General features: G+C 42.5%; 50 protein-coding genes (1 of these 50 running past the window's edge). 44 read left to right on the forward strand and 6 right to left on the reverse strand.

Annotation, left to right across the window (positions count from 1 at the left end):
- Positions 1-292 precede the first annotated feature (292 nt).
- The 4 genes from ACESTK_RS13175 to ACESTK_RS13190 are packed head-to-tail and all read left to right on the forward strand — an operon-like array spanning position 293 to position 4,635.
- Entirely contained in the window at positions 293-1,678 is a 1,386-nt protein-coding gene (locus ACESTK_RS13175) for a DUF512 domain-containing protein (RefSeq protein WP_373119948.1), read from the forward strand.
- Positions 1,641-2,966, forward strand: coding sequence for a ribosome biogenesis GTPase Der (gene der, locus ACESTK_RS13180; RefSeq protein WP_373119950.1), 1,326 nt, complete (start codon positions 1,641-1,643; stop codon positions 2,964-2,966). Before ACESTK_RS13175 ends, der begins: the two co-directional genes overlap by 38 nt.
- A gap of 2 nt (positions 2,967-2,968) precedes the next feature.
- Positions 2,969-3,616 carry a glycerol-3-phosphate 1-O-acyltransferase PlsY gene (plsY, locus tag ACESTK_RS13185; protein ID WP_195409958.1) on the forward strand — a complete coding sequence of 216 codons (648 nt, stop codon included), beginning with the start codon at positions 2,969-2,971 and terminating at the stop codon, positions 3,614-3,616.
- 14 nt (positions 3,617-3,630) lie between these two features.
- Positions 3,631-4,635 (forward strand): NAD(P)H-dependent glycerol-3-phosphate dehydrogenase, encoded by a 1,005-nt coding sequence (locus ACESTK_RS13190; protein WP_270430863.1) that lies wholly within the window; start codon positions 3,631-3,633, stop codon positions 4,633-4,635.
- Positions 4,636-4,813: 178 nt separating this feature from the next.
- On the opposite strand, the gene ACESTK_RS13195 is transcribed toward ACESTK_RS13190, so the two are convergent.
- Positions 4,814-5,638 (reverse strand): aldo/keto reductase, encoded by an 825-nt coding sequence (locus tag ACESTK_RS13195; RefSeq protein ID WP_319017304.1) that lies wholly within the window; start codon positions 5,636-5,638, stop codon positions 4,814-4,816.
- A 503-nt stretch (positions 5,639-6,141) separates the two neighbouring features.
- On the opposite strand from ACESTK_RS13195, the gene ACESTK_RS13200 reads away from it, so the two are divergent.
- The 21 genes from ACESTK_RS13200 (at position 6,142) to spoIVA (ending at position 31,243) form a co-directional block, all read left to right on the forward strand.
- On the forward strand, positions 6,142-6,537 hold the full coding sequence (locus ACESTK_RS13200; RefSeq protein ID WP_226855626.1) for a cobalt transporter: 396 nt from the start codon (positions 6,142-6,144) through the stop codon (positions 6,535-6,537).
- A gap of 12 nt (positions 6,538-6,549) precedes the next feature.
- Positions 6,550-6,732: a CooT family nickel-binding protein gene (locus ACESTK_RS13205; RefSeq protein ID WP_118578444.1), complete on the forward strand. Its 183-nt coding sequence runs from the start codon at positions 6,550-6,552 to the stop codon at positions 6,730-6,732.
- A gap of 190 nt (positions 6,733-6,922) precedes the next feature.
- Positions 6,923-7,855: a methylenetetrahydrofolate reductase gene (locus ACESTK_RS13210; RefSeq protein WP_118578443.1), complete on the forward strand. Its 933-nt coding sequence runs from the start codon at positions 6,923-6,925 to the stop codon at positions 7,853-7,855.
- Positions 7,856-7,897: 42 nt separating this feature from the next.
- Positions 7,898-8,668: an AAA family ATPase gene (locus ACESTK_RS13215; protein WP_226855627.1), complete on the forward strand. Its 771-nt coding sequence runs from the start codon at positions 7,898-7,900 to the stop codon at positions 8,666-8,668.
- 186 nt (positions 8,669-8,854) lie between these two features.
- On the forward strand, positions 8,855-10,747 hold the full coding sequence (gene cooS / locus ACESTK_RS13220; protein ID WP_256144150.1) for an anaerobic carbon-monoxide dehydrogenase catalytic subunit: 1,893 nt from the start codon (positions 8,855-8,857) through the stop codon (positions 10,745-10,747).
- Positions 10,748-10,771: 24 nt separating this feature from the next.
- Positions 10,772-11,545 (forward strand): AAA family ATPase, encoded by a 774-nt coding sequence (locus tag ACESTK_RS13225; protein ID WP_195477526.1) that lies wholly within the window; start codon positions 10,772-10,774, stop codon positions 11,543-11,545.
- An 18-nt stretch (positions 11,546-11,563) separates the two neighbouring features.
- Positions 11,564-13,693 carry an acetyl-CoA decarbonylase/synthase complex subunit alpha/beta gene (gene acsB, locus ACESTK_RS13230; protein ID WP_226855628.1) on the forward strand — a complete coding sequence of 710 codons (2,130 nt, stop codon included), beginning with the start codon at positions 11,564-11,566 and terminating at the stop codon, positions 13,691-13,693.
- A 253-nt stretch (positions 13,694-13,946) separates the two neighbouring features.
- Positions 13,947-14,888, forward strand: coding sequence for an acetyl-CoA decarbonylase/synthase complex subunit delta (acsD, locus tag ACESTK_RS13235; protein WP_226855629.1), 942 nt, complete (start codon positions 13,947-13,949; stop codon positions 14,886-14,888).
- A 24-nt stretch (positions 14,889-14,912) separates the two neighbouring features.
- Positions 14,913-16,259: an acetyl-CoA decarbonylase/synthase complex subunit gamma gene (gene acsC / locus ACESTK_RS13240; RefSeq protein ID WP_226855630.1), complete on the forward strand. Its 1,347-nt coding sequence runs from the start codon at positions 14,913-14,915 to the stop codon at positions 16,257-16,259.
- Positions 16,260-16,325: 66 nt separating this feature from the next.
- Positions 16,326-17,111 carry a carbon monoxide dehydrogenase/acetyl-CoA synthase methytransferase subunit gene (gene acsE / locus ACESTK_RS13245; protein WP_021926205.1) on the forward strand — a complete coding sequence of 262 codons (786 nt, stop codon included), beginning with the start codon at positions 16,326-16,328 and terminating at the stop codon, positions 17,109-17,111.
- A gap of 174 nt (positions 17,112-17,285) precedes the next feature.
- On the forward strand, positions 17,286-19,229 hold the full coding sequence (gene acsV / locus ACESTK_RS13250; protein ID WP_226855631.1) for a corrinoid activation/regeneration protein AcsV: 1,944 nt from the start codon (positions 17,286-17,288) through the stop codon (positions 19,227-19,229).
- An 8-nt stretch (positions 19,230-19,237) separates the two neighbouring features.
- Entirely contained in the window at positions 19,238-19,909 is a 672-nt protein-coding gene (locus ACESTK_RS13255; protein WP_226855632.1) for a DUF3786 domain-containing protein, read from the forward strand.
- Between the two features lie 209 nt (positions 19,910-20,118).
- Positions 20,119-21,804 (forward strand): formate--tetrahydrofolate ligase, encoded by a 1,686-nt coding sequence (locus ACESTK_RS13260; RefSeq protein WP_195477537.1) that lies wholly within the window; start codon positions 20,119-20,121, stop codon positions 21,802-21,804.
- 108 nt (positions 21,805-21,912) lie between these two features.
- On the forward strand, positions 21,913-22,542 hold the full coding sequence (locus ACESTK_RS13265) for a cyclodeaminase/cyclohydrolase family protein (RefSeq protein WP_118578433.1): 630 nt from the start codon (positions 21,913-21,915) through the stop codon (positions 22,540-22,542).
- 131 nt (positions 22,543-22,673) lie between these two features.
- Entirely contained in the window at positions 22,674-23,528 is an 855-nt protein-coding gene (locus ACESTK_RS13270; protein WP_118578432.1) for a bifunctional 5,10-methylenetetrahydrofolate dehydrogenase/5,10-methenyltetrahydrofolate cyclohydrolase, read from the forward strand.
- Positions 23,529-23,751: 223 nt separating this feature from the next.
- Positions 23,752-24,180 (forward strand): MOSC domain-containing protein, encoded by a 429-nt coding sequence (locus ACESTK_RS13275; protein ID WP_118578431.1) that lies wholly within the window; start codon positions 23,752-23,754, stop codon positions 24,178-24,180.
- Positions 24,173-25,147 carry a GTP 3',8-cyclase MoaA gene (gene moaA, locus ACESTK_RS13280; protein ID WP_226855633.1) on the forward strand — a complete coding sequence of 325 codons (975 nt, stop codon included), beginning with the start codon at positions 24,173-24,175 and terminating at the stop codon, positions 25,145-25,147. Before ACESTK_RS13275 ends, moaA begins: the two co-directional genes overlap by 8 nt.
- 294 nt (positions 25,148-25,441) lie before the next feature.
- On the forward strand, positions 25,442-25,921 hold the full coding sequence (locus tag ACESTK_RS13285; RefSeq protein ID WP_148462597.1) for an NAD(P)H-dependent oxidoreductase subunit E: 480 nt from the start codon (positions 25,442-25,444) through the stop codon (positions 25,919-25,921).
- The gene (locus ACESTK_RS13290; protein ID WP_373119954.1) at positions 25,918-27,789 is read left to right on the forward strand and encodes an NADH-ubiquinone oxidoreductase-F iron-sulfur binding region domain-containing protein; all 1,872 of its coding nucleotides are present in this window, start codon (positions 25,918-25,920) and stop codon (positions 27,787-27,789) included. Before ACESTK_RS13285 ends, ACESTK_RS13290 begins: the two co-directional genes overlap by 4 nt.
- A 12-nt stretch (positions 27,790-27,801) precedes the next feature.
- A complete protein-coding gene (locus tag ACESTK_RS13295; RefSeq protein WP_118578428.1) occupies positions 27,802-29,490 on the forward strand; it encodes a [FeFe] hydrogenase, group A in 1,689 nt (562 codons plus the stop codon).
- Positions 29,491-29,773: 283 nt separating this feature from the next.
- Positions 29,774-31,243, forward strand: a complete 1,470-nt coding sequence (spoIVA, locus tag ACESTK_RS13300) for a stage IV sporulation protein A (protein WP_373119955.1) — start codon at positions 29,774-29,776, stop codon at positions 31,241-31,243.
- A gap of 119 nt (positions 31,244-31,362) precedes the next feature.
- On the opposite strand, the gene ACESTK_RS13305 is transcribed toward spoIVA, so the two are convergent.
- The gene (locus ACESTK_RS13305) at positions 31,363-31,524 is read right to left on the reverse strand and encodes a hypothetical protein (protein WP_173715531.1); all 162 of its coding nucleotides are present in this window, start codon (positions 31,522-31,524) and stop codon (positions 31,363-31,365) included.
- Between the two features lie 172 nt (positions 31,525-31,696).
- Here ACESTK_RS13305 and ACESTK_RS13310 point away from each other — a divergent pair, with 172 nt between their 5' ends.
- The 14 genes from ACESTK_RS13310 (at position 31,697) to ACESTK_RS13375 (ending at position 46,306) form a co-directional block, all read left to right on the forward strand.
- The gene (locus ACESTK_RS13310; RefSeq protein ID WP_373119956.1) at positions 31,697-32,728 is read left to right on the forward strand and encodes an N-acetylmuramoyl-L-alanine amidase family protein; all 1,032 of its coding nucleotides are present in this window, start codon (positions 31,697-31,699) and stop codon (positions 32,726-32,728) included.
- Between the two features lie 148 nt (positions 32,729-32,876).
- A complete protein-coding gene (locus ACESTK_RS13315) occupies positions 32,877-33,515 on the forward strand; it encodes a hypothetical protein (protein WP_373119957.1) in 639 nt (212 codons plus the stop codon).
- 93 nt (positions 33,516-33,608) lie between these two features.
- Complete coding sequence (locus ACESTK_RS13320) at positions 33,609-34,355, forward strand: transglutaminase domain-containing protein (protein WP_373119958.1); 747 nt, start codon at positions 33,609-33,611, stop codon at positions 34,353-34,355.
- Positions 34,356-34,394: 39 nt separating this feature from the next.
- Positions 34,395-35,204, forward strand: coding sequence for a hypothetical protein (locus ACESTK_RS13325; RefSeq protein ID WP_373119959.1), 810 nt, complete (start codon positions 34,395-34,397; stop codon positions 35,202-35,204).
- 128 nt (positions 35,205-35,332) lie between these two features.
- Positions 35,333-36,844, forward strand: coding sequence for an MBOAT family protein (locus tag ACESTK_RS13330; protein WP_373119960.1), 1,512 nt, complete (start codon positions 35,333-35,335; stop codon positions 36,842-36,844).
- Entirely contained in the window at positions 36,831-37,799 is a 969-nt protein-coding gene (locus tag ACESTK_RS13335) for a hypothetical protein (RefSeq protein ID WP_373119962.1), read from the forward strand. The genes ACESTK_RS13330 and ACESTK_RS13335 overlap by 14 nt, the downstream gene beginning before the upstream one ends.
- A 16-nt stretch (positions 37,800-37,815) precedes the next feature.
- Complete coding sequence (locus tag ACESTK_RS13340; protein ID WP_148462588.1) at positions 37,816-39,318, forward strand: AMP-binding protein; 1,503 nt, start codon at positions 37,816-37,818, stop codon at positions 39,316-39,318.
- Between the two features lie 141 nt (positions 39,319-39,459).
- Positions 39,460-39,684: an acyl carrier protein gene (locus ACESTK_RS13345; RefSeq protein ID WP_148462587.1), complete on the forward strand. Its 225-nt coding sequence runs from the start codon at positions 39,460-39,462 to the stop codon at positions 39,682-39,684.
- Positions 39,685-39,717: 33 nt separating this feature from the next.
- A complete protein-coding gene (locus ACESTK_RS13350) occupies positions 39,718-40,677 on the forward strand; it encodes a transglutaminase domain-containing protein (protein ID WP_373119964.1) in 960 nt (319 codons plus the stop codon).
- A gap of 141 nt (positions 40,678-40,818) precedes the next feature.
- On the forward strand, positions 40,819-41,967 hold the full coding sequence (locus tag ACESTK_RS13355; RefSeq protein ID WP_373119965.1) for a DUF262 domain-containing protein: 1,149 nt from the start codon (positions 40,819-40,821) through the stop codon (positions 41,965-41,967).
- The gene (locus ACESTK_RS13360) at positions 41,964-43,049 is read left to right on the forward strand and encodes a DUF3696 domain-containing protein (protein ID WP_373119967.1); all 1,086 of its coding nucleotides are present in this window, start codon (positions 41,964-41,966) and stop codon (positions 43,047-43,049) included. The genes ACESTK_RS13355 and ACESTK_RS13360 overlap by 4 nt, the downstream gene beginning before the upstream one ends.
- Complete coding sequence (locus tag ACESTK_RS13365) at positions 43,033-43,872, forward strand: hypothetical protein (RefSeq protein ID WP_373119968.1); 840 nt, start codon at positions 43,033-43,035, stop codon at positions 43,870-43,872. Before ACESTK_RS13360 ends, ACESTK_RS13365 begins: the two co-directional genes overlap by 17 nt.
- A gap of 43 nt (positions 43,873-43,915) precedes the next feature.
- Positions 43,916-45,340 carry an APC family permease gene (locus tag ACESTK_RS13370; RefSeq protein ID WP_373119970.1) on the forward strand — a complete coding sequence of 475 codons (1,425 nt, stop codon included), beginning with the start codon at positions 43,916-43,918 and terminating at the stop codon, positions 45,338-45,340.
- 114 nt (positions 45,341-45,454) lie between these two features.
- Positions 45,455-46,306: a serine hydrolase gene (locus ACESTK_RS13375; protein WP_373119972.1), complete on the forward strand. Its 852-nt coding sequence runs from the start codon at positions 45,455-45,457 to the stop codon at positions 46,304-46,306.
- Between the two features lie 34 nt (positions 46,307-46,340).
- On the opposite strand, the gene ACESTK_RS13380 is transcribed toward ACESTK_RS13375, so the two are convergent.
- Positions 46,341-46,532 (reverse strand): DUF6783 domain-containing protein, encoded by a 192-nt coding sequence (locus ACESTK_RS13380; protein ID WP_373119974.1) that lies wholly within the window; start codon positions 46,530-46,532, stop codon positions 46,341-46,343.
- 221 nt (positions 46,533-46,753) lie between these two features.
- Between ACESTK_RS13380 and eno the strand changes: the two genes are divergently transcribed.
- Positions 46,754-48,052 (forward strand): phosphopyruvate hydratase, encoded by a 1,299-nt coding sequence (gene eno, locus ACESTK_RS13385; RefSeq protein ID WP_204452198.1) that lies wholly within the window; start codon positions 46,754-46,756, stop codon positions 48,050-48,052.
- Between the two features lie 228 nt (positions 48,053-48,280).
- On the opposite strand, the gene ACESTK_RS13390 is transcribed toward eno, so the two are convergent.
- Positions 48,281-49,657, reverse strand: a complete 1,377-nt coding sequence (locus ACESTK_RS13390) for an NCS2 family permease (protein ID WP_173773234.1) — start codon at positions 49,655-49,657, stop codon at positions 48,281-48,283.
- Between the two features lie 184 nt (positions 49,658-49,841).
- Complete coding sequence (locus ACESTK_RS13395; protein ID WP_270413842.1) at positions 49,842-51,128, reverse strand: chloride channel protein; 1,287 nt, start codon at positions 51,126-51,128, stop codon at positions 49,842-49,844.
- A 241-nt stretch (positions 51,129-51,369) separates the two neighbouring features.
- On the opposite strand from ACESTK_RS13395, the gene ACESTK_RS13400 reads away from it, so the two are divergent.
- The 3 genes from ACESTK_RS13400 (at position 51,370) to ACESTK_RS13410 (ending at position 55,034) form a co-directional block, all read left to right on the forward strand.
- The gene (locus ACESTK_RS13400; protein ID WP_204452194.1) at positions 51,370-52,206 is read left to right on the forward strand and encodes a S8 family peptidase; all 837 of its coding nucleotides are present in this window, start codon (positions 51,370-51,372) and stop codon (positions 52,204-52,206) included.
- Between the two features lie 197 nt (positions 52,207-52,403).
- The gene (locus ACESTK_RS13405; protein ID WP_373119996.1) at positions 52,404-53,774 is read left to right on the forward strand and encodes a 2-isopropylmalate synthase; all 1,371 of its coding nucleotides are present in this window, start codon (positions 52,404-52,406) and stop codon (positions 53,772-53,774) included.
- 54 nt (positions 53,775-53,828) lie between these two features.
- A complete protein-coding gene (locus ACESTK_RS13410) occupies positions 53,829-55,034 on the forward strand; it encodes an NADP-dependent isocitrate dehydrogenase (protein ID WP_118578408.1) in 1,206 nt (401 codons plus the stop codon).
- 152 nt (positions 55,035-55,186) lie between these two features.
- Here the strand turns inward: ACESTK_RS13410 and ACESTK_RS13415 are convergent, their stop codons facing one another.
- Positions 55,187-57,100: an ABC-F family ATP-binding cassette domain-containing protein gene (locus tag ACESTK_RS13415; RefSeq protein ID WP_373119976.1), complete on the reverse strand. Its 1,914-nt coding sequence runs from the start codon at positions 57,098-57,100 to the stop codon at positions 55,187-55,189.
- Between the two features lie 278 nt (positions 57,101-57,378).
- Between ACESTK_RS13415 and ACESTK_RS13420 the strand changes: the two genes are divergently transcribed.
- Positions 57,379-57,671, forward strand: partial view of a redox-sensing transcriptional repressor Rex gene (locus tag ACESTK_RS13420; RefSeq protein ID WP_173715574.1) — the beginning only. The gene runs 361 nt beyond the window's last position; the window shows 293 of its 654 coding nt (coding positions 1-293); the start codon lies at positions 57,379-57,381; the stop codon falls past the right edge of the window.

The following is a 57,671-nucleotide window of genomic DNA, read 5'->3' on the forward strand; positions in this document are numbered from 1 at the left end:
CTGTTGATGGAAGCATTATACTACATTGGGACATTTTCCTTTATGGTATATTAGGACATTATCATAAATGGTTCATAGACGTGAGCAGGAAATGAAAGTTTTTGTTGTGTTTTTCGGGAAAACTTGTTATATTAAAAATAATGGCTTTATTATGCTGAGCCAGAGATGGACGATCTGTGATGTTGTATTCGGGTCTCTGAATCTAAAAATGTATTTGAAAAATGATTTTTCAAACAGATTCTGGAACAGAGCTGACGCGACAGATCGCATTTGACTTATAATGGAGATAAATGTGAAGAAACAAAACAAACACGTGATTGCAATTGTGCAGGATGGAAGTATCGCACAGGAACTGGAGCTTGTGCCGGGAGATATACTGCTCACTGTAAACGGTCAGCCTGTGGAAGATATATTTGACTACAGATATCTGATAAATGAAGAATTCGTTGTTCTGGAAGTGGAAAAGGCAAACGGAGAGATCTGGGAGCTGGAGGTGGAGAAGGAATATGAAGAAGACCTTGGGATTACCTTTGAGAAGGATCTGATGGATGATTATCGTTCCTGTTCCAATCACTGCATTTTCTGTTTTATTGACCAGATGCCGCCTGGAATGAGAGATACTCTTTATTTTAAAGATGATGATTCCAGATTGTCCTTCATACAGGGAAATTATGTGACCCTGACCAATATGAGTGATCATGATATAGACCGGATCATCCGGTACCATCTGGAGCCCATTAATATTTCCATCCAGACCATGAATCCGGAACTGAGATGTAAAATGCTCCATAACCGCTTCGCCGGGGATGCATTGAAGAAGCTTCAGAAACTGTATGATGCAGGAATCACTATGAATGGGCAGATTGTTTTGTGCAAAGGAGTTAATGACGGTAAGGAACTGGATGACAGTATTCGCAAGATGTCTGCCTACGCACCAGTACTTCAGAGCGTTTCAGTAGTTCCGGTTGGTCTGACTAAGTTTCGTGAGGGGTTGTATCCGATGGAACAGTTTCAGAAGGAAGATGCATTAGAAGTTCTGGAGATTATTCATTCCTGGCAGAAGAAAATGATGGACCAGTATGGCATTCATTTTATCCATGCTTCAGATGAATGGTACATTCTGGCAGGGAAGGATCTGCCCATGGAAGAGTCCTATGATGGCTATCTTCAGCTGGAAAACGGTGTGGGAATGCTTCGGCTCCTTGGCGAAGAAGTGAAAGAAGCTGTTGCAGGCAGGGCAGGAGATGACCGAAGGATAAAGGCTGTCAGTGCTACAGGAGCTTTGGCGGCACCATTTATTAAGAAATATATGGAGATGATCCATGAGAAATTTCCAAATGTAGACGTGGATGTGATCTCCATAAGAAACGAATTTTTCGGAGAAACGATTACGGTGTCTGGTTTGATCACGGGACAGGATCTGATCAGACAATTAAGCGGCAGAGATCTTGGAGAGAAGCTTTTGCTTCCCTGCAACATGCTGAAAAATGAAGAAGATATTTTTCTGGATGATATCTCTGTGGAAGAGCTTTCCAGGAAACTGAACGTAGAAATTGTAATTGTGGATGAAGGTGGTTCAGACCTTGTGTCTGCAGTCCTTGATCCGATTGAACATAAGAAACAGAAAAGGAGACAAATGTATGAGCAAACCGGTAGTAGCAATTGTGGGCAGGCCTAATGTAGGAAAATCCACATTGTTTAATGTACTGGCAGGGGATAAGATTTCCATTGTTAAAGATACGCCAGGTGTAACCAGAGACAGAATTTATGCAGATGTATCATGGCTGGATAATGATTTTACTATTATTGACACAGGTGGTATTGAACCGGATAGTGGCGATGTGATTCTTTCTCAGATGAGGGAGCAGGCTCAGATCGCTATTGATACTGCAGATGTCATTATCTTTATTACAGATGTACATCAGGGACTTGTGGATTCTGATGCGAAAGTTGCAGATATGCTTCGCCGCAGCGGCAAACCAGTGGTACTTGCAGTGAATAAAGTGGACAGCATTCAGAAATATATGATGGATGTTTATGAATTTTATAATCTGGGAATCGGCGAGCCATTTGCCATTTCTGCAGCTAACCGTCAGGGACTTGGAGATATGCTTGATGAGGTCGTAAAACATTTCCCGGAGGATACGAGAGAGGATGAGGATTCTGATATTCCGAAGATTGCTATTGTAGGTAAACCTAATGTTGGTAAGTCCTCTCTGATCAATAAGCTGCTGGGGGAAGACCGTGTAATCGTTTCGGATGTTGCCGGAACCACTCGTGATGCAGTTGATACGAAGGTTACCTGGAACGAAAAAGATTATATTTTTATCGATACAGCCGGACTTCGCCGGAAAGCAAAAGTAAAAGAAGAAATTGAGCGCTTCAGTGTGATCCGTACTGTAACAGCTGTAGAACGTGCAGATGTTGTAGTTGTAATGATTGACGCATCGGAAGGCGTTACAGAGCAGGATGCAAAAATTGCCGGAATTGCCCATGAGAAAGGCAAGGGTGTGATCATTGCAGTGAATAAATGGGATGCTATTGAAAAAAATGACAAGACCATTTACAAACATACCAACCGTATTCGGGAGGTTCTTTCCTTTATGCCTTATGCAGAAATCGTATTTATTTCTGCCAGAACAGGACTTCGGATTTCCAGAATGTTTGAGACACTGGATGCGGTAATTGAGAATCAGACTATGCGTATCCAGACTGGTGTGCTTAATGAGATCCTTGCAGAAGCAGTTGCCATGCAGCAGCCGCCGTCTGACAGGGGCCGCCGCCTGAAAATTTTCTATATGACACAGGTTGCGGTAAAACCGCCTACATTCGTAATCTTTGTCAATGACAAAGAACTTATGCATTTTTCCTATACCAGATATCTGGAAAATAAAATCCGGGATGCCTTTGACTTTGGCGGTACACCGCTGAAATTTATTGTAAGAGAGCGCGGAGAGAAGGAATAAAGATGGAACGTATTATTTGTCTGGCTATTGGATATTTGTTTGGAATGTTTCAGACGTCATACATTATTGGAAAAATCCATCACATGGATATCCGTCAATATGGAAGCGGCAATGCAGGAACTACCAATGCCCTTCGTACCCTTGGGAAAAAAGCGGGGGCAATGACTCTTATTGGCGATATGCTGAAATGTGTGATTGCCATTCTGATCGTGGATGCAGTATTTGAGAATCGGTATCAGGAAATTCTTCCATTGCTTGGCATGTACACGGCAGCAGGCTGTGTGCTTGGACATAATTTTCCATTTTATCTTGGATTCAGGGGCGGCAAGGGAATTGCAGCTTCTGCGGGAATGCTGCTGGCAATGGACTGGAGAGTATTTCTGATCTGCGCAGTGATCTTTATTGGGCTGGTAGCCATTACCCGCTATGTGTCATTGGGGTCAATGGCGGCATATGCAGGTGCGCTGGTTTGCTTCATTGGGTTTGGCGCTATAGGAAGTTATGGCATGGATTTCCCCCATACACTTGAGATGGATGTGATCATGGGACTTATGACAGCACTTGCAATTTACAGACACAGGGCGAATATTTACCGCCTTTTAAATGGAACTGAGAATAAGCTTGGTGCAGCGAAAACTGCAGCCAAATAAGATGAGGTGATAAAATGGCAAAAATCAGCGTAATGGGAACCGGAAGCTGGGGAACAGCACTTGCAATACTGCTTCACAACAATGGTCATCAGGTTATGTTGTGGTCTGCACATCCGGAAAAGGCAGCCAGTCTGAATCAGACCCGGGAGGATCCGAAAAAGCTTCCCGGAATTACAATTCCAGATGGAATTGTGATAACCGGTGATGAAAAGACAGCTTTGGATTCACCAGATATAGTTGTGTTTGCCTCACCATCCGCTTATATGCGTGCTATCAGCAAACGGCTTTCCCCATTGATTCGAAGGGGGCAGATTATTGTAAATGTGGCGAAAGGTGTAGAAGAAAATACACTTATGCCTGTGTGTGATATTATTAAAGAAGAGATTCCCCAGGCAGATGTTTGTGTGCTTTCAGGTCCAAGCCATGCGGAAGAAGTAAGCCGCGGACTCCCTACTACGTGTGTAGTCAGTGCCCGCAAAAAAGAGACCGCTGAATATCTCCAGGGCCTTTTTATGAGCCCTGTTTTCCGGGTGTATACGACACCGGATATGCTGGGGGTAGAGCTTGGCGGTGCCCTTAAGAATGTAATCGCCCTGGCAGCAGGGACTGCTGATGGCTTAGGGTATGGAGACAATACAAAGGCTGCTTTGATCACAAGGGGAATCGCAGAGATGGCGCGGCTTGGTGCCAAGATGGGCGCTAAACTGGAGACTTTTGCCGGCCTTTCCGGAATTGGTGATCTGATCGTTACCTGTGCCAGTGTGCACAGCCGAAACAGACGCGCCGGCTATCTGATGGGAAAGGGATACACCATGCAGCAGGCTATGGATGAAGTACAGATGGTTGTGGAGGGCGTTTATTCCGCAAAGGCAGCCAAAGCGCTGGCTGAAAAATATGATGTGGAAATGCCGATCATTATGGAAGTAAATAAGCTTCTGTTTGAAAACAAGCCTGCATCTGAAGCTGTGAAAGATCTGATGCAGAGAGAAAAACAGGGGGAAATTTCCTGGGAACTGTAAATGCTATTTCCCGGGAACTGTGAATGCTATATTCAGCAAATAAGCTGCTGCGAAATATAAAATACAGAAAATATAACTGAAAGAATAGAAACGTAAAAAACTGCCAGAGCAGTGAGCAAAAAAACAAAAGAGTATGCTCACTGTCCTGGCAGTTAATAATTTACAAAGGATGAAAAGATTAAAAAATAACATCCTTCAGATCATCCGGCACATGGGATGTATGGAGATCTTCGTTTAAAGTATCCATGATCGCCATATCTTCATCCTCAATGTTGAAATCAAAAATATTGGCGTTGGAAGCAATGCGGTCTGGATTGACGGATTTCGGAATTACAGAAATACCCTTCTGGATTGCCCAGCGAAGACCGACCTGAGCAGGGGTATGTGCATACTTGGTCCCGAGAACGCACATTACATCATTGTCAAGGTAAGCACCTCTGGCAAGCGGCGCATAAGCCTGAACCTGAATTCCTTCCGACTGGCAATATTCAATCAGTTCTTTCGGATAGCAAAGCGGATGACATTCAATCTGGTTGACGGCAGGTACAATACCGGAAATTTTCTTAAGCTCTTCCAGATGATGGATCTGGAAATTGCTGACGCCGATGGAAAGTACACGGCCAGTTTCAAGAAGTTTGACCATCTCCAGCCAAGTTCCAGTGTAACAGCCTGGCACCGGCCAGTGAATCAGATAAAGATCCAGGTAATCCAGCTTCAACCGCTCCATGCTTCTATAAAAAGCACCATCTACATCTCCAAGGCGCTGCGCATTGTTCCAGATCTTGCTGGTGATAAAAAGTTCCTTACGGGGGATACCGCATTTGGCGATTGCCTTGCCTACGCTTTCTTCATTTTTGTATGCGGAAGCAGTGTCGATAAGACGATAACCTGCGTCCACTGCGGCTGTAATGGCTGTCTCTGCTTCGTTATCTGCTGTTTTATATACACCAAGCCCTAAAAGGGGCATTTCTCTGTCGGTATTCAGGAATACGGTTTCTCTCAAAGCTAATTCCTCCTCATTAAACAATAAATGCTGCTGCTCATGAAGTGATCAGCAACCAATAAATTTCATTCATTATAGCATATAATTACAAAACATTCACCTGTTTTTTACTTAAATACGCATTCGTTAATCTTTAGACAAACTTTAGAAAAAACTGGTAAAATTGTACAGAAATTAAAACATATATTTGTGTGGTAAAGCGTTGAAATTTGGTGAAATTTTATAATTATCTCCTTGCGTAATAATGAGAAAGGTTGTATAATAAAAGAAAAATTTGATAAATTTATGTCATAACTCTGCGATTTTTAGGTGGAAGAAAGAAAATGTGTTATGCATGAAGGTAAGAGGTATGCGGAATCTCATTATATTAAAAGGGAATAGAATATCTTTATATCCATTCTTACATGTTTTCTCACGTTGCCGGCGTGAGTTTTTTTCGTGCCTGGAAGAGAAACGATGTTATGATTTGTCTGCCACATTCAAGGCGGAAAGGAGTATTTACTATGCATTTGATCAAAGATGAAAACGGCAATCTGATCCAGCATGGTCATGAGCATACTCACCAGCATACCCATGCAGACGGAGTGAGCCATACACATGCGCATACCCATGACGGATCAGAAGGTCATGACCATACACATAATGAGGGACAGAATTGCAGTACAGACTGCGGCGGCTGTCAGGGAGGGGACTGCAAGAATGAGACAGTAGCTCTTCTTACCTATATGCTGCAGCACAATGAGCACCATGCAGCAGAACTTGATCAGATGGCGGATAATCTTGCCAAGATGGGTATGGATGCCGCTGCGAAGACCATTAAGGAAAGCGTATCTGATTTCCAGAAAGGCAACATGCGCCTTGGCCTTGCCCTGACTCTTGTAAAAGAGGAAACGAAATAAGGAGGCATTATTATGTGTTTAGCAACTGTATATAAAGAAAATGACGATTCTGTAATCTTCAAGAACGTCAGCCGTATTAATGTAGATGGAAACAAACTTGTTCTCCGTGATATTATGGGCGATGAAAGAGTAGTAGAGGGAACCATCCTTATGGTAGACCTTGCGAACAGTATCGTTAAAGTAAAATGTGACTGACATGGATTTCCTGATTACGGTTCAGTGGAAATGTTTTACAAGGTGCGTTTGTGAACAAAATGCACAGTAACGTTTTCTACTGATGAAGAAAGATAAAAGCGGATTGCTTCAGCAACCCGTGACGCTTATCAGGTCTTGAGGCGTTATGCCTTTAGAATAAAAATTACTTAATACGTGGAGGTATGTAATTATGAAATTGTCAGAAGCAATGAGAGAAAGAATGCTTCTGTCTTTCGAGCTATTTCCGCCGAAGACAGAAAAGGGGATGGATAACCTTCCTGGGACGATCGATCATCTGATGAAATACAAACCTGCGTACATTTCCTGTACATACGGTGCAGGCGGCGGAAACGTTGGTGCTAACAGAGAAGTATGCCAGATGATCAAGAAAGCCGGAACAACACCGGTTACCCATTTCACAGTAATCAAGAACACGAAAGAGGGAATCAAAGAGCAGCTGGATCAGTACCTTGCAGAAGGTGTAGATCATATGCTTGCACTTCGTGGAGATATTCCGCTTGGTGAGACAACAACCTGCGGTGATTTCAACTACGCAACAGATCTTGTTAAATTTGTCCGTGACGAATTTGGTGACAAATTTGAAATCGCAGTTGCAGGATCCCCGGAGGGGCACATTGCATGCCGCAGCCTTGATGCTGATATTGCAGTTCTGAGACAGAAACAGGACAATGGTGCCGATTATATCATGACTCAGCTTTGCTGGGATATGGAGCAGTTTAAATACTGGCTGGATTCAATCCGTGAGGCTGGTGTTACAATGCCTGTAGACGTAGGAGTTATGCCAATCCTTGACATGTCCGCTACAATTAATATGGCACTTTCCCGTAACGGTTGTGTAATGGACCGTGAGCTTTGCAGACTCATCTCCAGAAACTGGCTGTTCCCGAATCCATTTGCAGCAAAAGATGCTGATGGCAAGCCGTTTGATATGTTCTATGATGATAAGATCAAGAGATTCAAAGAAGAGGGAATCGAGTACACGATCAGACAGATCGACGAGTACCGCGCTCTCGGCGTAGATGGCATCCATCTGTATGCTTTGAATAAATGGAAAGATGTATCCGAGATCATTGACAGATCCGGACTTTGTACTTTAATCTAATCGATTTTTACTTAAATTTTTCAGGAGGCAATTGATAGTATTATGGCACATGTAATTGCTGTCGCAGGTAAAGGCGGCGTTGGTAAAACCACACTATGCGGAATGCTGATTCAGTATCTCTGCGAGAAAGGCAAAGGACCGATCCTTGCAGTAGATGCTGACGCAAACTCAAATCTGAACGAAGTTCTTGGAGTAGAAGTGGAGACTACACTTGGTGATGTAAGGGAAGAAATTGCCCGCGCAGAGCTTGCAAGCGAGAATCCGATCCCGGCGGGAATGTCCAAGGCTGATTACGCTGAAAGACGTTTTGAGGATGCTCTGGTAGAAGATGATGATTTTGATCTTCTGGTTATGGGCAGAACCCAGGGAAAAGGCTGCTACTGTTTTGTAAACGGACTTCTTCAGACCCAGCTTGCCAAATACCAGAATAATTATCCTTATATCGTAGTTGATAACGAAGCTGGTATGGAGCACATCAGCAGGGGAGTACTTCCGTCCATGCAGACAGCGATTCTGGTCAGCGACTGTTCCAGAAGAGGTGTACAGGCTGTAGGCCGTATTGCAGAACTTATTAAAGAATGTGATATGCACCCGGATACAGTAGGACTTATCATTAACCGTGCTCCTAGCGGAAAGCTGAATGACGGAATCAGAGAAGAGATTGAGAAGCAGGGTCTTCATCTTCTGGGCGTAGTGCCGCAGGATGAGACTGTTTACGAGTATGACTGCGAGGGTAAACCGACTGCAGGTCTTCCGGAAGATAATCCGGTAAAGATGGCTCTTCGTGAGATCGTAGATAAGCTTGTTTTATAAGGGAAGTCCCCCTTACCCCACATGTTTATGTGATAAGAGGATAGAAACGGCATTATAATTCGCAGCAGGCAAGAACGCTGCTGCGGAATTTTTGCCAGGTATTTATCCCATGGGAGGGGATGGGTTCCGGAAAACGGAATATAAATAAATTTATCAAAAGTAACACATACTTAGAGGAGGTCAATAATGAGTGAATTCAAATTAACTACAGTGGAAGAATTCGAAGCTGCCACAGCCCGTCTTCTTGAGACTGGTGCAAAGGTAGGCGCTGATTCCTGGCAGATGCGTGTTAAGAATCAGACTCCACACTGTAAATTCGGTGAGCAGGGCGTATGTTGCCGAATCTGTTCAATGGGTCCGTGCCGTATTACACCTAAGGCACCGAGAGGTATCTGTGGATGCGATGTACATGGTATTGTAGGAAGAAACTTCCTTCGTTTCACAGCAGGCGGCGCAGCTACACACTCTGATCACGGACGTGAAATCTGTATCACACTTGGACATGCAAAAGAGGGCGGCGATTACCAGGTAAAAGATCCTGAGAAGCTGATCCGTATTGCAAAAGAGTGGGGCGTTGAGACAGAAGGTAAAGATATCTATGATCTGGCTCATGAAATGTCTGATCTTGCTCAGGAAGAATACGGAAAGATCAGAGGATATTCCAGATGGCTTAAGAGAGCACCTCAGCATACACAGGATCTGTGGCATGCAGCTGGAATTGAGCCAAGAGCAATCGACCGTGAGGTTTCCTGTGCACTTCATATGACTCATATGGGTAACACAAGTAAACCGGAGGCTCTGATCCGTCAGGCGCTTCGTAACGGTCTTTCCGATGGATGGGGCGGTTCCATGTGCGGAACTGAGTTCTCCGATGTTCTTTTCGGAACTCCAAAGCCAATCGATACCGAGGCTAACCTTGGTGTTATGAATGCAGAGAATGTAAACATCGTTGTTCATGGACATGACCCGAGTCTTTCTGAGATGATCTGTGAGTATGCAGACAGCAAAGAGATGATCGACTATGCGAAATCCATGGGCGCTAAGGGAATCACTGTTTCCGGTGTATGCTGTACATCTAATGAGGTTGCAATGCGTCGCGGTATTCCGATGGCTGGTAACTTTTTACAGCAGGAGAACGTTGTACTGACAGGTGCCTGTGAGGCAATCGTAGTTGACGTTCAGTGTATTTTCCCAGCACTTGGACCTCTTTCCAAATGCTTCCATACAAAATTTATCACAACTTCTCCAATCTGCCAGATGCCAGATTCCGATTTCATTGAATTTGATGCAGGTACAGCAGGAGAGAAAGCAAAACAGATTGTAAAACTTGCATGTGAAAACTTCAAGAACAGAAAACCAGAGCTTGTACATATCCCGGATTTGAAACATAAAGCTACTGTTGGTTACTCTGTAGAAGCAATCGTTAAGACACTTGACGGCGTAACAAACTCTCAGGTAGACGAGACTGGTACCACCAAACCTCTCCTTGAGTGTATTACATCTGGTGTTATCCGTGGTGCTGTTGCTATGGTTGGATGTAACAACCCGAAGGTAAGACCTGACACAGCTCACATCGAACTTATGAAGAAACTGATCGCAAACGATATCGTGATCATCGCTTCCGGATGTTCCGCACAGGCAGCTGCTCGTGCAGGACTTATGGACAAAGCTGCAAAAGATCTTTGCGGTGCTGGTCTGAAACGTGTTTGCGAGCTTGCAGATATCCCGCCAGTATTACATATGGGATCCTGTGTTGATATCAGCCGTATGCTGATCCTTGCATCTGAGCTTGCCAAGGATTCCGGACTGAACATTTCCCAGCTTCCAGTAGTAGGATGTGCTCCTGAGTGGATGTCTGAGAAGGCAGTTTCCATTGGAAACTATGTAGTAGCAACTGGTCTTGATACTTATCTTGGTGTAGACCCATATGTTTCCGGTTCTACAGAGGTTGCAGGCCTCCTTACAGAAGGTGTACGTGACTGGGTAGAGGCAGCATATACAGTTGAGAAAGATATTGATAAATTAGGCGATCTTATGATTGCGAGAATCGAAGAGAAACGTGACGCTCTCGGAATCTGATCGAAGGAAAGGCGCGATTAACTTATGAAAATAGCAGTAACCGGTAAAGGCGGAGTAGGAAAGACAACTTTTGCGGCAACACTTGCCAGATTATATGCAGATGAAGGGAAAAAGGTCCTTGCAGCTGATGTTGACCCGGACGCAAACCTGGGACTGGCGCTTGGATTCGATGAGGAAACACTGGATTCCATTGTTCCCATTTCCAAGATGCGTAAGCTGGTAGAGGAGCGTACCGGAGCCAACAGCCAGAATCAGTTTTATACACTGAATCCGAAGGTGGACGATATTCCGGACACCTACGGAAAGGTTTGTAATGGTGTAAAGCTGCTTGTCCTTGGAACCGTGGAAACAGGCGGAGGCGGATGTGTCTGTCCTGAACATGTCATGTTAAAAAGAATCATCAGCAACCTTGTAGTACACAGGGATGATGTGGTGATTATGGATATGGAAGCCGGTCTGGAGCATCTGGGCCGGGGAACCACGGAGAGCATGGATGAATTTATTGTGGTGATCGAACCAGGTGCAAGAAGTGTACAGACCTACAAGAACGTAAAACGTCTTGCAAAGGATCTTGGCATTACTCAGGTTAAGGTAGTGGCCAACAAAGTACGGAACGAAGAGGATGAAGAATTTATTCGAAACAAGATTCCGGCAGAAGATCTTCTTGGAATGATCCACTACAACGTAGAAGTTATGGACGCAGATCGCCAGGGCAAATCTCCCTATGATTTCAGCGAGACCGTAACAGCCGAAATCAGAAAGATTAAAGAAAAGATAGACAATGAAAACAGTCTGTAAATAATAGGAGGTACTACAGTGACTTTATTTGATAGAGTATTCAGCGGAAACGACGCTGTTTATGGATTAACAGAGGGCGCTATTGATGCAGCCATCGCACAGCATGGCGAAGACAAAGCAGTAAGCTTCCCTGATACCGCTTACAGCCTTCCTTGTTACTATTCTGTAACAGGAACCAAGATTACAACCTTAAAAGAGTTAAAAGAGGCTCTTGGCGTTGTAAAAACTCTTATGACAAGAGAGAAAAGACTGAACGACGCATTTATGTCCGGTATTGCTACCGCACTTTGCGCAGAGTTCATCGAAGTTCTGAAATATATTGACGGAGCAACACCATATGAGGAGCCATGCTATGGACACCTTGCAGATGCTGTGATCCGTGAACTTGGTGTACCGCTTGTAACAGGAGACATCCCTGGTGTAGCAGTTATCCTTGGAACAGCTCCATCTGTAGAAGAGGGTGTTGCACTTGTAAAGAGCTATCAGGCACAGGGTATCCTTGTAACACTGGTTGGCGGAATCATTGACCAGGTTAAAGAGGCTGGCATGAACACCGGAGCAAACGTACGTGTTATTCCTCTTGGAAAAGATGTTACAGCAGTTATCCACGTTGTATCTGTTGCACTTCGTGCAGCTCTGATCTTCGGTAACGTAACACCTGGAGATGCAGGTACACTTATGAAATACACCATGGACCGTGTTCCGGCATTCGTTAACGCATTCGGACCTCTGGATGACGTTGTAGTTGCTTGCGGAGCTGGCGCTATCGCACTTGGCTTCCCGGTAATCACAAACGAGACAGAGAACATCTTCCGCGTACCAAAGAGCCTTATTGTTCAGGAGGACGTAAGCAAATTCAACGCTACTTCCCTTGAGGCTCGTGATATTAAGATCAAAATCACAAACATTGATATCCCTGTTGCATTTGCATCTGCATTTGAGGGTGAGATCATCCGTCGTAAAGATATGCAGGTTGAGTTCGATGGTTCCCGTGTAGACTGTGCAGAGCTTGTACATACCTGTGATGCTTCTGAAGTTGAGGATCACAAGATTACAGTTGTAGGACCGGAAGTTGATGAGATGGAAGAAGGAAGCAAGAACAGCATCGCATACGTTGTTAAGGTTGCCGGCAAGAACATGCAGCCTGACTTCGAGCCTGTTATCGAGCGTAAATTCCATAACTACATCAACTGCATTGAGGGTGTATACCACACAGGCCAGAGAGATATGCAGCGTATCCGTATCAGCCATGCAGCATTTGATGCAGGCTTCCGTATTAAACATATCGGTGAAGTTCTTTACTCTCAGGTTAAGAACGAGTTTGACGCTGTAGTTGACAAGTGTGAAGTTGTGATCTACACAGATCCTGCTGAGTGTACCAGAATCCGTCATGAGGTTGCAATCCCGATCTTCGAAAAACGTGATGACCGTCTTGCAAACCTGACTGATGAGTCTGTTGATGTATATTACAGCTGTATCCTCTGCCAGGCATTCTCCCCGTCTCACGTTTGTGTTGTTACACCGGAGAGACTTGGACTTTGCGGAGCCGTTTCATGGCTGGATGCAAAAGCTACCAACGAGCTTGATCCGAACGGACCTTGCCAGGTAATCACAAAAGAGCGTCCGATCAACGAAGAGCTTGGATCTTATGAGGACGTTGATGAGGCAGTTCAGAAATTCTCCCAGGGTGCTCTTGAGCACGTTACCCTGTACTCCATCATGCAGGATCCTATGACCTCCTGCGGATGCTTCGAGTGTATCTGCGGTATCGAGCCATTCTCCAACGGTGTAGTTATCGCTAACCGTGAGTATGCTGGTATGACACCTCTTGGAATGACCTTCTCTGAGATGGCTTCCATGACTGGTGGTGGTGTTCAGACTCCTGGATTTATGGGACATGGTAAACACTTCATCGCTTCCAAGAAATTCATGAAGGCTGAGGGCGGTGTCGAGCGTATCGTTTGGATGCCAAAAGAATTAAAAGAGTTCATTGCAGAGAAATTAAATGCTACTGCAAAAGAACTTTATGGAATTGATAATTTTACAGATATGATCGGTGACGAGACTGTTGCTACAGATCCTGAGACTCTGGTAGGATTCCTTACAGAGAAAGGACATCCGGCACTTGGACTTGATCCGATGATGTAATTTTGGGCAAATAAAGTTACTGCCGCATTGCGGCAGTAACTTTCCTTGCCCTGTGATATCCGGTAGATTTATTGCAGGGCATGGATAAGAGTGCATTGAAATTCTGTGGAGAGGGAAAATTAAAATATTCTGCCATGGATCCGGAAATTTCAATGTATTTTTTACAGAATATGACAATACTGCATTGTAATGGAAGAAGAAAATGTAGTATAATATATTCTGATATTTACAATATTTAAGGAGGCTTTAAGAAATGCCATTTAATCAGAAACCACAGAAGTTCAACGCAAAGATCAACACTGTTACGGTTGGAACTGGCGATAAAGCGGTTACTATCGGAGGAAATTCCACATTTCCTTTCTATACCTTCGACGCTCCAACTGAGAACCGTCCGAAAATCGGTGTAGAAATCACTGACCTTGGACTGGATGACTTTGCACCAGGAATCAAAGCTTACTATGAAGGATGCACCACTATGGCTGATATTGCTAAGAAAGCAGCAGCTATGGAGGGTGGAGATTTTGTTGTACTCAATCTGGATGGCGGAGATCCAAACGGAGTTAACAAGTCTACAGAAGAGCTTATCGCAGTAGTAAAAGAGGTTGCAGAAGCAATCGACTGTCCATTAGTAGTTGAAGGCTGCAAGAACGTGGAGAAGGATGCGGAACTTCTTCCGAAGGTTGCAGAGGCTCTTCAGGGCAGAAACGTAATTGTTATGTCTGAGAAAGAGGAGAACTACAAGGCAATCGGTGCAGCAGCAGGACTTGCTTATAACCAGATCGTTGGTGCTGAGTCTGCTGATGATATCAACCTTGCAAAACAGCTGAACGTAGTTACAACACAGTTAGGTGTTGATGCGAAGAAAATCGTTATGAACGTAGGTACCGCTTCCGTTGGTTACGGATATGAGTACGTTGTATCTACTATGGACCGTATCAAAGGTGCAGCGTTATCCCAGAATGATAACATGCTGCAGATGCCTATTATTACACCTGTTTCTTCTGAGACCTGGGGCGTAAAAGAATCTGTTGCAACAGAGGAAGATATGCCAGAATGGGGATCTGAGGACGAGCGTGGAATCGACATGGAAGTTATGACAGCAGCAGCAGACCTGGCAGCAGGTTCTGACGCAGTTATCTTAAGACATCCACAGTCTGTTAAGACCATCGCTAAGATGATTGACGCACTTGTGTAATAATTTTTAGGAGGAATAATTGATATGGCACTGAATGGTATTCAGATTTTTAAATTAACACCAAAGAAAAACTGTAAGGAATGTGGATGCCCGACATGTATGGCTTTCTCCATGAAAGTTGCACAGGGCGCTATGAAAATTGAGCAGTGTCCACATATGTCCGAGGATGCTTTAGCATCTCTTTCCGAGGCAACAGCTCCGCCAATGAAGACAATTAAGGTTGGCGCAGGCGCAGAGGAGCTTACCCTTGGTGGTGAGACCGTTCTTTTCAGACATGAGAAGACATTTGTAAACAAGTCCAGATATGCAGTTGAGCTTTGCACATGTATGGATGATGCTACAGTAGAAGCGAAACTTGCTGAAATCCCGAAGGTTGACTATGACCGTATCGGTGAGAGAATGTACACAGAGCTTGTATATGTAAACTGTGATGCTGATGCAGATGTAGACAAATATGTTGCTCTTGTTCAGAAAGCAGCAGGACTTGGACGTACACTTGTATTAGGATGCACAGATGTAGAAATTGCTAAAGCAGCTGTTGAAGTATGTAAAGACAGCAAACCGGTATTAAACGGAGCAAATGCTTCCAACTATGAGGCTATGAACGCAGTTGCAACAGCAGCTGGTGTGGTTCTCGGTGTATCCGGTAAAGATCTTAACGAATTATACGACACAGTAGCAGCACTTGAGAAGCTTGGAAACAAGAATCTGGTACTTGATGTAACAGGTGCAGATGTGAAAGAGACATTCGGAAATGCTGTTCAGGTTCGTCGTGCAGCTCTGAAAGATCAGGACAGAACCTTTGGATATCCTTCCATTGTTAACCTTGCAAAGATTGCTGGTGGAGATTATCACCTTCAGGCAGCACTTGCAGCTGTATTTACTATGAAATATGGTTCCATTATTGTTATGGAGCGTATGACATATGCAGAAGCTCTTCCATTATACGGACTGCGTCAGAACGTATTTACTGACCCGCAGAAGCCAATGCGTGTAGAGCCAGGCATCTACCCGATGAACGGCGCAGATGAGAACTCTCTTGTTGTAACAACAGTAGACTTCGCTCTTACATATTTCCTTGTAACAGGCGAGCTGGAACGTTCCGGTGTTCCGCTTAACCTTGTTATCAACGATGCAGGCGGATTATCCGTACTGACATCCTGGGCTGCCGGTAAATTCTCCGGAAACAGCATTTCTGCATTCTTCAAAGAGAACGTAGAGCCTAAGGTTAAGAGCAGAAGACTTGTTATCCCAGGTAAGGTTGCCGTATTGAAAGGTGATCTGGAAGCAAAACTTCCTGGATGGGAGATCATTGTTGGACCAAGAGAAGCTGTACAGCTTGTTAAGTTCTTAAAAGACCTTGACGCATAATGTGACTGTTGATTTTGGAACAGCAGGCTTTATACAACTAAATCTTAAATAAAGGAGAACACTACAATGGCAAAATTTATTACTATTGGTGAGAGACTTTCCACAACAGCACCATCTGTAAACAAAGCATTTACAGAGAGAGATCCTGAGCCGATCTTAAAAAGAGCAAAACAGCAGCTTGATGCTGGTGCTGTATATCTTGATGTAAACATCGGACCAGCTGAGAACGATGGAGAAGACCTGATGAAATGGGCTGTTAAGCTCCTTCAGGAGAACTTCGACAATGTTCCGCTTGCACTTGATACTTCCAATAAGAAAGCTATCGAGGCTGGTATTTCTGTATACAACAGAAGTAAAGGAAAACCGATCGTTAACTCCGCAGACGCTGGCGGAAGAATCGAGAACATCGACCTTGCAGCAGCAAACGATGCTATCGTTATCGCACTTTGCTCAGCTGATGGTATCGCAGCAGACAATGACGAGCGTATGATGCACTGCCAGAACATGCTTGAAAGAGGTATGGGACTTGGCATGGATCCTTCTGATCTGTGGTTCGATCCGTTATTCCTGGTTGTTAAGGGAATGCAGGAGAAACAGATGGAAGTTCTGGAGGCTATCAAAATGTTCTCCGATATGGGACTGAATTCTACAGGCGGTCTGTCTAACAACAGTAACGGTATGCCGAAGAACATTCGTCCGATCATGGATTCCGCATTAGTTGCTATGGCTATGATGCAGGGTCTTACATCCGCAATTGTTAACCCTAACGACCTTCGTCTTATGGAAACAATCAAATCCTGCGATGTATTCAAGGGCAACACCCTGTATGCTGATTCCTATCTTGAACTGTAATTATCTATAGTTCATTTCTAATAGGGACGTAGATATAACGAGGGGCTGGGGCTTTGGCCTCAGTCCCTTTTTCTAACGGATAAGATGTAAAAAATGTCTGTTTTGGTTATTGCCCATGTGGTGAGCAATAACCAGTTTTTGCAGATATGACCATATGAGAAAGGTGAGTGCCGGATGTTTAAGGTTACATTTTCTTTTGAAGATGGCAGTGTGGTAGAACATTTTGCCAATGCGGGGGACAATTTACTTGAATTAGCCAGAGAGGCCAATGTGGCCATCGATGCGCCGTGCTCCGGAAATGCTTCCTGCGGAAAGTGCCGGGTACAGTTAAAAAAAGGAGAACTGGACAGCAAGAAAACCTTGCATATCAGTGATGAGGAATATCAGGAAGGGTGGCGTCTTGCGTGCACGAGTAAAATCTGTGCAGACGTAACTGTGCTGGTACCTGATATTGCATCTGCCTATAAGAGCAGAATGAAGGTTGCGGATCTCAGCTCCAAAGAGGAAATTGCCATTTTCGAGAATTCCAAAAGAGACGTAGAAATGACCGGTATTGAGCTCAGAAACAGTTTGGATGTAATTGAACTTGATATGAATGAGCCAAGTCTTGATGACACCATGCCGGACAATGAGCGCCTTACAAGAGCATTAAAGAAATATATGAATCTGAAACAGGTAAGGATTCCTTATGCTGTATTAAGAAAATTGCCGGATGTCCTCCGGGAAAATCATTTCAAAGTAAAATGTGTAGTTCGTACTGCTCCTAATGATCTTTTTGTATACGATATTTTCGGAAAAGATGAAGAAGTGGTAGTGGGCGGACTTGCAGTGGATATTGGTACCACAACTGTTTCTGCAGTCCTGATCAACATGGAGACCGGAGAGATTCTTGCCAAGGCTTCCTCTGGAAACGGACAGATCCGTTTCGGAGCAGATGTTATCAACCGTATCATCGAACAGCAGAAGCCAGGCGGTAAGAAGAAACTGCAGGATGCAGTCATTAAAGAGACAATCAATCCAATGATCGCACAGATGTGTAAAAGTGCAGGCATTCCAGCCAGCCATATTTACAGAATGTCTGTGGGAGCAAATACAACGATGAATCATCTGTTTGCCGGGATCAACGCGGATCCGGTCCGTATGGAGCCGTATATTCCAGCATTCTTCAAAACCAATTCCCTTTTTGCTTCTGATGTGGGAATTGCTATCAATAAAGATGCGCATATTATCATTGCGCCAAATATCGGAAGCTATGTAGGCGGTGATATCACTGCCGGAACTTTAGTAAGCATGATCTGGAACAGACCAGAGTTTTCTTTATTTATCGATCTTGGAACTAACGGTGAGCTGGTATTTGGCAACTCTGATTTTATGATGAGCTGTGCATGTTCCGCTGGTCCGGCTTTTGAGGGTGGTGATATCAGCTGTGGTATGCGTGCAACTGATGGAGCTATTGAAGCTTGTACCATTGATAAGGAGACTATGGAACCAACTTATAAAGTAGTTGGAGAACCGGGAACCAAGCCGGTTGGACTTTGTGGTTCCGGAATCATTGATGTGATCAGCGAGCTTTTTATGTGCGGAATCATCAACCCTAAGGGTAAATTTGTCCGTGAGGGGGAGAGAATCCGTCACGATAAATACGGAATGGGAAGCTATGTGATCGCATTTGAAAAGGATGCAGGCTCTGTGAAGGATATTGAGATCACAGAGGTTGATATTGACAACTTTATCCGTGCCAAAGGTGCTATTTTCTCAGCTATCAGAACTATGATAAATAGTCTTGATTTTGACGTGAGCATGATCGATGATGTATACGTTGCCGGTGGTATTGGAAGCGGAATCAATATGAGAAATGCTGTAAACATCGGAATGTTCCCGGATATCCCTCTGGAGAAATTCCATTATATCGGCAACTCTTCCCTGACGGGTTCCTATCTGATGCTTCTTTCTACAGAGGCCGAGAAGAAGACCTATGAGCTTGCTGCAAACATGACATATATGGAGCTTTCTACAGTGCCAACTTATATGGACGAATTTGTAGGAGCGTGCTTTATTCCTCATACAGATACGGGAATGTTCCCTGATGTAATGAATGATTTACAGAACAGGAAGTAATTAATAAAATGCCATTTACAATTGATGACTTAAATTATGATAAAGACAGCAAGGAGAGAATGCCATGGGAGCATTATCTTGAGCTGTATGCAAAAGCTGACCCGAAGGAGATCGCATCCAGACTTTCCATTCCATATGATGAAGAGGCTAAGGAATTTACTCTGACTTTCCTGGGCTCTGAATATAAGATCACATATCCGGATTTCCAGGTAAAACATGTGGCAGATGAGAAGAAATGTTATCCTCTGGAGGATATGATCTACGCAAAGATTCTTACCATTCGTTTTCTGTTAAATGGTTCCGCCTCTGTGGGGACTGGCAGGTTTAAAACTTACCGGGAAATGCCATGGGGAGAAGTATACCTGCGGCAGTTTGACGGACGCTGTATCAAAAGGCTTGCATTTACCTATGGAAACAGGCTGGACGATTTCCGGCTTGTAATGGATCATATGAAATGCAGTCCGGTGAAATTCGGAGATGTTGGATATGAATTATCTATTTATCCGGGCTATCAGATCCAGATGCTCCTTTGGGAAGGAGACGATGAATTTCCACCGTCTTCCCAGATTCTGTTTTCTGATAATTTTCCAGTGTCTTTTGCTGCGGAAGATATGGCGGTAATGGGAGATGTGATCATCGGTTCTTTGAAGGCTTTTCTGAAGGCTGCGAAAGAGCAGTAAGATTATAGTAGAACAGATTCTACATGAAAGTTAACTGAGATTTAAAATTTTTTAAATGTATAAGCTATATATTTTTAGATTAAAGCGGACTGGAGTGCGGCGGAGATATTTTTGTCAAATCTGCACCAGGATCCGTTTTGATAAATCCAAATTAAGCGGAGGCGTCTGGCTATTATACTAGCAGGGACGTAAAAAGGAGGTAAGTTACAATGGGATACAAGAGTGACATTGAAATCGCACAGGAATGCGAAATGCTGCCGATTACCCAGATTGCAGAGAAAGCTGGTATTGATGACAAATACCTGGAGCAGTATGGAAAGTATAAGGCAAAAATCGACTACAATCTCTTAAAAGAGAGCGACAAGAAAGACGGAAAACTGATCCTTGTAACAGCAATCAACCCGACCCCGGCTGGTGAGGGAAAAACAACTACAACTGTAGGACTTGCTGATGGAATGCAGAAACTTGGAAAGAGCGTTATGGTTGCACTTCGTGAGCCATCTCTTGGACCGGTATTCGGTGTTAAGGGTGGTGCTGCAGGCGGCGGATATGCACAGGTTGTTCCGATGGAAGATATCAACCTTCATTTCACAGGTGATTTCCATGCAATCGGAGCTGCAAACAATCTTCTTGCAGCAATGATCGATAACCATATTTTCCAGGGAAATGCTCTGAATATTGACCCACGTAAGATTACATGGAGAAGATGTGTGGATATGAATGACCGTCAGCTTCGTAATGTGATCGACGGTCTTGGCGGAAGAACAAACGGTATGCCTCGTGAAGACGGCTATGATATTACAGTAGCTTCTGAGATCATGGCAGTTCTCTGTCTTGCAAGTGATATCACAGACCTGAAGAACAGACTGGCAAGAATGATCGTTGGTTATACATATGGAAAACCATCAGAGCAGAAACCTGTAACAGCTGGTGATCTTCATGCTGAGGGTGCTATGACAGCACTTTTGAAGGATGCCCTGAAGCCTAACCTGGTTCAGACTCTGGAGCATGTGCCGGCAATCGTTCATGGTGGACCTTTTGCAAACATCGCTCATGGATGTAACTCTGTAACGGCTACCAAGATGGCTATGAAGCTTGCTGATTATGCAATTACAGAGGCTGGTTTTGGTGCTGATCTTGGTGCAGAGAAATTCCTTGACATCAAGTGCCGTATGGCAGATCTTCATCCAAGTGCAGTTGTTATCGTTGCGACTGTTCGTGCACTGAAATACAATGGTGGTGTTGCAAAGGCTGATCTTAACAATGAGAACCTTGAGGCTCTTGAGAAAGGTCTCCCGAACCTTCTGAAACATGTTAACAATATTAAGAATGTTTACAAGCTTCCATGTGTTGTTGCAATCAATGCATTCCCGACTGATACAAAAGCGGAGCTTGATCTTGTTGAAGCAAAATGTAAAGAACTTGGCGTTAATGTTGCACTTTCCGAAGTATGGGCAAAAGGCGGCGAGGGCGGTCTGAAGCTTGCGGAGGAAGTAATCCGTCTCTGTGATGAGCCAAACGATTTCTCCTATTCATATGAGCTTGAGGGCTCCATCGAGGATAAACTGAATCAGATCGTTCAGAAAGTATATGGTGGTAAAAAGGTTGTTCTGACTGCAAATGCTCAGAAACAGGCGAAACAGCTGGAAGCTCTTGGATTTGGCAACTGCCCGATCTGTGTTGCAAAGACACAGTACAGCTTAACAGATGACCAGACCAAGCTTGGCGCTCCAACTGACTTCGAAGTAACTGTTCGTAATCTGAAGATTTCTGCAGGCGCAGGATTTATCGTAGCTCTTACAGGCGAGATCATGACTATGCCAGGTCTTCCGAAAGTTCCGGCAGCTGAAAGAATCGATGTTGACGAGACTGGTAAAATCACAGGTCTGTTCTAATTAAAAGAAAGTGAAGATCAGGCGGATGGAAGTGTTCGCCTGATTACATAAAAGCACAGTTTGTATATTGTGATGTGACGAACAAGAACGATTAAGGAGACAATGAAAATGGGATTTTCAACAAGTACATGTACAGAATTTGTAGAAGTTCTTGCTTCTAAAGCCCCGGTTCCAGGCGGCGGAGGAGCATCTGCACTGGTAGGTGCTGTAGGAACTGCACTTGGAAATATGGTAGGAAGCCTTACTGTTGGCAAGAAGAAATACGCTGATGTTGAGGAAGAAATGTGGGAGCTGAAAGGAAAATGCGACCAGCTTCAGAAAGATTTCCTTCGTCTGATCGAGCGTGATGCAGAAGTATTTGAGCCACTTTCCAAAGCATATGGAATGCCGAAAGAAACAGAAGAAGAGAAAGCTGAAAAAGCAAGAGTTATGGCAATCGTATTAAAAGATGCCTGCTCTGTTCCTATGGAAATTATGGAGAAATGTTGTGAGGCACTTGACCTGATCAAGGAATTTGCTGCAAAAGGCTCCAAGCTTGCCATCAGTGACGCTGGTGTAGCTGCAACCTTCTGCAAAGCTGCATTAAAAGGTGCAAGCCTGAACGTTTATATCAACACAAAGTCCATGGCAGACAGAGAGTATGCAGAAGAATTAAATGCAAAGGCTGATGCAATGCTTGAAAAATACTGCAAGCTTGCAGACGAGACATTTGACAGCGTACTTGGCAGACTGAAATAAAGATAAAAAAAGAAAAGAACTGGCAGGAGCAAAATCCTGTAAGTCCTTTTGGCGGTCTCGAAATGCTGTATTACCATGAAACTGGTATGAGCATGACTGGATTTATCATAATATAAGGAGATTACTTAAAAATGGCAAAACAGTTATTAGGTAAAGAAGTAACTGCTGCATTAAACGAGCGTATCAAAGGCAATGTGGCAGCTCTTCAGGAAAAAGGCGTTAACCCCACACTTTGCATTATCCGTGTAGGAGAGAATCCAAGTGATATTTCCTATGAGAAAGGTGCAACAAAGCGTTGTGAGACATTAGGTGTTGCATGCGAGAAAATTCTTCTTCCGGAGGATGTTGCTCAGGACGAGCTTCTTGCAGTCATTGATAAGGTAAACAAAGACGATCATATCCATGGTGTACTTCTGTTCCGTCCGCTTCCGAAACATCTGGATCAGGCTGTGATCGAGAATGCACTTGCTCCTGAGAAAGACGTTGACTGTATGACAGACCTTTCCATGTCTGGTGTTTTTACAGGCAAGAAGATCGGTTTCCCGCCATGTACACCACAGGCATGTATGGAAATCCTTGATCATTACGGAATCGACTGCACAGGCAAGAAGGCAGTAGTAATCGGAAGAAGCCTTGTTGTAGGTAAACCGGCAGCTATGATGCTTGTTAAGAAAAACGCAACTGTAACCATCTGTCACACAAGAACAGTGGATATGCCGTCTGTGGCACGCGAAGCGGATATTATCATCGTAGCAGCAGGCCGTGCTGGCGTTGTTGGCGCTGATTATGTAAAAGCAGGACAGGTAGTTATTGATGTAGGAATCAACGTAAATGCAGAAGGCAAGCTCTGCGGAGACGTTGACTACGCAGCAGTAGAGCCGATCGTAGATGCTATTACACCAGTTCCTGGCGGAGTTGGAAGCGTTACAACATCTGTCCTGGTTGGACATGTTGTAGAGGCTGCTATGCGCAAAGTGAACGCTTAATATTTAATTGGTTTAGAGTTAATAGAACGATGTACCTGAAGTACATCATGTGTACAAGCGGAAGAAAAACTCTTCAGGGTAAAAACTGGAGAGTTTTTTTGTTGCAGAAAACTTTATTGAAATCCTTATTGCGGCAAAAGTTTGTTTTGCTATTACAAAAAATTTGCTTTTCTCCGTAAGATATTGTACTATAGAGGGTACAGATATATGGAGGTAACTCATTATGGGAAAAGTGATGGCAGTGAACATCAGTGTTAAAAGAGGAACTCAGAAGGTCAATGTGCACACTGTAAAACTGATTGAAAATTATGGATTGGAGAATGACGCCCACGCAGGAAACTGGCACCGTCAGGTCAGCCTTCTGTCTTATGAAAAAATAGAAGAATTTAAGGCGAAAGGCGCACCAGTAAAGGATGGTGCTTTCGGGGAAAATCTGATCGTACAGGGATTTGACTTTAAGACCCTTCCAGTAGGAACCCGTCTGAAATGCAACGATGTGATTCTGGAAATCACGCAGATTGGAAAGCAGTGTCACAACGGCTGCGAGATTTTCAAAATCATGGGAGACTGCATTATGCCCCGCGAAGGTGTTTTTGCCAGAGTAATCAAAGGCGGTGTGATCTCTGAGGGAGATGAAATGGTTTATGCTTGACAGATACGGAAGAAATATTGACTATCTGCGGATATCTTTGACAGACAGGTGCAATCTCCGCTGTATCTACTGTATGCCGGAAGATGGAATCCGTCAGATTCCAAGGACAGAACTTCTGAATACAGATGAAATCGTGAGAATCTGTAAGGCAGCCAGTGAACTTGGGATTTCCAGGATCAAACTGACAGGAGGAGAGCCTCTTGTCCGCAGAATCTGCACCCCGTTAGTAAAAGAACTGAAAGCCATTCCAGGGATCTGTCAGGTTACACTGACCACCAACGGAATCCTTTTGGGAGAACAGCTTCCGGGACTGATGGAGGCCGGTCTGGATGCCGTAAACATCAGTCTGGATACTTTAGAAGAAACCACATTTCGCAAAATCACCCGCAGGGACGATTTTCACCAGGTTTTAAAGGGACTTAGGGCAGCACTTTCTTACCCTTCCCTGAAAGTGAAACTGAACTGTGTCCCCACTTTTCAGTCGGACGAGGAACTTTTACAGGTGGCAGCTCTTGCAAGGGAGAATCCTCTTCATGTGCGTTTCATTGAAATGATGCCAATCGGTCTGGGCAAGGAGTTTACAGCCAGGGGAGAGGAACAGATAAAGGCTGTTCTGGAGAAGGAATACGGGTTAATGACACCGACGGAAGAGAAACTTGGAAATGGCCCCTGTCATTATTATACCTTGGAGGAGTTTACAGGCAGGATCGGATTTATCAGTGCTCTGTCCCACAAATTCTGTGACAGCTGCAACCGGGTAAGGCTTACTTCTACCGGATTTCTGAAAGGCTGCCTGCAATTTGAGGACGGAGCAGATCTGAAGGTTTTGCTTCGAAGTAGTTGTTCTGATGGGATACTTAAAGAAACGATAGAAAAAGTTATTTATGAAAAGCCTGTAGGCCACAATTTTCAGGAACATAAGAAGGGAAACGAAGAATCCCACATCATGGCTCAAATCGGTGGATGATTTTGAAAAACAAAAGAAAACACGACTTAGAAAAGTCGGATTTGCATGTTGTATTACTTGTACAACTTATGCAATCCGGCTTTTTGTATATTTCAATATAATTCCAGATGCAAAATTGTGCAAAAATATTGTTAATTAATAAACTTATTCATATTCACTTGCCAAAATGAACAAAAAAATATATAATTTCATTACAAAAATAGTCATGTCTGTTAAAAAATACGCAAAGCCGGAAGCTTTGGAGGACGGGGACAAAAGACCTGGAGGCATCTGGCAAGTAAGGAGGTTAACAAAATGGTAGATCAGTCATATTACAAGAAAGCAGATGAGATTATTGAGCATTATGAGCGGTGTGCTGCCTCATTAATCCCCATCATGCAGGATATCCAGGCGGAATATCGGTACCTGCCTGCAGAACTTCTGACCTACGTAGCCGGACAGATCGGCGTTACTGAAGCGAAGGCCTTCAGTGTTGCAACCTTTTATGAGAACTTTTCTTTTGAACCGAAAGGAAAATACATTATCAAGGTATGCGATGGCACAGCTTGTCATGTAAGAAAGTCAATCCCGGTTAAAGAAGCATTCATGAAAGAACTGGGATTAAGCAATAAGAAGCATACCACAGATGATATGATGTTCACTGTAGAGACCGTATCCTGTCTTGGGGCCTGCGGGCTTGCTCCCACCTGTATGGTGAATGAAGAAGTGCATGCCAAGATGACACCGGAGAAGGTAGTAGAGCTTATTAACAGATTGAGAGGTGAGAACGGATGAGGATTAACAGTAAAGAAGAGCTGCAAAGCAAAAAAGCTGAGATCGAACAGAATATCCAGAACTTCACATGCCGTGTTTTTGTCTGTTCCGGTACCGGATGTATGGCTTCCGGTGCTCAGAAGATCTATGATGAGATGGTAAGACTCTGTGAAGGTATTGATGGTGTAGAGATTGAAATGCAGAAAGATATCCCTCACGTAGGCGTTATCAAGACTGGCTGTCAGGGTCTTTGCGAGCTGGGACCGCTTGTAAGGATTGAACCATACGGATATCAGTATGTACATGTTCAGGAGGAGGACTGTCTGGAGATCGTGGAGCGAACTGTACGCCTTGGACATCCTGTAGATCGTCTGTTTTACCGCCATGGAGATGAAATCTGTCCGAAGCCTGAGGATATCCCGTTCCTTAACCGTCAGACCAGGATCGTTCTTGAAAACTGTGGTAAGATTGATGCGGAATCCATTGACGAATATATTGCAGCAGGCGGTTTTTCTGCCCTCGCCAAGGCAGTTACAGAGATGACTCCCCAGGATGTAATTGATGAAGTTACCAGATCTGGTCTTCGCGGACGCGGAGGCGCCGGCTTCCCGGCAGGTAAGAAGTGGTCACAGGTAGCCAGACAGGCTGAGAAGATCCGATATGTAGTATGTAACGGTGATGAGGGTGATCCGGGAGCATTTATGGATGGTTCCGTTATGGAAGGCGATCCGTATAAGATGATCGAGGGCATGATCATTGCCGCTTACGCAGTTGGCGCTGAGAACGGATACATATATGTTCGTGCAGAGTATCCTCTTTCCGTAGCCAGACTTCGTCTTGCTATTTCCCAGGCTGAGAAATATGGTCTTCTTGGAGATAATATTCTTGGTAGCGGTGTGAATTTCCATTTACATATTAATCGTGGTGCAGGAGCTTTCGTATGTGGTGAAGGTTCTGCCCTTACCTCTTCCATTGAGGGAAACAGAGGTATGCCTCGTGTAAAACCGCCTCGTACTGTTGAGAAAGGTCTGTGGGGCAAGCCAACTGTATTAAATAACGTTGAGACTTACGCAAATGTTCCGAAGATTATCATACAGGGTGCTGACTGGTTCCACACCATTGGAACAGAGGGAAGCCCGGGAACCAAGACCTTCTCCCTGACCGGAGCAATTGAGAATACAGGTCTTATTGAAGTTCCAATGGGAACAACACTTCGTGAGATTATTTATGATATTGGCGGCGGTCTGAAGAGTGGCGCTGCATTTAAAGGCGTTCAGATTGGCGGACCATCTGGCGGATGTCTTGTAGAAGACCAGCTGGATGCTCCTCTTGATTTTGATTCTGTAAAGAAGCTTGATGCTATTATGGGATCAGGCGGTCTAGTTGTCATGGATGAGAATACCTGTATGGTAGAGGTTGCCCGTTTCTTCATGAGCTTTACCCAGCGGGAGAGCTGTGGAAAATGCGTTCCATGCCGTGAGGGTACCAAGCGTATGCTGGAGATCCTGGAGAAGATTGTAGCAGGCAATGGGGAGATGTCTGATCTTGACGAGCTGGAAGAACTTGCCAAAATGGTTCAGAGCATGGCTCTTTGCGGACTTGGAAAGAGTGCACCTCTTCCTGTCCTCAGTACCATGAAGCGTTTTCGCGAGGAATACGAAGAGCATATCCGGGACAAGAAGTGCCGGGCCAAGGTCTGCACAGCACTCCGTCAGTTCCGCATTAATCCGGAATTCTGTATTGGCTGCGGAAAATGTGCCAAGAACTGTCCTGCCGGGGCAATTTCCGGCAAGATCAAATCACCTTATCATATTAATAATGATGTATGCATCAAGTGCGGCAGCTGTAAGGACAACTGTAACTTTGATGCAATATATGTGGAAATGTAGGGAGGACAGATTATGGGTACAATGACGATTGACGGCAGAAAAGTCGAATTTACAGATGAAAAAAATGTCCTGACCGTAATCCGCAAGGCAGGCATTAATATTCCTACACTTTGTTATCACTCAGAGGTTTCCACTTTTGGAGCCTGTCGTCTGTGCACAGTAGAGGATGACAGAGGAAGAACCTTCGCTTCCTGTTCTGAGGAGCCAAGGGATGGAATGGTAATTTATACAAACTCAGGTAAGATCAAAAAATACAGGAAACTGATTGTGGAACTGCTTCTCGCAGCACATTGCCGTGACTGTACAACCTGTGTAAAGAGTGGAGAATGCGTGCTTCAGGAGCTGGCTCACCGTCTTGGAGTACATAACATCCGTTTTCAGAATACAAGAGAGCAGTATGAGATTGATGACAGTTCACCATCTCTGATCCGTGACCCGAACAAATGTATCCTCTGTGGTGACTGTGTCCGTGCCTGCGAGGAGCTTCAGGGAATCGGAGCATTGAACTTTGCATACCGTGGAACAGAGGCTATTGTAATTCCTGCATTTAATAAGAAAATCGCAGAAACCCAGTGCGTAAACTGCGGACAGTGCCGTGTATATTGTCCGACAGGTGCCATTTCCATTAAGACGCATATGGATGAAGTCTGGGAAGCTCTTGCAGATCCGGATGTACGTGTAGTAGCACAGATTGCGCCGGCAGTTCGTGTTGCGGTAGGTGATCATTACAGTCTTCCGAAGGGACGGAGCGTAATGGGCAAAATTGTCAATGCACTCCACAGAATGGGATTTGACGAGATTTATGATACTACTTTCAGCGCCGATCTTACTATTATGGAGGAGTCAGCAGAATTTCTAAAAAGAGTTGAGAAGGGGGAGAAACTTCCACTTCTTACCTCCTGTTGCCCTGCATGGGTGAAATTTATTACAGACCAGTATAAGGATTATATCCCGAATTTGTCTACCTGTAGATCCCCACAGGGAATGATGTCTGCAGTTATTAAAGAATACTTCCGTGATCCGGAGAATGCCAAGGGTAAAAAGACTGTTATGGTATCTATTATGCCATGTACAGCCAAGAAGGCTGAGGCAATCCGTCCGAACAGTTTTACTGATGAGAAACAGGATACGGATATTGTAATTACAACCACAGAGCTGCTGCGCATGATCGATAACTTTGGCCTTGATTTTGCACAGTTAGAGCCTGAAGCATGTGATATGCCATTTGGATTTGGCTCCGGCGGAGGCGTTATTTTTGGTGTTACCGGCGGTGTTACAGAGGCGGTTCTACGCCGCTTAAGCCCGGATCATTCCAAGGAGACCATGCGGGAGATTTCTGAGTGTGGTGTCCGTGGAGATGAAGGAATCAAAGAATTCACAGTTCCATACAAGGGAATGGATATCAATGTATGTGTGGCCAGTGGTCTTGCAAATGCAAGAACCGTTATGGAACGTGTAAAGAACGGCGAAGCAAACTATCATCTCATTGAAGTAATGGCATGCCGCCGTGGCTGTATTATGGGCGGTGGCCAGCCGGTACGGGCCGGTGACAGAACCAAAGCTGCAAGAGCGAAAGGTTTGTATAATGCTGACAATACTATGCTGATCAAGAAATCCGATGAGAACCCTATGGTTCTGGAACTGTATCAGGGACTGCTCAAAGGAAAAGAGCACAAACTGCTCCACAATGATTTCTATTGATGCTGAAATATAGTAGCTGGACAGGCAATAATATGGTGCGCAAGAGCGCGCTTGAAAAGGTTCTTGAAAGCGGCTGCGTCAGCCACCGTAACCACCGCTACGCCTTCTTCCTCCGCCTTGCATATGAAGAAATCATCCTGCGTCAATATAGCAGAAACTTAATTTTCGATGTACAAGTATAATAAAAAGCCCGACTGCATATTATTTAGAGGAAGAGTATAAGCATTACGCTGTAAACAAATCTTGCAGACCTTTAAAAAATCAGGCAGGAGGGCTTTTTTGTATGGAAAATTTTCAGGTTTACCGTGATATACAGGCCAGAACCGGAGGCGATATATACATAGGCGTTGTAGGCCCTGTCCGTACAGGAAAATCAACATTTATCCGCAGATTTATGGAACTGGTGGCTTTGCCCGGAATGGATGAAAAAATGCAGAAAGAGGTCAGGGACCAGCTTCCATTAAGTGGTTCCGGAAAAATGATCACAACTGTGGAACCCAAATTTATCCCAAAAGAAGCTGTATCAGTTGATCTTGGCGAAGACAGGAAGGCGAAAGTGCGGCTTATCGATTGTGTTGGTTTTCTTGTAAAGGATGCTGGAGGAAACGTTGAGGATGGTAAAGAGAGGATGGTAAAAACACCCTGGTTTTCCAGGGCAATCCCCTTTCATGAAGCTGCAAAAGCAGGAACAGAAAAGGTTATCCAGGAACATTCTACGATCGGTCTTGTGATCACCACCGATGGAAGCTTTGGAGAAATAGCAAGGGAAAATTTTGTTCCGGCCGAGGAACAGACTGTGGCTGAATTGAAAACACAGGGAAAGCCATTTCTCATTGTAGTAAACTCTCAGTTTCCCTATAAAGAAGAAACCACTCAGATGGTTAACGGGCTTCAGAAGAAGTACCAGGTACCAGTTGTTGCGGTTAACTGTGAGCAGTTGAAAAAAGAAGATGTCGCATTGCTCCTGGAAAAAATCCTATATGAATTTCCCATTACCCAGCTGCAGTTTTTTATTCCCAAATGGGTGGAAATGCTGCCTGCAGACAGCGAATTGAAAAACCAGATCCTTTCCCAGATTAAAGTGTGCATGAAGAAGCTTTTACACATTCGTGATGTTACCAGGGAATCGGTAAAACTGGAAGGTCCTTATGTACAGGATACTCTTCTGGATCACGTAGGTCTTTCTGATGGAACCATTCAGATACGGCTTCAGATAGATGATAAATATTACTATAAGATGCTTAGCGATATGAGTGGAATTCCCATGGAAAGTGAGTATGAGCTGATCCATACGATGAAGGAGCTTGCTGCAATGAAGGAAAAGTATGTAAAGGTTAAAGATGCCCTGGATGCAGTAAATAGCAGCGGCTACGGTGTAGTTGTACCAGAGCTTTCCCAGATTCAGCTGGAAGAGCCGGCTGTAATCCGCCAGGGAAATAAATATGGTGTGAAAATTAAATCAAAGAGTCCGTCTATTCATATGATCAAAGCAAATATTGAAACTGAAATTGCTCCGATCGTAGGTACGGAGCAGCAGGCAAAAGACTTGATCACTTATATTGGAGAAAGCGATGCAAGAGGAGAGAGCATCTGGGAGACGAATATTTTCGGGAAATCCATTGAACAGCTGGTACAGGATGGCATCCGCAGCAAGCTGACCATGATCAGCGAGGAAAGCCAGGTGAAGCTTCAGGATACCATGCAGAAAATCGTAAATGACAGTAAAGGCGGTCTTGTGTGTATTATCATATAGGTATTTTTATGAAAAAAGGCAGTATTGTTATAAGCACTGCCTTTTTTTATATATAAAATACTTTATGGGTACTTACCAATATACGGAAAACTGTGGTGCTTCCCTTTCCTTATCAAAGATTATTTATATCCATGTTCTTTTTTCCAGCGCGCCAGATATTCCACCTGTTCCTCGTCTGAAAGAAACTGTGAATAAGGATCATTTCCCGCCGCAACACAACAGAAAAGTACAAGCAGCTGCAACGCAAAAAATAAAACAATAAGTAAAATTACAGGCAACATAAAAACCTCCTTGTAAAGTTTATATAAAAGTCTTTACAGAAAAGTTAATTTTATACATTTTACGCAGCAAACGTGGAAATTTGTATATGATTTTGGTATAATATGGAAAAATGCTTTTACAGTGGAAGAAGAAATGCTGTTATAATGAAACAAGATATGGGAGGAAGGGAATATGAAAAAGAGAAGTTGCATTCTGGTATTGATACTGACAGCCATGCTTTCCACAGAACCAGTCCAAATTGTATATGCGGAAACTGCAGAAGCGACGCCTGTGACTTCTGAAAGTACTTCCGTTAATCCAAAAGAGGAAAATGCAGATAACTCTGCAGTTGTTCCATCGAAAGCTGATCCTGGCTGGGTAGCCGCAGAGAAAGGGTATCAATGGCGGCAGGAAGATGGTACTTTACTTCAGAAATCGGGTTGGGTAACGATCAACGGCAGGAAATATTATCTCCATAAGAGTGGAATTCGCTATTCAGGCTGGCAGATATATAAGAACAAAAAACGCTATTATCTGTCGAATGGTGATGCGGCAAGAAACAGATGGATAAAATACAAAGGAAACTATTATTACATCCGAAAGAATGGAACCAGCGCGCCGAAGAGTAAATGGCTTACTGTGAAAGGTAAGAGATATTTCATTGGAAGAAAAGGCTATCGGCTGACCGGTTTACAGACTATTAAGGGGAAGAAATACTATTTTAATTCAAAAGGTGTTCTCATCAGAAATAAAACCAGCTATAAGATAAAGGGAAAGGAATACGAGATCAATTCAGAAGGAGTTGCCATTCAGGTTTCTGCACTTAAAGCTGAGTGTATGCGAAAAGCAAGGAAATTTGTGGAGAAGCATACTGCTCCGAATATGTCCAACAGCCAGAAATTCAGAACCTGTTTCAATTATCTTATGGGCTATACTGATTTCAAGCCATGGATTTATCCTACTGATGAAGAGTTTAGGACTCAGATCTGGCCTTATCAGTCTGCCATTTACATGTTTGATAATAATCTTTCAGGATGCTGTTACGGTGTTGCAAGTGCAGTTGCTGCATGTGCCAAGGTTTTAGGATATGAGCCGTATGTAATTGCCACCACTGGCGACCATGGTTTTGTAATGATTGATGGGCTTTATTATGACAATATGGGACCTTTGTTCGGGGCATCTACCCATTTTGCATATTCTGTAAGATCAAGTGTGAAATTTTAAGGCAGAAACTGCTTTAAAAATAAAAAGCGAAGTAACTATTCAGAAGACAGTATTCCGCAAGGTGCGCGAAATCATGCAAATCATGATTCAACTGAGAAGGTACGAAAAAGTTACAAAGCTAAAAATTTTTATAAAGGAGATTTAGAAAATGAAAAAGTGGAAAAAATTACTTCTTCCTGCAATGTGCGTATTTATGCTGCAGACACCAGTAATTGCAAATGCAGAGGCAACTGGCAGCAGTGATGGAGCAGCTGCTGTAGTCGAAGACCCGGTTGCAGCTCCCACACCTGCATTATTAAATGGAATTATTAAGAAAGGTTCCAAAACCTATTATTACAAAGACGGCGTAATGCAGAAGAACTGCTGGAGTGCAGATAAGAAACAGTACTTTGGTAAAAACGGAGTGGCTTATGCAGCGCCGAAGGAGAGCGGTTATAAGAAAAATGTTGTAGTTAAGAAGATTGGCAAAAAGTACTATGGATTTGACCGAAATGGATATAAAGTAAAAAAAGGTGTATATGCAGACCTGAAAGGAACCCCTTATTACTTTGATAAGAATGGTGTACGTGTAGCCAAGAAGAGCAGCCAGCTGAAAAAAGCCAGCAAATATATGGAAAACGGTGTGAAACTTCGCAAACTTCTTGGCAAACCCTCCAAGACCAGATCCTATTCCAGCTGTATGAATGGTGTAAGCAAAGATATGAAACTGACATATGCAAATATCTATGTATCACTTGGAAAAAAAATCAGCGGTGGTGAAATCATATACGGTATTCAGCCCCGATAGAATATGCAGATTGCAAAAATGATATTTGGAGCCGGATTTTTAGATTAACGGACTCTAAATAATAAAAGAAATATAAGATTGGAGAAAATAAATATGAGAAAGATTACCAAAACATTGGCAGTTGTTCTGTCACTGAGTATGACACTTACAATGGGAACTCCTGTATTTGCAGAAGGAACCGCGGACAGCAGTAATACTGTGACAACTGTAGCTGAAGCTCCGGTTGTTACACCTACACCTGCGCAGGAAAACAAACCACCGAAAACAGGTTTCTACAAAAAAGCAGGTAAGACCTATTATTACAAGAATGGAAAACTTATAAAAAACAAATACGGCTACAAAATCAAAAATAAATATTATCATATCAACAAAAAAGGTGTGGTAACCACAGCTTCCACAGCCGAGAAACTGGCAGCAATCCGACTTAAAAAATGCGGCGGAAACCTTAAAAAAGCATTTACCTGGAGCTCCACAAAAATTAAATATTTCGGCGGCGTAAAGAAACCGGGAAAAAGTAAGAATGCAGTTGAATATTATGCAGCATATGGCTTTAAATATGGAAAAGGTGACTGCTATGTAATGGCTGCAACTTTTGCTATGATGGCGAAAGTAAAAGGACTGAATGTTAAATTTGTTATGGGTTCTGTGCCGCAGCGCAACGGCAAGGACGGCGAGCATGCATGGTGCGAGATTAAATCCGGCAAAACCACATATGTATATGATCCAAACTTTGCATATACATACCGCAATAACCCAAATGTCAACAGTGGATACAAATTCAAATACGGTGCTAAGGGAACTTACAAATATAATGAAAAAAGAACAAAAATCAGCTTCTGATTTTTTATAACTAAAAAGAATGACATAAGGAGATTGATCATGAAGAGAAAATTATTAATGGCATTATTAGCAGGCACATTAGCCATAGCAGCTCCGGTAAGCTGCTTTGCGGCAGAGACAACTGAAGCAGCTGAGGCAGATGCTGCAGAAGACAGCTCTGATGAGGAAGAGGATGCAGAAGAGGAAGATGCGGAATCAGCTGATTCTGATGATGCAAAAGAAGAAAAGACCACTACCAAAAAGAAAGAAGACTTAAAAACAGTTGGTGAAAAGGCAGAAGGCTGCATTGCTTTTAAACTGAGAAATGGTACAGGCAAAAAGATTACAGGACTTGCAATCAAGACTGCTGATGAGACAGAATTTCCTGAGAATATGATGGAAGCTGACGACGTATTTGAGTTAAAAGAGAAGAAGAGAGTATATTTTTCCAAAGAAAACAGTGAAGCAGAGACAGAGGAAGAAACTTCTGAGGATACTGCTCCAAATTATGATATGCAGCTTACCTTTGAAGACGGAACAACAGCAGATGTTCACGGTATTGTACTTGAGGATCTTGGTACCCTTACTCTTCGCGAGAAGGATGGAATTATTTATGGTACTTATAAACTGAAGAGCACCAAAGAGAAGAAGAGTACATACGATACTGAGAAAGCAATCGCTGACCAGGCAGCTGCTGATGCAGCCGCAGCTCAGGCAGCAGCAGACCAGGCGGCAGCTGCACAGCAGACAGAGAGTTATGATTACTCCTACGACAACAATGATTATTCCTATGATTACGGCGGTGGGGATGATTATAGCGGCGGTGATGACGGCGGAGACGGCTGCCTGGATAATGGTCTTTTAAATTAAAAAGATTTGCTTCCTATAGAGGGGCACACCATATAGGACTTTCAGTTGCTTTGCAACTCAAATACAGGACATGGCTCTTGCACTGTGAGGAGCAGTGCAGAGCCTGTTGTCCGGTTTAGGAGAAAAATATGTCGTTAGTATCTAATCTGTTTATACTATTTGTGGCGGCAAGTGTACTTATTTACTATCTTGTCCCACGCAGATTTCAGTGGATCGTTCTTCTTGCTTTCAGTTATATCTATTACATAGCAGGCGGTTCCCGCTACGTTGTCTTTATTCTTTTTTCCACCATTGTAACCTGGCTGCTGGCTCTTCTCATTGAAAAAACAGAAGGAAACGGCAATCACAAAGGTGCAAAAAAACTTTTAATTCTTGGGCTGATTCTCAATTTCGGGATGCTTGGCGTGGTAAAGTATACCAACTTTACAATAGAGAATATCAACGCCCTGTTTCATTTACATTTAAGAGAAATTGAACTTCTGTTTCCCCTTGGAATTTCTTTCTACACATTTCAGTCTTCCGGATATCTTCTGGATGTATATTGGAAGAGATGTAAGGCAGAAAGACAGCCGTTTAAGTATGCGCTGTTTGTATCTTATTTTCCCCAGATTTTACAGGGACCTATTGGTAGATACAGTCGTCTGGCAAACCAGCTTTATGCAGAGCACAAATTTGAAAGTCAGAATATTGTCAGAGGGTTTGAACGAATTCTCTGGGGCTTTTTTAAGAAGATGATTCTTGCAGATTGGGCTGCGGTTTTTTCAGATGCGATTTTTTGTGATCCGGAGAAATACAATGGAGTTGCTCTGCTTGGAGTATTATTTTATCTGATTCAGATTTATGCAGATTTCTCTGGTGGAATGGATGTTGTGATCGGTATTTCTTCTATGTTTGGAATTGAATTGGATGAGAACTTTAAAAGACCTTATTTTGCAGTATCGACTGCAGATTTCTGGCATCGCTGGCACATCACCCTTGGAACCTGGATGAAGGATTATGTATTCTATCCGGTTACATTATCTCGTTGGATGAGTAAATTCGGTAAGAAATGCAAAAAAGTATTTGGTAAGAAAATCGGCCGTGCTATTCCAATTGGTGCAGCAAATCTGATTGTATTTTTCCTTGTGGGTATTTGGCATGGAGCTGCATGGAAATATATCGTATATGGTATGTATAATGGTATCATTATTGCATTTAGTGGAATTATGGCTGATAACTATCGCAGTTGGAAGAAAAAACTGAATATTTCCGGTAAAGAAACCTGGTATTACGTATTTACAGTAGTCAGAACGTTTATACTGGTTCTTATTGGTAATTATTTTGATCGGGCAGACAGTGTAGGACAGGCTTTTCTTATGATGAAGCAGTCCCTGACAAGTTTTGCTCCATCTCAGCTTCTTATGATTCCGGCAGGTAAACAGGGGACTGCATTTACTCCTTATGCTCTTTTGATCATTGGTGTTTTATGTGTGATTCAGTTTATTGTCAGTGTACTTCAGGAAAGAGGAGTGAAAATTCGCGAGTCTCTTGCAAAGCTTCCTTTACCTGTTACAGCTGCCATTTATTTTTGCATGCTGGTATCCATTGGCTTGTTTGGTTCCACTGCAGTAGCGAGAGGTTTTATTTATGCACAATTTTAAGAAAATCGTAAAGACAGTACTGGTACTTGCTGTGTGTATAACACTTCTTGTAGGATTGGATATGGCGCTTTATCCATGTACCTTTATGAGGAATGATATTCATGCAGTGGTAAATAATCAATATGATGACATTATTCTGGGAACTTCTCACGGAATGACAGATATTGATCCGGCAGTAATGGAAGAAATTACAGGAAGAACTGGTCACAATATGTGCGTTGGAGGAGAATACGTAATTGACGCGTATCATATTGCGAAGCTGATTGCAGAGAAGCAGAAGCCTACCAGAATTATTTATGAAGTGGATCCGGAATATCTGGTTTCCAAAAAAGAAGAAGGAAACAATTATCTTCTGTTTTATCACGAGTTTCCTTTCTCAAAAGCTAAATTGGAATATTTCTGGAATTCTATTGCGGACTGCAATTTCAGAACTGTTCTGTTTCCGTGGTATGAATATTCACTTAGCTATGAGCTTGCAAAAGTAAAGGAAACTTTTTCTCAAAAATGGAATAAAGATTATGATATTTCCCATTTAAAGAGCGATACCCAGGAATACCATGAAAGTGGCTTGATTGAGCGTTATCCGGTTGATACAACCAAGCTGAAAATGCAGTCTATGAAGGATTTTACAGAAGCTCAGGTAAATCCGCAGAATATGGAATATCTTGGAAAGCTGATTGATTTTTGCGCGGAAAATAATATTGAATTTGTAGCTGTAACTACTCCGATTCCAATTGACACACTGAAAGTTTACAGTGATAATTTTAATGCGGCTTCAAAATATTTGGGAGAGTATTTTAATCAAAAAGGAATTACTTACCTGAATTTTAATACACAATACTTCAAGGCATTTTCTCACGACTTAAGCAGTTATACGGACTATAATGGTCATATGAATGGAAATGCTGCAAAAGAGTATTCCAAAGTGTTGGCAAATATTTTAAACCAAATTTAATATATGGAGGTGTCATATGCCAAGAATTATGACAGATTTTCTGGATGATGCTGTAAAAACACATCCAAATAAAGCTGCTTTTACGGAAGAAGCAAGATCCCTTACATATAAAGAGCTTCAGGAAGAGGCTTACAGGATTGCAATGCCGATTATAAAGTCGGGATTTCGTAAGAAACCAGTAGCCCTTTATTTTGATAAATCCATTTACTGTATTTCATCAATGATGGCAGTCGCTTATAGTGGCAATTTTTATTCTGTAATTGATACGGAAATGCCGGTTGAGCGAATTAATAAAATATTTGAAGTACTTGAGCCAGAACTGGTACTTACAGACAGAAAGCATTTTGAAAATGCAAAAGAGTTTTTTTGTGAAGACAGGATTATTGTTACAGAGGAATTAAATGATTCTGAAATATTTGAAGAAACAATTGAAGAGAGTAAAGCAAAGATTCTGGAGACGGATGTGCTTTATGTCCTTTTTACTTCTGGATCGACAGGAGTTCCAAAAGGAGTAGTCACACCTCATAAAGCAATCACCAGTTACATAGTTGCATTGGTTTCAGACTATAAAATGGACGATACCTATGTACTGGGTGTTCAGGTTCCGTTTTACTATGTTATGACGGCTCTTGATATTTATGGAACAATTGCGGCCAAAGCACATGCTTACCTGATTCCCAAAAGCAAATTTCTTTTCCCAGCTTATCTGGTTCAATATTTGTACGAAAATAAGATTAATTTACTTAGCTGGGTTCCATCTGCACTTTGCATGATAGCTAATACAAATGCATTTTCTGTAGCAGATCTGTCAGCAATCAGACTCATTGTTTTCGGCGGTGAAGTTATGCCAATAAAACAGCTGAAGGCATGGCAGCAAGCGGTTCCGGATGCTGTATATATTAATGCATATGGTTCTACTGAGATTACAGATGGATGTACTTACTATATTGTAGACCGGGAATTTAAAGATGAAGATATCCTTCCAATCGGCATTCCGTACAGCAATTGTGATGTTCTTGTGATTGATGAGCATGGCAATCCTATAACAGAAGGTGTTGGTGAGTTGGTTGTCAGAGGAAATTCAGTAGGATATGGATATTATAAAGATCCTGAAAAGACCGCGGAAGTATTTATTCAGAATCCACTGAATTCCTGTTATCCGGAAACAGTATATAAAATGGGCGATCTGGTACGTTTCAATGAGTATGGTGAATTGGAGTACTATGGTCGCAAAGATTTCCAGATCAAATATATGGGAAGAAGAATTGAACTCGGCGAAATTGAGGCAAATGTAAGCAGCATTGATGGAGTAGATGAAAATTGTTGTGTATTTGATTCGGCTAAAAAGAGAATTGTGTTATTCTACTCTGGCGCAATTGACGATAAAACATTGCTAAAAACATTAAGGTCAAAATTACCGGATTATATGCAGCCAAGAAAAATCAATCATTTACCTGAAATGCCTCATAATCAGAATGGAAAAATTAACAGAAAACTTCTGGCAACACAGATTAGCTGAACAGTAACGTATAAAGAAGTGAAGCTTTCTTCGTATTGAAATGATTTAGGATTTGTGTTATGCTCGTAATTAGAAAATAAATGTATCCTGCTTCAGCAGGTATTTGTGCAAAAACGATAATTGGAAAGCGAGGAAACAAAAATGGACAAATTAATAGAAATTCTTGAGGATATTAAGCCAGGGGTAGATTATGAAACCTGTGATACTCTGATTGATGATGGTTTGCTTGATTCTTTTGCAATTTTGTCAATTGTCAGCGAACTTCAGGATGAGTTTGATATTGCTATTACTCCGGCAGATATTATTCCGGAGAACTTTAACTCTGCAACGGCGCTTTGGGAAATGGTCTGCCGTCTGAAAGACTGATTTGAATATTGTAGTACATAAGGGGAAGAAAGTATGCAAAGGATAAGAAAAATTCTTGCCATTGCCGCGATATCTGTAATAACTGTTTGCACAGTACCTGTTCAGGCAGAAAATGGAGGTGCTTCTGATACAATTCAGATTCAGCCAGTGACAGTGAAGAAAAGCGGTCTTATAAAAGAAGGTACAAAATACTTTTTCTATGATAAGAAAGGCAATAAACTGAAAAGTAAATGGAAAACCATTCAGAAAAGACGTTACTATTTTAAAGCTGATGGAACAGCAGCAGTTGGTGGAACAAAAATTGGAAAATACACATATGTTTTTGATCTCCAGGGAAGATTGCTCAAGCCATCAAAGTCGAAAATTGTACAAGTAGGAAAGCAATTATATTATGTAAACAAAAAAGGACAGGCAATAAAAGGATTTTTCAAAATCGGAAACAAACTCTACAGAGGCGACATTAAAGGACGTCTGACAAAAAACAAAACGGTTGCAAACGTTACCTTTAACAGCAAGGGATATGCCAAAAATGATTTAAATGCCAAACTAAAGATGAAACTTATGACTATAATTTCCAGAATTACGACTACAGAAATGAGTAAATCTGAAAAGCTTTATTCCTGTTGGCGATATCTTACCAGCAGTGGAAATTTCTATTATTCAACATACTGGCCGGATCTGAATAAAAAAGGATGGCAGCGTGAGGTTGCATATAACATGCTTACTACAGGCGGTGGAGATTGTTATGGGTTTGCCTGCACATTTGCAGCGATGGCACGAGAATTGGGATATAATCCGTATGTAGTTCTTGGTCGCGTTTCTGGTACAAGAGATGGTGCTGCGGATGGTCTTACCAGACATGGATGGGTAATGATTGATGGAGCATATTATGATCCGGAAGCTCAGTTTGCGGGCTGGTATCGTGGTGTGTATGGTAATGGAAGTTATGATATCAATCATACAATCAGCCGCTATATAAGGTATGCTTCATAAAAATCTCTGTAACTGTAACATGATTATGAGATTGATCTTTTAACAGGTGCCAAATTTTATAGATTTTTTTACAATTCCATGGTATCATTATCTTAAATGAAGATAGTGTTTCCATGGGATTTTTTTTGAGGTGACGTATAAATGAAACAGCTAAGAGTGAATAAAATTACTGAGTATCTGGAAGCTAAGAAAAATTTTGAAAAGGATTATATTGGAATTGAAGAGCAGGATATAGATGATATAGATACAAATACAGGTGGTCCTTATAATATTGCAGATATTCGAATTGAGCAGAAGATGATCACTATTTTCCAGATTGAAAACTGGATTGAAAGTGGTTTGCTAAACTTACATCCAGAATATCATAGAAATTGCGTATGGAATAAAGAGCAGAAAACGGCACTGATAGAATCTATTTTATTGCGTATGCAATTTTCTTCATTTTGTTTTGATGAAGATGAAAATGGGCATAAGAGTGTTATTGATGGTGTAGAAAGATTAACTACAATCCATGAGTTTGTTCAGAACAAGTTTCCTTTGGGAAAAATGCAATATTATCCTAATTGCAATAATATGCTTTATAGAGAGCTTCCAATGTTATACCAGTCTTATATTATGGAAACGGTTTTGCTGGTAAACATATTGGATGCACGTTGTCCTCAAATTATCAAATTTGATATATTTAACAGAATAAATACTTGTGGACTGAAGCTTAATCCACAGGAAATAAGAAATGCTATGGCAAAACCAAAGGTGAGAGGGCTTTTAAAAGAAATGTCTTCCTGTGAGGAATTCAAAACTGCCACAGGTTATAGTATTAATGATGTACGGATGGGAGCACAGGAATTATGTCTTCGCTTATTAACTGTTTTGTATCATTACGATTGGGAGCATGATAGACTTGTAAATTATTACGGTTTGAGACATACAATGGATTCTATGATTTCCGAATTAAATTTGCGTATAGAACATGATTACGATAGAATACTGGCTGATTTTAAAAAAGCAATGAAACAGGCACATATGATTTTAGGAGATGATATTTTTAATAAACCTGGTCAAAAAAGAGTTAATGCGTCTTTATTTACTAGTTGGACAGTGGTATTGATATGTTTAAATAAGCCCTATAAATGGATTGAGAGTCATGCAGTTAAAATATATGATTCTTATAAGATGGAATTGGCGAAAAAAGATGATTTTTTTTATGCTGTAACAACATCGACTGGTTCCAGAAAAAACATTTTGTTAGCACTGAAAACGATTCGGCAGATATTAGGAGATCAATCATGATAAAAAGTTTTCAAATAAAAAATTATAAATGCTTTCCTGAATTATCAATAGCGTTAAAGAAAATGAATATTTTGGCTGGAGCAAACGCAGCTGGTAAATCGTCTGTACTACAGGCACTTCTGTTAGCTTATGCAGCAGCTCCGCTAAACATTGGCAGTTTGGTAAATATTAGTGATATATTGGGAATACAAGTGGGAAATCCGAGAGAAGTAATAGCGCAGAATGGAATCCCAATTTCAAATGGGGACATGGGGATTGATGTTATTGAGGATGAAAATAGTGTAAGCATTCGTTATAAATTAAAACCTGAATATCCTCTGAACTTAGCTATTTGGAAAAATTCTGAAAAATTAACCAGTCGGATTTGTTATCTGAATGCAGAACGAAAAGGACCAAGAGTGTCTTATCCAGCAGGTGGTAACTTAAATATTTTGCCGGATGGATCTAATGCAGCGTATTTAGTGGATAGAGCTGACTTGATGAACTGGCAGGTACCTCTTGGAGCAAGAGCAAATTCGTCTGTAGGTAAGTTTTCTACACAGGTTGAAGAATGGATGAATATAATTCTAGGAGATGTTCAATTCTCTATTACAACAGATTTAGCGAAAGTAAGCACAGATATACGATATAGAAATTCATTGGTTGATTACGGCGTTTTACCGACCATGACGGGATTTGGAATCAGTTATATTTTCTCTGTGGTTACAGCTGCACTTTGGTGTACGGTGAATGAATCGGCAGTATTGGTCGTGGAGAATCCTGAAGCACATTTACATCCTGCTGCTCAAAGTCGGATTGGTAAATTTTTGCAGATAATTTCTGCTGTTGGTGTGCAGGTGATTATAGAAACCCACAGTGAGCATATAATTGATGGCTCAAGATTACAGGCTGCATATCTAAAAAAAACAGAAGATATGCAAGTGCTTTTTTTTCAAACAGAAGATAAACATATTGAAATAAAAAAAATTAATGTGAACCAGAATGGAGAGCTGTCAGAATGGCCGAAGGGATTTTTTGACCAGAAAAGCCAGGATTTAAGGGATTTGTTATCAATAAGGAGAATGAATGCAGATAGAAAATAAACTGATAGCAGAAAGTATTGCATACACCATTTCGAAGGCAAATATGAAGGTAAGAACAGAAGAAATTGGAAATCTTATGGAAATAGATGCTTACTGTGCAAATGTAGATGAGTATATTGTTATAGATGATGATATTTGGGATCAGGAAGTAGAAGATGATATATTATTCATGGACTGGCTTTATTCTGGAAGCGGCGAGGGAAGTGAAGATGACAGAGCACGGATACGAGAGTTTATAAATAGAAATTCAATTGAAAGAGAACAGGACTGTTTTGAGAAAAAGGAAATAAAGGTGTCATTGGGGGAATTTAAAGAAGCTGTAAGTGATGAAAAGCAGTATATTCAAAAAAGAAGAGATATTTTGGCAAGTATTACTTTGGTTGAAGATTATCGAGAATTTATGGATTCCTGTTTTTGCAATAGTTGTTTTGCAGATAATATTTTATCGGGAATGAAATATATCGACAATTTTACTTTACATACAAGAGAAATTACAGATTGTCTGGCGTTGTTAAACGATGAAGCAGTTGAGTTGTACAACAAGTACAGAAATAATTTAAAAGAGGCTATGGCTATTTTGACGGCGAAACAAATAGCATGCTCTCCGGATCATAAACATAAAGCTGATTTGGTTTTTCCATTTACATATTATGAAGAACTTGAAGGTGTTCAGAAATCAGTCAAAAAGGAAGTTGTCTGCGAGCCACATTTGAAATTGTTAAATCGTCATTCAAATCTTAGAATATATTTTTCGTGGATGGATAATCAGGTTGGAGATGGTAAAAAAGTACTTGTTGGGAGAATTGGAGGTCATCCATATTAAAGAATGACGGTATAAAAATCTCACAGGATTAAGGAAAGAGAGGATGTTAGTGAGTAATAGAGAGTCAGAATTTAGCAAAGTGCTCAACACGGGTGATGTTTTGGTCGTAGCATTTGGTGCTATGATTGGATGGGGATGGGTTGTGTCCTCTGGTCAGTGGATTACCAGTGGTGGAGTTCTTGGAACGGTGCTTGGATTTATTATTGGCGGTATTATGATCTACTTTGTAGGTTTGTGTTATGCCGAACTGACTACCGCAATGCCGAAATGTGGTGGTGAACATGTATTTAGCTATAAGGCATTTGGCTCTATTGGAGCCTATATATGTACATGGTCTATTATTTTAAGCTACATTGGCGTTGTATGCTATGAGGCAGTATCATTTCCAACTATCCTTCAATATGTTTTTCCTAAAATAGCCAGAGGATATTTATATTCGGTTGGCGGATTTGATATATATTTTACATGGCTGCTTATTGCAATTGGAATGGCGCTGTTAATTCTATTCCTCAATATTATTGGAATGAAGAAAGCTGCAAGATTTCAGAAAATATTAACTTGTGTAATTGCGGCAGTAGGGATCGCACTGGTTGCAGGAGCTGCATATTCAGGAAACGTAAACAATCTTCAGAATCAGTTATTGGTTGGAGACACCAATGGCGAAATTATTCAAAATATTGCAAAGGTCGCTATAATGACGCCTTTTTTTCTTTTTGGATTTGATGTTATACCACAGGCAGCTGAAGAAATTAATGTTCCTTTGAAAAAATTGGGGAAGATGATGATTCTTTCTATCATTATGGCGGTTTCTTTCTATGTTCTGGTTGTTCTGGCTGTTGGATATGTTATGAATGCAGAACAGATCAAGACATCAATGCTTTCTGCCACCGGTCTTGTAACTGCCGATGCAATGGGTATTGCATTTAATAATGCTAATATGGCTAAAGTCCTGATAATTGGTGGTCTTTGCGGTATTGTTACCAGTTGGAATTCGTTCCTAATTGGCGGGAGCAGAGCTTTGTATTCTATGTCTGTTTCCTATATGCTTCCCAGGAAATTTGCTGTACTACATAAGAAATACAATACACCTGTGAATTCATTGCTGTTAATTGGGGCATTATCAGTTATTTCCCCGTTTTTTGGCCGGTCAATGCTTGTGTGGATTGTTGATGCAGGAAATTTTGCCTGCTGTTTTGCTTATTGCATTGTATCACTGTCCTTTATAGTTTTAAGAAGGAAAGAAGCTGATATGAGGAGACCATATAAGGTAAAACACTACAAATTTGTAGGAATAGTTGCAGTTATTATGTCAGGAACCATGTCCGCCATGTATATTATTCCGGAGACGAATTGTACATTGGTCTGGCAGGAATGGATTATTGTCGGTGGATGGATTCTTTTAGGAATTATAATGGCGTATATTAGTAAAAAGAAATATGGCGATAAATTTGCGAATCTTATAGAGTGAGAATAAGTTAAGTTCTATCTCGTTTTATTTATACAGGGGAAGAAAAATGGAAAAGAGAATGCAGGCTGGATTACCATTAAAGGGAAAAAGCTGGCATTAAATAAAAATGGAAAATTGTACACAAACCGTTGGTATAAGGGCTATTATCTTACAGCCAACGGAACAATCGCTACAAGTCAGATGGTTTCAGAGAATGTGTATGTAAATGAAGAGGGCAGGAAATGTGCCAAAGAAGAGGTACGTCTGGGAAAACTGAAGAAGAAACTCCAGTCCACCGTAAATGGGTACAGCGGCAACTGGTCTGTGTATGTGGAAAATCTGAAAACAGGGGATATTTTGTCTATTAATGAAATCAGTATGTATCCGGCCAGTGTGATCAAGCTTTTTGTTATGGAAGCAGTTTATGCCAGCGGCAGTGAGAAGCGGATCAACCTGAATGGAACAGTGAAAAGTCATCTGAACAGTATGATTACGGTTAGTGACAATGAGTGCTATAATGAGCTTGTAAGGACGCTTGGAAATGGCAGTTTTTCATCAGGGTGTAATTATATTAACAAGTATTTGAAAAAGCAGGGGTATACGGGCACGGGAGTGCATCATTCTCTTCATCCAAGCAGCAGTTATTATCAGAACGATGGCCTTGGAAGTAATCGAAGTTCCGCGAAAGACGTGGGAAAACTGCTGAAAAAGATTTATAAAAATAAAGCTGTCTCCAGATCCTGCTCCAGGCAGATGTTAAACCTGCTTTTGAATCAGGAGCGCCGCTACAAGATTCCTGCAGGATTGCCTTCTGGTGTGAAATCAGGAAATAAAACAGGGGAGACAGACAATTACCAGCATGATGCTGCAATTGTATATGGCAAGAAGACGGATTATGTGATCGTGATATTTTCCATGGCAAATGAATATACGGGCATAAACGGAATCAAGGAAATTTCCAGTATCGTGTATAATTACCTGAACTAGAGCGTGTTTGAATCATTCCCGCAATCTGCACGCCTTACTTTGCGGTATATTCCACCCGAATTCGGCTGCCGTAGCCCGCTACGGTGCCCTCATCCGGGCAAAATTTCCCACAAATTGTGAGGTAGATCTTGCAGAAAGCCTTTTTCAAACACGCTCTAGGACTATGCTGTTTCCCGGTTATTAATATACATTGTGGAAGCATGACCGGAAAACCAACCACGTACATATAGTGAAAAATATTATCAAATAATATCCTTGCAATTTTGCCGTGGTTAGTCTATACTAATCAACATAGTTAGGAATAGCTAACCTAACGGTGTAAATCATTTGGACTCCTTATTATGGCAGAAAGACCGCTGACATAATATGATGCGGATTGCGGCTGGACTTTTCCGGGAAGCAGTTTGCGAAGGAGTTCCTTTGAAAAATGAAAGGAGTATACATACCATGGATTACTTAGAAATTGAGAAAGTCATTGGAAGAGAAATTATGGATTCCAGAGGAAATCCTACAGTAGAAGCAGAGGTTTATCTGGTAGATGGAACCATCGGCAGAGGAGCTGCTCCCAGTGGCGCTTCTACAGGCGAATTTGAGGCTCTGGAGCTTAGAGATAATGATAAGAACAGATACCTTGGAAAAGGTGTTACAAAGGCTGTAGAGAACATTAATACATCCATCAACGACACAATCTCAGGAATGGATGCATCCGATATTTATGCAATTGACAAGGCGATGATCAAAGCTGACGGAACCAAGGACAAATCAAACTTTGGTGCAAATGCAATCCTGGCTGTTTCCATCGCATGCTGCCGTGCAGCTGCAACATCCCTTGATATCCCGCTTTATCGTTTCCTCGGTGGTATTTCCGGAAACCGTATGCCAGTACCGATGATGAACATTGTAAACGGCGGCTGCCATGCACTTTCCTCAGGACTTGATGTGCAGGAGTTCATGATCATGCCAGTTGGAGCACCAAGCTTCAAAGAGTGCTTAAGATGGTGTGCAGAAGTTTTCCATGCTCTTGCAGCTATTCTGAAATCAAGAGGACTTGCAACATCTGTTGGTGATGAGGGTGGTTTTGCACCAGCTCTGAAATCTGATGAAGAAGCAATTGAGACAATTCTTGAGGCTGTTAAGAATGCAGGCTATGATCCAGGAAAAGATTTTATGATCGCTATGGACGCAGCTTCTTCTGAGTGGAAGACTGGTAAACTTGGCGAGTACAAGCTTCCAAAGGCCGGTACTGTTTACACATCTGACGAGCTGATTGACCACTGGAAAAAGCTGGTTGACAAGTATCCGATCATCTCCATCGAGGATGCGCTTGATGAGGAAGACTGGGAAGGATGGAAGAAGCTTACCAAAGAACTGGGAGATAAAGTGCAGTTGGTAGGTGATGACCTGTTTGTAACAAATACAGAGAGACTTTCCAAAGGTATTTCTCTTGGATGCGGCAATTCCATCCTAATCAAGCTGAACCAGATCGGATCTGTATCAGAGACTCTTGAGGCAATCAAGATGGCTCATAAGGCTGGCTATACAGCAATTTCTTCCCATCGTTCAGGTGAGACAGAGGATACTACGATTGCTGACCTTGCAGTAGCATTAAATACCTGCCAGATCAAGACCGGTGCTCCGTCCAGAACAGAGCGTGTTGCAAAATACAATCAGCTGCTCCGCATCGAGGAAGAGCTTGGAGATGCAGCAGTATATCCGGGAATGAGCGCATTCAATGTAAAACGCTAATGTTCCGCGAAGTGGTTACTGACTGCAAAGTGAACAGTAACAGATTTACGAGATGATTTCACAGATGTAATCTACCTTATACCCCCTTAAGTAGTGTTATAGAAAAATCCCCCTGCCAGGAAAGCGTGGTTCCATGGCAGGGGGATTTTTAGGATTATTTATTGCGATTTACAGGTGATGTTCCGTGAATAATGTTATTGCAAACCGTACAATTATTTCATTCTGTTATTACAGGAATACATATTTCAGAACAAAGATAACGGCCAGTGCATACATAAGCGGGCTGATCTTTTTGTCTTTAGCTTTTCCAGTACAGACGTTGATAATAACATAAGAGATAACACCAAGTGCAATACCTTCGGAAATGCTATACAGGAACGGCATTGCAATGATTGCGATAAATGCCGGAATCGCTTCTGTAAGGTCGTCAAAGTCGATCTTGGTAACAGAGGTCAGCATAAGGAATCCAACCACGATCAGAGCCGGAGCTGTGGCGAAGGAAGGGATCGCCAGGAAGATCGGGGAAAGGAACAGGGAAAGTGCGAACAAAATAGCGGAAACAAGTGAAGTAAGACCTGTACGTCCGCCCTCTGCAACACCGGAAGCGCTCTCAACAAATGTGGTAACAGTAGAAGTACCGCACATAGCACCTACAGTAGTACCAACAGCATCGGAAAGAAGAGCACCTTTGATTTTTGGAAGCTTACCGTCTTTGTCCAGCATGTCTGCCTTGGAAGCAACACCGATCAGAGTTCCCAGAGTATCAAACATATCTACAAATAAGAATGCAAACATGATAACGATAAAGTCAAGTGAGAAAACTCCTGCGAAATCCATTTTCATAAAGGTAGGAGCCATACTCGGTACGGAAATTCCATTGGAAAAATCCGGGAGAAGACTGTAGAAACCTGCATCCGGATTTGGAACATAAAGTCCCACAAACTGACAGAGGATTCCAAGCGCCCATGTAATAAGGATGCCCCACAGGATACCGCCTTTTACATTCTTTACAAGAAGAATGCCGGTAACCAGTACGCCAATCAGGGCAAGAAGAACAGTGATTCCAAGATAATTGAAAGAACCATCTGACATGGAGCCCTTAAAGGAGAACATGCTTACCAGTGTGGAATCATTGTTTACAACGATCTTTGCATTCTGCAGACCAATAAATGCGATGAAAAGACCGATTCCAACAGAAACTGCGTGTTTCAGTGTCATAGGAATGGAGTTAAAAATTGCTTCACGTACATTGGTAAGGGAAAGCAGGATAAAGATGATACCTTCCACAAATACAGCAACCAGAGCCTGCTGCCAGGAATAACCCATGCCAAGAACTACGGTATATGCAAAGTATGCATTCAGTCCCATACCAGGTGCCAGGACAAACGGGTAATTGGATAACAGTGCCATCAGGCAGGTTGCAATGAAGGATGAAAGTGCAGTAGCAGTAAAGACTGCACCCCGGTCCATTCCGGCAGCGGAAAGGATGTTGGGATTGACAGCGAGGATGTAAGCCATGGTCATGAATGTGGTAATACCGGCCATGATTTCGGTCTTCACGTCAGTGTGGTTTTCCTTCAGGTGAAAAAGTTTTTCAAGGTTCATAAATGTACCCCCTTCTTTTTACGGCAGCTTGTGTGCCGTTTTTTATATTTTACAGGAATGTTTTGGATGTTGCTTTGCCACGCCCGCAACGCGGATTCCTGCAAATTTCAGGTAGTGAACATTTGACAGAGGATAGAGCTTCGAAAAAATCTCTGCAAAATGAATATTATCATTTCAGGGCTTGTCACATCTTTGTGTGTTTATTTATATATTTGGCTTTGTATTTAGAATATACAATTGTCTGATCTTTATACAGTCCATAATATCCGGAAGCCGCATAGCTGATAGAAACGGCGATCAGATAGAAGGACACTCCCTTAAAGCCAAACATTTCAAAGGCAATCAGAATAGAAGTAATCGGGCAGTTCGTCACACCACAGAAAACAGCCGCCATTCCGCAGGCTGCGCAAAGGGAGGGAGAAAGCCCTATCAGCTGTCCTGCCATGCATCCGAAAGTGGCGCCTACGCAGAAAGACGGAACGATTTCGCCTCCGCGAAAACCAGCCTTCATAGTCAGTGCGGTAAGGAGCATTTTCCAGAAGAAAGCCATATAATCGGTGTCTCCGGTCTCCACTGCTTTCTCAATAAGCTCAGCACCGGCTCCCATGTAATCCGTAGTTCCAAGAATCAGTGTAATAAAAATAACCAGAACGGCACCGGCCACTACCCGTGCATATTTATTAGAAAAAAACTGGCCGTAGAATCTGGCTGTCTCATTTAAAATAATACAGAAGACAATACTGATCACTGCACATCCAAGGGCTACAACGCCCATTTTCAGCCCTGTTTCCAGAGAAAGTGCAGGAATATTTACTACGTGAAAAGCTTCCGGCGTAACGCCCATACCAGCCGCAAAACGGGATGCGATCAAAGATGCGATCATACAGGGCATAAGAGCTGTATAATACATAACCCCTACACTGACCACTTCCAAGGAAAAAACAGCTGCAGCCATTGGTGTGCCAAATAGTGCAGAGAAAGCAGCACTCATACCACACATAACGATCACATGACGGTCTTCCTCATCAAGATGGATCCATCTGCCAAGAAGATTGGCAATGCTGCCACCAAGCTGAATAGCTGCACCCTCACGTCCTGCTGAACCACCGGCAAGATGTGTCAATGCAGTCGAAATAAAAATCAGCGGACCGGATCTCCAGGGCACATCATCCTGGGAACGGACTGTAGAAAGGACTTGATTCGTGCCGCCATCGTCTTTTCCGAATTTTTCATAAAGAAATACGATGCAAAGTCCGAACAGGGGCAAGAGAAAAAAGGTCCACAGATGTGCCTTGCGGTAACCGGTCACTGCCTTCAGCACAAAAGAAAATAAAGTACTGAAAGCTCCCGCTATACATCCTACCACCACTGCCAGAAGCAGCCACTTAAGCAGGTTCCCCATGTCACGTCTGATAGCTCCGGAGTAATAGCGAAATTTGTCCTCCGGAGTCTGCCTGTTGTCTTTTTCCATAGTATTTTCGTCCTCTCATGTATAGTTGTGACTTACTCCATTTTGTCACCTGAAATAATTGTTTGATATTACTGGAAAATTCCTTTTATAAATACGAATTTATGCGTATTTTCATTATACTATATACGCTCAGAAAAAGCGACAAAAATTTTTGAGAATTTCAAAAATTGTCTATAATTTTAAAGCAGATTGGAAAATGGAAACATAATTTATTATAAGTTTCTTTTTATCGGGGAAAATAATGGAAAAATCCTTTTATACCGGAAAAGGAATCGGTGTGTGTATTCTGGATACCGGGATTTATGAGCATATAGATTTTACTGGCAGGATCTGGGCTTTTTATGATTTCCTGGCTTTTAAAAGGTGGCCTTATGACGATAATGGACATGGCACCCATGTAGCCGGGCTGGTGGCAGGAGATGGCACTGCTTCCATGGGAAAATACAGAGGCGCAGCACCTGGCTGCGGAATCATTGCCCTGAAAGTGCTTGACCGTTATGGAAATGGAAGCCAGGATGACGTGCTTCGGGCTCTTCGGTGGATTCGGGAATACAGGCAGCAGTACAGGATCCGGGTGGTAAATATTTCTGTGGGAACTACCTGTAACTCAAAAAGAAACCATGCTAGGCTTCTGGAAAGTGTGGAGCAGCTGTGGGATGAAGGAGTGGTAGTGGTCACAGCTGCCGGAAACCAGGGACCAAGGCCGGGCAGTATCACAGCTCCGGGAAGCAGCAAAAAAGTGATCACAGTGGGCTCCAGCGATTTGTTGGAAGGGCGCAGTGCTATTTCAGGGAGAGGACCAACGGCGGAATGCGTGTGCAAGCCGGATATTGTGGCGCCTGGAAATAAGATCATGTCCTGCGTGCCTGGAAAACCTTATTCTTATGGTGTGAAAAGCGGCACCTCTATGTCTACGCCTCTGGTGACAGGTGCTATTGCTTGTGCTTTGGAAAAAAATCCTGCACTTACCAATACGGATATCAAAACTATGCTGATGAATAGCGCAGAGGATATGGGACTGCCTCAAAACCTGCAAGGGTGGGGGAAATTTAACCGCAGAAAGTTTCTGAAAATGTAAAAGCAGCCAATTGTGTGAAAAGGATTTCTGCTTAAGTGATTTGAAGAAATGTACGAAAAAGAATACACAAACTTTGATAAAGAATTATCACTTTACAGTATAAAAGCACTTGACGAAGCCGCTTTAAGTGAGTAAAATGGACAGCAAGAGTTCCAAGAGATGAGGAGGAAATATCTATGGAAAACAGACGTGTTTCTATGAATCGCCACACAAACCTGCTTCAGTTAGAGGAGCATATGTATCCGCTTGTGGATGTTGCAACTCCCAATGTATTCCGAAATCTTTTTCCATATTCTGAAGTACCGAAGATTGCATTCAACGACCGAGTCGTTCCACATCATATGCCAGATGATATCTGGATCACCGACACGACATTCCGTGATGGCCAGCAGTCCAGAGCACCATACAGCACTGAGCAGATCGTAAGGATTTATGATTACCTTCATAAGTTGGGCGGACCGGAAGGAAGGGTCCGTGCTTCTGAATTTTTCCTTTACAGCAAGAAAGACCGTGATGCTGTTGAGAAATGTATGGAGAGAGGCTATGAGTTCCCTGAGGTTACCAGCTGGATCCGTGCGAATAAGAAGGACTTCCAGCTTGTCCGCGATATGGGTATGAGAGAGACCGGTATCCTGGTAAGCTGTTCCGATTATCATATTTTTTATAAGATGAAAATGACACGTAAACAGGCGATGGAGCATTATTTAAGTATTGTAAAAGAATGTCTGGAAATCGGTGTTTCTGTCCGTTGCCATCTTGAAGACATTACACGAGCTGATATTTATGGCTATGTTATCCCATTCTGCCTTGAGCTGATGAAGCTTCGCCAGCAGTACGGCATTCCGGTTAAGGTTCGCTGCTGTGATACCATGGGCTACGGCGTTAACTATCCTGGTGCCGTGATTCCTCGTTCTGTACCTGGTATTATTTATGGTATTATGGTTCATGCAGGCGTTCCCTCTGAACTGATCGAGTGGCATGGACATAACGACTTCTATAAGGCAGTCAGCAACTCCACAACAGCATGGCTGTATGGTGCGTGTGGTGTTAATACTTCTTTGTTTGGTATCGGCGAGCGTACCGGAAATACACCTCTTGAGGCAATGGTATTTGAATATGCACAACTTCGCGGAAACCTTGGAGGTATGGATACAACTGTTATCACAGAGCTTGCTGAGTACTATGAGAAAGAGATTGGCTACCACATACCGGAAAGAACTCCTTTCGTTGGAAAGAACTTCAATGTAACAAGAGCTGGTATCCATGCCGACGGACTTCTGAAAAATGAGGAAATCTATAACGTATTTGATACCGAGAAATTCCTGAACCGCCCGGTTGAGGTTGCCGTTTCCAATACATCCGGAGCTGCCGGAATCGCACACTGGATCGACAGCCATTATCGGCTGAAGGGTGACCAGAAGGTTGATAAGAACAGTGAGCTTGTAAAGATGATCAAGTCCTGGGTTGACCAGCAGTATGAGGAAGGCCGTGTTACTGTGCTTTGCGATGCAGAACTGGAAGCAATTGTAGCAGAGACTTGCCAGAGACTTGGAATTACGTTAAAATAGGGTTGCTGCGGACACAGTTCACAGTTACCACAAAATATATACTAGGAGGTAATAATGGGTAAAATTCAAATGCAGACCCCTCTTGTTGAGATGGACGGGGACGAGATGACCAGAATTCTGTGGCAGTTGATCAAGGATGAGCTTCTTCTTCCTTTTATTGATCTGAAGACAGAATACTATGATCTTGGACTGGAATACAGAAATGAGACTGATGACCAGGTAACTATAGATGCAGCGGAAGCCACCAAGAAATACGGAGTTGCTGTTAAATGTGCCACCATTACCCCGAATAAAGCCAGAATGTCTGAGTACAATCTGAAGAAAATGTACAAAAGCCCTAACGGAACTATTCGTGCAATCCTGGATGGAACTGTTTTTCGTGCTCCCATTGTGGTAAAGGGAATCGAGCCATGTGTGAAGAACTGGAAGAAACCTATCACCATTGCCCGTCATGCTTACGGCGATGTATATAAGAATGCCGAGATGTACATTGATAAACCAGGAGATGCTATGCTGGTATTCAAAGGAGAAGACGGCGAGGAGAGAACGGAGCTGATCCATCACTTTGATACTCCAGGCGTGATCCAGGGTGTTCATAACCTGGACAAATCCATTACCAGCTTTGCAAGATGCTGCTTTAATTATGCCTTAGATACGAAACAGGATCTGTGGTTTGGCGGCAAAGATACCATTTCCAAAACATACGATGGCAAATTTAAAGAAATTTTCCATAATATTTATGAAGCTGAGTTTAAGGAAAAATTTGAGGCCGCAGGCATTACTTTCTTCTATAGTCTGATCGATGATGTAGTAGCCCGTGTAATGAAAGCAGAAGGTGGATTTATCTGGGGCTGTAAGAACTATGACGGGGATGTTATGAGTGACATGATTTCCTCTGCATTTGGTTCTCTGGCAATGATGACTTCTGTACTGGTTTCTCCGGATGGATATTATGAGTATGAGGCAGCTCACGGAACTGTACAGAGACATTACTATCGTCATCTGAAAGGAGAGGAGACCTCTACCAACTCTGTAGCAACAATCTTCGCCTGGACCGGTGCTCTGAGAAAAAGAGGTGAGTTGGATCAGAATCAGGAGCTTATAGAGTTCGCAGATAAACTGGAGAAAGCAACCCTTTCCACTATCGAAGGCGGACAGATGACCAAAGACCTGGCACTGATTACTTCTTTAAAAGATGTAAAAGTCCTTAACAGCCGCGAGTTTATTCTTGCAATCAGAGAGAAGCTTGAGGCCATGTAATAAAACAGACAGCTTTAATAAGTTGTTTAAAGTAAAAATGTTAATATTGTTATAAAAAACAGGAACGGTTTCGGATATTTATATTCGAAATTCGTTCCTGTTTTTGAAATAAATATGAAATGTAAGGCTCAAAAGAGCAGGTTACTGGTAATTTATGCCAGCTCCTCCCATTTCTCATAAAGCCCTTCCAGTTCTTCTGCTATAGCAGCTTTTTCCCGGCTGAGCTTCGTGCATTCTGCCACATTCGTACAGATATCTGGCAGAACCATGGTTTCATCAATTTCTTTATCCCTTGTTTCCAGTTCTTCAATCCGTGCTTCCACTTTCTTCAGCTCATTTTCCCGTTTTCTCTTCAGAGCCTGTTCCTCTTTCTGCTGCTGCCAGGTGAGTTTGGTTTCAGAGACGTTTTCCTTAACTTCCTGAGCGGCGGTCTCCTGAACAGGAGCATAAATCCGGGTCATCTCCTCCTTCTTTTCCAGGTAGTAATCATAATCACCGATATAATTGACAATGGCCTGGTTGGTCAGATCCATAATGCGGGTAGCAGTCTGGTTAATAAAATAACGGTCATGGGAAACGTAGAGGACAGTTCCTGTGTAGCTGTTCAGTGCTTCCTCCAGAATCTCCTTGGATGCAATATCCAGATGGTTGGTAGGCTCATCCAGTATCAGGAAGTTGGCTTCTGAGAGCATCAGCTTCGCCAGGGAAACACGGCCACGTTCACCACCAGAGAGAGAGGAGATCAGCTTAAACACATCATCTCCTGTAAAAAGAAAAGCAGCCAGCATATTGCGGATTTCAGTCTCAGTGAGAGTCGGATATGTGTCTGATATCTCCTGGAAAATAGTTTTCTCCATATGCAGAACATGATGCTCCTGGTCATAATAACCGATCTGAACCTTGGAGCCAAGGGCAAACCGTCCGGTGTCAGCTGCTACGATTCCATTAAGAATTTTCAAAATTGTAGTCTTGCCAGTGCCGTTGTTTCCAATAAGAGCCACACGCTCTCCGCGCTTGATCTCAAAATTAATATCTGTAAATAAGGTCTGTCCTGGGAAAGCCTTGGAAAGTCCTTCTACAGTAAGTACATCATTTCCACTGATAAAACGTGGTTCCAGGGAAATACGCATCTGGTTATCAATTTCAATTGGTTTCTCAATGCGCTGGATTTTGTCCAGCATTTTTACACGGCTCTCAGCACGCTTAATGGATTTCTCGCGGTTAAAGGAGCGGAGCTTGGAGATAACAGCCTCCTGATGTTTGATCTCTCTTTGCTGGTTCAGGTAAGCCTTGTACTGGGCGTCACGCAGCTGCGCTTTTTTCAGGGCATAAGCGGAATAGTTGCCTTCGTACATTCTCATCTGGGCAGCCTCGATCTCCACGATCTTGGTAACTACCTTGTCCAGAAAATAACGGTCATGAGAAACGATAAATACAGCGCCCGGGTAGTTGAGAAGATAGGTCTCAAGCCATGCAATGCTCTCCATATCCAGATGGTTGGTAGGCTCGTCCAGAAGGAGAATATCCGGTTTGGAAATCAGAAGCTTGCCAAGTGCAACCCGGGTTTTCTGACCTCCGGAAAGGTTCTCAATCTGTTTGCCGTAGTCTTCTTCTTCAAATCCAAGACCTTTTAAAACACCTACGATTTCACTTTTATAAGCGTAGCCGTTTTCCAGCTCAAACTGGTGAGTCAGGCGGGTGTAGCTGTTCATCAGGCTCTCAAGTTTGTCTCCTGCTACGTATTTCATTTCCTGCTCCAGAGAACGGATCTTGTCCTCCATATCCAAAATGTACTGCTTGGTGGTCATCAGTTCTTCGTAAATGGTGTGATGACCGTGGATATCCTGGTACTGGGCCAGATAACCGATCTTCTTATCCTTGGCAATGACCACCTGACCGGAATCCGCGGAAATCTCCTCCATGATAATACGAAGAAGAGTTGTTTTCCCCGCACCGTTATTGCCGATGAGAGCGGCCTTTTCCCGTTCTTCTATGTGAAAAGAAGCATCCTGCAGGATCACCTTTTCCCCAAAAGATTTGCAGATGCTCTGACATGATAAAATCATAAGTTCCTCCTTAAAAAGGCGGTTCTGTATACACAGAAACAGCATTATTAGAATGTTCAATAGTATATTATACTTGAAAAATTTATTTTTTGAAAGAATAATTGTCAAATCACAAAAAAATTTGCAAAAATTTGTAATTCTGCACAACTTTAATTGACAAGAAAATAACATTTCGGTATAATTGACATAGTGTTACGCGGGCTGCCGTTTACAGGTAATGTTCCGCGATGCGTTTTTAGCGGAAAAATACAGGCAGCGGAAACAAGGAGGGGAACATTTTGGATGCAAAAGAGATCTCAAAGGCGGTAATTAAGAGATTGCCAAGATATTATCGCTATCTGGGGGAGCTGATGGAAGAGAAGGTGGAACGTATATCTTCCAACGACCTGAGTAAAAAAATGCATGTGACTGCTTCACAGATCCGACAGGACTTAAATAATTTTGGCGGTTTTGGACAGCAGGGATATGGATATAATGTAGAATATCTTTATACAGAAATTGGTAAAATACTGGGTTTGGACACCATTCATCCCATGATCATCCTGGGCGCAGGTAATCTGGGACAGGCACT

It is taken from the genome of Ruminococcus sp. Marseille-P328 (assembly GCF_964249465.1).
GTDB lineage: Bacteria > Bacillota > Clostridia > Lachnospirales > Lachnospiraceae > Blautia_A > Blautia_A faecis.

Excerpts from the sequence above, each read along its gene's own strand:
- ACESTK_RS13365 (WP_373119968.1), top strand. The coding sequence starts at position 43,033 with ATGCAGATAGAAAATAAACTGATAGCAGAAAGTATTGCATACACCATT.
- ACESTK_RS13390 (WP_173773234.1), bottom strand. The coding sequence starts at position 49,657 with ATGAACCTTGAAAAACTTTTTCACCTGAAGGAAAACCACACTGACGTG.
- ACESTK_RS13290 (WP_373119954.1), top strand. The coding sequence starts at position 25,918 with ATGAGGATTAACAGTAAAGAAGAGCTGCAAAGCAAAAAAGCTGAGATC.
- ACESTK_RS13255 (WP_226855632.1), top strand. The coding sequence starts at position 19,238 with ATGCCATTTACAATTGATGACTTAAATTATGATAAAGACAGCAAGGAG.
- ACESTK_RS13205 (WP_118578444.1), top strand. The coding sequence starts at position 6,550 with ATGTGTTTAGCAACTGTATATAAAGAAAATGACGATTCTGTAATCTTC.
- ACESTK_RS13345 (WP_148462587.1), top strand. The coding sequence starts at position 39,460 with ATGGACAAATTAATAGAAATTCTTGAGGATATTAAGCCAGGGGTAGAT.
- ACESTK_RS13265 (WP_118578433.1), top strand. The coding sequence starts at position 21,913 with ATGGGATTTTCAACAAGTACATGTACAGAATTTGTAGAAGTTCTTGCT.
- der (WP_373119950.1), top strand. The coding sequence starts at position 1,641 with ATGAGCAAACCGGTAGTAGCAATTGTGGGCAGGCCTAATGTAGGAAAA.
- ACESTK_RS13210 (WP_118578443.1), top strand. The coding sequence starts at position 6,923 with ATGAAATTGTCAGAAGCAATGAGAGAAAGAATGCTTCTGTCTTTCGAG.
- ACESTK_RS13275 (WP_118578431.1), top strand. The coding sequence starts at position 23,752 with ATGGGAAAAGTGATGGCAGTGAACATCAGTGTTAAAAGAGGAACTCAG.
- eno (WP_204452198.1), top strand. The coding sequence starts at position 46,754 with ATGGATTACTTAGAAATTGAGAAAGTCATTGGAAGAGAAATTATGGAT.
- ACESTK_RS13285 (WP_148462597.1), top strand. The coding sequence starts at position 25,442 with ATGGTAGATCAGTCATATTACAAGAAAGCAGATGAGATTATTGAGCAT.
- ACESTK_RS13295 (WP_118578428.1), top strand. The coding sequence starts at position 27,802 with ATGGGTACAATGACGATTGACGGCAGAAAAGTCGAATTTACAGATGAA.
- moaA (WP_226855633.1), top strand. The coding sequence starts at position 24,173 with ATGCTTGACAGATACGGAAGAAATATTGACTATCTGCGGATATCTTTG.
- acsV (WP_226855631.1), top strand. The coding sequence starts at position 17,286 with ATGTTTAAGGTTACATTTTCTTTTGAAGATGGCAGTGTGGTAGAACAT.
- ACESTK_RS13400 (WP_204452194.1), top strand. The coding sequence starts at position 51,370 with ATGGAAAAATCCTTTTATACCGGAAAAGGAATCGGTGTGTGTATTCTG.
- ACESTK_RS13305 (WP_173715531.1), bottom strand. The coding sequence starts at position 31,524 with ATGTTGCCTGTAATTTTACTTATTGTTTTATTTTTTGCGTTGCAGCTG.
- ACESTK_RS13310 (WP_373119956.1), top strand. The coding sequence starts at position 31,697 with ATGAAAAAGAGAAGTTGCATTCTGGTATTGATACTGACAGCCATGCTT.
- ACESTK_RS13215 (WP_226855627.1), top strand. The coding sequence starts at position 7,898 with ATGGCACATGTAATTGCTGTCGCAGGTAAAGGCGGCGTTGGTAAAACC.
- ACESTK_RS13370 (WP_373119970.1), top strand. The coding sequence starts at position 43,916 with ATGTTAGTGAGTAATAGAGAGTCAGAATTTAGCAAAGTGCTCAACACG.
- acsC (WP_226855630.1), top strand. The coding sequence starts at position 14,913 with ATGGCACTGAATGGTATTCAGATTTTTAAATTAACACCAAAGAAAAAC.
- ACESTK_RS13330 (WP_373119960.1), top strand. The coding sequence starts at position 35,333 with ATGTCGTTAGTATCTAATCTGTTTATACTATTTGTGGCGGCAAGTGTA.
- ACESTK_RS13410 (WP_118578408.1), top strand. The coding sequence starts at position 53,829 with ATGGGTAAAATTCAAATGCAGACCCCTCTTGTTGAGATGGACGGGGAC.
- ACESTK_RS13225 (WP_195477526.1), top strand. The coding sequence starts at position 10,772 with ATGAAAATAGCAGTAACCGGTAAAGGCGGAGTAGGAAAGACAACTTTT.
- ACESTK_RS13395 (WP_270413842.1), bottom strand. The coding sequence starts at position 51,128 with ATGGAAAAAGACAACAGGCAGACTCCGGAGGACAAATTTCGCTATTAC.
- ACESTK_RS13405 (WP_373119996.1), top strand. The coding sequence starts at position 52,404 with ATGAATCGCCACACAAACCTGCTTCAGTTAGAGGAGCATATGTATCCG.
- ACESTK_RS13340 (WP_148462588.1), top strand. The coding sequence starts at position 37,816 with ATGCCAAGAATTATGACAGATTTTCTGGATGATGCTGTAAAAACACAT.
- ACESTK_RS13415 (WP_373119976.1), bottom strand. The coding sequence starts at position 57,100 with ATGATTTTATCATGTCAGAGCATCTGCAAATCTTTTGGGGAAAAGGTG.
- ACESTK_RS13355 (WP_373119965.1), top strand. The coding sequence starts at position 40,819 with ATGAAACAGCTAAGAGTGAATAAAATTACTGAGTATCTGGAAGCTAAG.
- acsD (WP_226855629.1), top strand. The coding sequence starts at position 13,947 with ATGCCATTTAATCAGAAACCACAGAAGTTCAACGCAAAGATCAACACT.
- ACESTK_RS13320 (WP_373119958.1), top strand. The coding sequence starts at position 33,609 with ATGAGAAAGATTACCAAAACATTGGCAGTTGTTCTGTCACTGAGTATG.
- spoIVA (WP_373119955.1), top strand. The coding sequence starts at position 29,774 with ATGGAAAATTTTCAGGTTTACCGTGATATACAGGCCAGAACCGGAGGC.
- acsE (WP_021926205.1), top strand. The coding sequence starts at position 16,326 with ATGGCAAAATTTATTACTATTGGTGAGAGACTTTCCACAACAGCACCA.
- ACESTK_RS13315 (WP_373119957.1), top strand. The coding sequence starts at position 32,877 with ATGAAAAAGTGGAAAAAATTACTTCTTCCTGCAATGTGCGTATTTATG.
- ACESTK_RS13360 (WP_373119967.1), top strand. The coding sequence starts at position 41,964 with ATGATAAAAAGTTTTCAAATAAAAAATTATAAATGCTTTCCTGAATTA.
- ACESTK_RS13270 (WP_118578432.1), top strand. The coding sequence starts at position 22,674 with ATGGCAAAACAGTTATTAGGTAAAGAAGTAACTGCTGCATTAAACGAG.
- ACESTK_RS13335 (WP_373119962.1), top strand. The coding sequence starts at position 36,831 with ATGCACAATTTTAAGAAAATCGTAAAGACAGTACTGGTACTTGCTGTG.
- ACESTK_RS13325 (WP_373119959.1), top strand. The coding sequence starts at position 34,395 with ATGAAGAGAAAATTATTAATGGCATTATTAGCAGGCACATTAGCCATA.
- ACESTK_RS13190 (WP_270430863.1), top strand. The coding sequence starts at position 3,631 with ATGGCAAAAATCAGCGTAATGGGAACCGGAAGCTGGGGAACAGCACTT.
- ACESTK_RS13260 (WP_195477537.1), top strand. The coding sequence starts at position 20,119 with ATGGGATACAAGAGTGACATTGAAATCGCACAGGAATGCGAAATGCTG.
- ACESTK_RS13350 (WP_373119964.1), top strand. The coding sequence starts at position 39,718 with ATGCAAAGGATAAGAAAAATTCTTGCCATTGCCGCGATATCTGTAATA.
- cooS (WP_256144150.1), top strand. The coding sequence starts at position 8,855 with ATGAGTGAATTCAAATTAACTACAGTGGAAGAATTCGAAGCTGCCACA.
- ACESTK_RS13200 (WP_226855626.1), top strand. The coding sequence starts at position 6,142 with ATGCATTTGATCAAAGATGAAAACGGCAATCTGATCCAGCATGGTCAT.
- plsY (WP_195409958.1), top strand. The coding sequence starts at position 2,969 with ATGGAACGTATTATTTGTCTGGCTATTGGATATTTGTTTGGAATGTTT.
- ACESTK_RS13380 (WP_373119974.1), bottom strand. The coding sequence starts at position 46,532 with ATGTACGTGGTTGGTTTTCCGGTCATGCTTCCACAATGTATATTAATA.